The organism is Caballeronia sp. ATUFL_F2_KS9A, assembly GCF_023630765.1.
GTDB lineage: Bacteria > Pseudomonadota > Gammaproteobacteria > Burkholderiales > Burkholderiaceae > Caballeronia > Caballeronia zhejiangensis.
Map to the genome: position 1 here is coordinate 1 of NZ_JALQEK010000033.1, position 57,671 is coordinate 57,671.

General features: G+C 64.2%; 47 protein-coding genes and 3 pseudogenes. 21 read left to right on the forward strand and 29 right to left on the reverse strand.

Translation table 11 applies throughout. The annotated features are described in order from the left end of the window. From NCS67_RS23105 to glgX, 6 genes and pseudogenes are all read right to left on the reverse strand, one after another. Nucleotides 1-269: pseudogene (locus NCS67_RS23105) on the reverse strand (hypothetical protein); the annotation flags it as partial. 21 nt (nucleotides 270-290) lie between these two features. After that, nucleotides 291-518: pseudogene (locus NCS67_RS32035) on the reverse strand (DUF2950 family protein); the annotation flags it as partial. An 88-nt stretch (nucleotides 519-606) separates the two neighbouring features. Then, entirely contained in the window at nucleotides 607-1,278 is a 672-nt protein-coding gene (locus NCS67_RS23110) for a VIT1/CCC1 transporter family protein (protein WP_175981181.1), read from the reverse strand. 10 nt (nucleotides 1,279-1,288) lie between these two features. Next, nucleotides 1,289-2,284 carry a 2-hydroxyacid dehydrogenase gene (locus NCS67_RS23115; protein WP_008348512.1) on the reverse strand — a complete coding sequence of 332 codons (996 nt, stop codon included), beginning with the start codon at nucleotides 2,282-2,284 and terminating at the stop codon, nucleotides 1,289-1,291. Between the two features lie 42 nt (nucleotides 2,285-2,326). Further along, the gene (locus NCS67_RS23120; RefSeq protein WP_175981183.1) at nucleotides 2,327-3,916 is read right to left on the reverse strand and encodes an aspartate-alanine antiporter-like transporter; all 1,590 of its coding nucleotides are present in this window, start codon (nucleotides 3,914-3,916) and stop codon (nucleotides 2,327-2,329) included. A gap of 89 nt (nucleotides 3,917-4,005) precedes the next feature. After that, nucleotides 4,006-6,105 (reverse strand): glycogen debranching protein GlgX, encoded by a 2,100-nt coding sequence (glgX, locus tag NCS67_RS23125; RefSeq protein ID WP_250436809.1) that lies wholly within the window; start codon nucleotides 6,103-6,105, stop codon nucleotides 4,006-4,008. Nucleotides 6,106-6,301: 196 nt separating this feature from the next. Here glgX and NCS67_RS23130 point away from each other — a divergent pair, with 196 nt between their 5' ends. After that, nucleotides 6,302-8,038, forward strand: coding sequence for a SulP family inorganic anion transporter (locus tag NCS67_RS23130; RefSeq protein ID WP_033536293.1), 1,737 nt, complete (start codon nucleotides 6,302-6,304; stop codon nucleotides 8,036-8,038). Here NCS67_RS23130 and NCS67_RS23135 read toward each other — a convergent pair. From NCS67_RS23135 to NCS67_RS23145, 3 genes are all read right to left on the reverse strand, one after another. Then, entirely contained in the window at nucleotides 8,020-9,696 is a 1,677-nt protein-coding gene (locus NCS67_RS23135; RefSeq protein WP_250436811.1) for a fatty acid--CoA ligase, read from the reverse strand. The genes NCS67_RS23130 and NCS67_RS23135 overlap by 19 nt on opposite strands. A gap of 16 nt (nucleotides 9,697-9,712) precedes the next feature. After that, the gene (locus NCS67_RS23140; protein ID WP_175981191.1) at nucleotides 9,713-10,837 is read right to left on the reverse strand and encodes a porin; all 1,125 of its coding nucleotides are present in this window, start codon (nucleotides 10,835-10,837) and stop codon (nucleotides 9,713-9,715) included. A 162-nt stretch (nucleotides 10,838-10,999) separates the two neighbouring features. Beyond that, nucleotides 11,000-13,675 (reverse strand): winged helix-turn-helix domain-containing protein, encoded by a 2,676-nt coding sequence (locus tag NCS67_RS23145; protein WP_008348523.1) that lies wholly within the window; start codon nucleotides 13,673-13,675, stop codon nucleotides 11,000-11,002. Nucleotides 13,676-13,812: 137 nt separating this feature from the next. On the opposite strand from NCS67_RS23145, the gene NCS67_RS23150 reads away from it, so the two are divergent. The 4 genes from NCS67_RS23150 to NCS67_RS23165 are packed head-to-tail and all read left to right on the forward strand — an operon-like array spanning nucleotide 13,813 to nucleotide 16,991. Beyond that, nucleotides 13,813-14,544, forward strand: coding sequence for a universal stress protein (locus tag NCS67_RS23150; protein WP_175981195.1), 732 nt, complete (start codon nucleotides 13,813-13,815; stop codon nucleotides 14,542-14,544). 38 nt (nucleotides 14,545-14,582) lie between these two features. Further along, nucleotides 14,583-15,563, forward strand: coding sequence for a quinone oxidoreductase family protein (locus tag NCS67_RS23155; RefSeq protein ID WP_175981196.1), 981 nt, complete (start codon nucleotides 14,583-14,585; stop codon nucleotides 15,561-15,563). A gap of 10 nt (nucleotides 15,564-15,573) precedes the next feature. Continuing rightward, a complete protein-coding gene (locus tag NCS67_RS23160; protein WP_250436813.1) occupies nucleotides 15,574-16,422 on the forward strand; it encodes a TauD/TfdA dioxygenase family protein in 849 nt (282 codons plus the stop codon). An 11-nt stretch (nucleotides 16,423-16,433) separates the two neighbouring features. Beyond that, a complete protein-coding gene (locus tag NCS67_RS23165) occupies nucleotides 16,434-16,991 on the forward strand; it encodes an RBBP9/YdeN family alpha/beta hydrolase (protein ID WP_250436814.1) in 558 nt (185 codons plus the stop codon). Here the strand turns inward: NCS67_RS23165 and NCS67_RS23170 are convergent. Together NCS67_RS23170 and NCS67_RS23175 are read right to left on the reverse strand one after the other, a co-directional pair. Next, a complete protein-coding gene (locus NCS67_RS23170) occupies nucleotides 16,988-18,220 on the reverse strand; it encodes a Zn-dependent hydrolase (RefSeq protein WP_175981200.1) in 1,233 nt (410 codons plus the stop codon). The genes NCS67_RS23165 and NCS67_RS23170 overlap by 4 nt on opposite strands. 21 nt (nucleotides 18,221-18,241) lie before the next feature. Beyond that, on the reverse strand, nucleotides 18,242-19,189 hold the full coding sequence (locus NCS67_RS23175) for a GlxA family transcriptional regulator (RefSeq protein ID WP_250436924.1): 948 nt from the start codon (nucleotides 19,187-19,189) through the stop codon (nucleotides 18,242-18,244). Nucleotides 19,190-19,307: 118 nt separating this feature from the next. Here NCS67_RS23175 and NCS67_RS23180 point away from each other — a divergent pair, with 118 nt between their 5' ends. Further along, the gene (locus NCS67_RS23180) at nucleotides 19,308-20,120 is read left to right on the forward strand and encodes an SDR family NAD(P)-dependent oxidoreductase (protein WP_008348538.1); all 813 of its coding nucleotides are present in this window, start codon (nucleotides 19,308-19,310) and stop codon (nucleotides 20,118-20,120) included. Here the strand turns inward: NCS67_RS23180 and NCS67_RS23185 are convergent. Together NCS67_RS23185 and garD are read right to left on the reverse strand one after the other, a co-directional pair. Further along, nucleotides 20,106-21,317: an MFS transporter gene (locus NCS67_RS23185; RefSeq protein WP_250436815.1), complete on the reverse strand. Its 1,212-nt coding sequence runs from the start codon at nucleotides 21,315-21,317 to the stop codon at nucleotides 20,106-20,108. The genes NCS67_RS23180 and NCS67_RS23185 overlap by 15 nt on opposite strands. A gap of 164 nt (nucleotides 21,318-21,481) precedes the next feature. Then, complete coding sequence (garD, locus tag NCS67_RS23190) at nucleotides 21,482-23,074, reverse strand: galactarate dehydratase (RefSeq protein WP_250436816.1); 1,593 nt, start codon at nucleotides 23,072-23,074, stop codon at nucleotides 21,482-21,484. Between the two features lie 204 nt (nucleotides 23,075-23,278). On the opposite strand from garD, the gene kdgD reads away from it, so the two are divergent. Both kdgD and NCS67_RS23200 read left to right on the forward strand, forming a co-directional pair. Then, nucleotides 23,279-24,196: a 5-dehydro-4-deoxyglucarate dehydratase gene (kdgD, locus tag NCS67_RS23195; RefSeq protein ID WP_008348545.1), complete on the forward strand. Its 918-nt coding sequence runs from the start codon at nucleotides 23,279-23,281 to the stop codon at nucleotides 24,194-24,196. Between the two features lie 119 nt (nucleotides 24,197-24,315). Beyond that, nucleotides 24,316-25,668, forward strand: coding sequence for an MFS transporter (locus NCS67_RS23200; protein WP_008348547.1), 1,353 nt, complete (start codon nucleotides 24,316-24,318; stop codon nucleotides 25,666-25,668). A gap of 60 nt (nucleotides 25,669-25,728) precedes the next feature. On the opposite strand, the gene NCS67_RS23205 is transcribed toward NCS67_RS23200, so the two are convergent. Continuing rightward, entirely contained in the window at nucleotides 25,729-26,061 is a 333-nt protein-coding gene (locus NCS67_RS23205) for a DUF2322 family protein (RefSeq protein ID WP_008348548.1), read from the reverse strand. A gap of 82 nt (nucleotides 26,062-26,143) precedes the next feature. Beyond that, nucleotides 26,144-26,590, reverse strand: a complete 447-nt coding sequence (locus NCS67_RS23210) for an SRPBCC family protein (protein ID WP_008348550.1) — start codon at nucleotides 26,588-26,590, stop codon at nucleotides 26,144-26,146. A 164-nt stretch (nucleotides 26,591-26,754) separates the two neighbouring features. Here NCS67_RS23210 and NCS67_RS23215 point away from each other — a divergent pair, with 164 nt between their 5' ends. The 6 genes from NCS67_RS23215 (at nucleotide 26,755) to NCS67_RS23240 (ending at nucleotide 32,850) form a co-directional block, all read left to right on the forward strand. After that, the gene (locus NCS67_RS23215) at nucleotides 26,755-28,239 is read left to right on the forward strand and encodes an MmgE/PrpD family protein (RefSeq protein WP_250436817.1); all 1,485 of its coding nucleotides are present in this window, start codon (nucleotides 26,755-26,757) and stop codon (nucleotides 28,237-28,239) included. Between the two features lie 214 nt (nucleotides 28,240-28,453). Then, on the forward strand, nucleotides 28,454-29,329 hold the full coding sequence (locus NCS67_RS23220) for a glycine betaine ABC transporter substrate-binding protein (protein ID WP_175981212.1): 876 nt from the start codon (nucleotides 28,454-28,456) through the stop codon (nucleotides 29,327-29,329). A gap of 154 nt (nucleotides 29,330-29,483) precedes the next feature. Beyond that, the gene (locus tag NCS67_RS23225; protein WP_008348555.1) at nucleotides 29,484-30,845 is read left to right on the forward strand and encodes an MFS transporter; all 1,362 of its coding nucleotides are present in this window, start codon (nucleotides 29,484-29,486) and stop codon (nucleotides 30,843-30,845) included. A 13-nt stretch (nucleotides 30,846-30,858) separates the two neighbouring features. Next, a complete protein-coding gene (locus NCS67_RS23230) occupies nucleotides 30,859-31,830 on the forward strand; it encodes a dipeptidase (protein WP_008348557.1) in 972 nt (323 codons plus the stop codon). A gap of 75 nt (nucleotides 31,831-31,905) precedes the next feature. Next, the gene (locus tag NCS67_RS23235) at nucleotides 31,906-32,466 is read left to right on the forward strand and encodes a PAS and helix-turn-helix domain-containing protein (RefSeq protein WP_008348559.1); all 561 of its coding nucleotides are present in this window, start codon (nucleotides 31,906-31,908) and stop codon (nucleotides 32,464-32,466) included. A 204-nt stretch (nucleotides 32,467-32,670) separates the two neighbouring features. Continuing rightward, entirely contained in the window at nucleotides 32,671-32,850 is a 180-nt protein-coding gene (locus NCS67_RS23240) for a hypothetical protein (protein WP_241484872.1), read from the forward strand. A 77-nt stretch (nucleotides 32,851-32,927) separates the two neighbouring features. On the opposite strand, the gene NCS67_RS23245 is transcribed toward NCS67_RS23240, so the two are convergent. The 4 genes from NCS67_RS23245 to NCS67_RS23260 all read right to left on the reverse strand — a co-directional run bounded on the left by NCS67_RS23245 (nucleotide 32,928) and on the right by NCS67_RS23260 (nucleotide 37,973). Then, complete coding sequence (locus tag NCS67_RS23245; protein WP_250436818.1) at nucleotides 32,928-34,907, reverse strand: PhoX family protein; 1,980 nt, start codon at nucleotides 34,905-34,907, stop codon at nucleotides 32,928-32,930. 88 nt (nucleotides 34,908-34,995) lie between these two features. Next, nucleotides 34,996-35,403, reverse strand: coding sequence for a hypothetical protein (locus NCS67_RS23250; protein ID WP_250436819.1), 408 nt, complete (start codon nucleotides 35,401-35,403; stop codon nucleotides 34,996-34,998). 137 nt (nucleotides 35,404-35,540) lie between these two features. Then, nucleotides 35,541-35,882 (reverse strand): zinc ribbon domain-containing protein, encoded by a 342-nt coding sequence (locus NCS67_RS23255; protein ID WP_250436820.1) that lies wholly within the window; start codon nucleotides 35,880-35,882, stop codon nucleotides 35,541-35,543. A 27-nt stretch (nucleotides 35,883-35,909) separates the two neighbouring features. Next, nucleotides 35,910-37,973 (reverse strand): heavy metal translocating P-type ATPase, encoded by a 2,064-nt coding sequence (locus NCS67_RS23260; protein ID WP_250436821.1) that lies wholly within the window; start codon nucleotides 37,971-37,973, stop codon nucleotides 35,910-35,912. 202 nt (nucleotides 37,974-38,175) lie between these two features. Between NCS67_RS23260 and cadR the strand changes: the two genes are divergently transcribed. Further along, the gene (cadR, locus tag NCS67_RS23265; RefSeq protein WP_008348568.1) at nucleotides 38,176-38,607 is read left to right on the forward strand and encodes a Cd(II)/Pb(II)-responsive transcriptional regulator; all 432 of its coding nucleotides are present in this window, start codon (nucleotides 38,176-38,178) and stop codon (nucleotides 38,605-38,607) included. A 20-nt stretch (nucleotides 38,608-38,627) separates the two neighbouring features. Here cadR and NCS67_RS23270 read toward each other — a convergent pair whose 3' ends face one another. The 3 genes from NCS67_RS23270 to NCS67_RS23280 are packed head-to-tail and all read right to left on the reverse strand — an operon-like array spanning nucleotide 38,628 to nucleotide 42,557. Further along, nucleotides 38,628-39,656, reverse strand: coding sequence for an alpha/beta fold hydrolase (locus NCS67_RS23270; RefSeq protein ID WP_250436823.1), 1,029 nt, complete (start codon nucleotides 39,654-39,656; stop codon nucleotides 38,628-38,630). 39 nt (nucleotides 39,657-39,695) lie between these two features. Beyond that, entirely contained in the window at nucleotides 39,696-41,201 is a 1,506-nt protein-coding gene (locus tag NCS67_RS23275) for a M81 family metallopeptidase (protein ID WP_250436825.1), read from the reverse strand. Nucleotides 41,202-41,231: 30 nt separating this feature from the next. Further along, entirely contained in the window at nucleotides 41,232-42,557 is a 1,326-nt protein-coding gene (locus NCS67_RS23280; protein ID WP_175981224.1) for an MFS transporter, read from the reverse strand. A 135-nt stretch (nucleotides 42,558-42,692) separates the two neighbouring features. Here NCS67_RS23280 and NCS67_RS23285 point away from each other — a divergent pair, with 135 nt between their 5' ends. Then, complete coding sequence (locus NCS67_RS23285) at nucleotides 42,693-43,652, forward strand: LysR family transcriptional regulator (RefSeq protein ID WP_008348577.1); 960 nt, start codon at nucleotides 42,693-42,695, stop codon at nucleotides 43,650-43,652. 50 nt (nucleotides 43,653-43,702) lie between these two features. Beyond that, entirely contained in the window at nucleotides 43,703-43,960 is a 258-nt protein-coding gene (locus NCS67_RS23290) for a hypothetical protein (protein ID WP_033536295.1), read from the forward strand. Between the two features lie 5 nt (nucleotides 43,961-43,965). Here the strand turns inward: NCS67_RS23290 and NCS67_RS23295 are convergent, their stop codons facing one another. The 7 genes from NCS67_RS23295 to NCS67_RS23320 all read right to left on the reverse strand — a co-directional run bounded on the left by NCS67_RS23295 (nucleotide 43,966) and on the right by NCS67_RS23320 (nucleotide 52,553). Next, nucleotides 43,966-44,589, reverse strand: coding sequence for a YajG family lipoprotein (locus NCS67_RS23295; RefSeq protein ID WP_250436827.1), 624 nt, complete (start codon nucleotides 44,587-44,589; stop codon nucleotides 43,966-43,968). Nucleotides 44,590-44,741: 152 nt separating this feature from the next. Further along, a complete protein-coding gene (locus NCS67_RS23300; RefSeq protein ID WP_250436829.1) occupies nucleotides 44,742-47,021 on the reverse strand; it encodes a putative bifunctional diguanylate cyclase/phosphodiesterase in 2,280 nt (759 codons plus the stop codon). Between the two features lie 76 nt (nucleotides 47,022-47,097). Next, nucleotides 47,098-49,218 (reverse strand): ATP-binding protein, encoded by a 2,121-nt coding sequence (locus tag NCS67_RS23305; RefSeq protein ID WP_250436831.1) that lies wholly within the window; start codon nucleotides 49,216-49,218, stop codon nucleotides 47,098-47,100. A gap of 97 nt (nucleotides 49,219-49,315) precedes the next feature. Further along, nucleotides 49,316-49,954: a Vgb family protein gene (locus tag NCS67_RS23310; protein WP_008348584.1), complete on the reverse strand. Its 639-nt coding sequence runs from the start codon at nucleotides 49,952-49,954 to the stop codon at nucleotides 49,316-49,318. A 36-nt stretch (nucleotides 49,955-49,990) separates the two neighbouring features. Further along, the gene (locus NCS67_RS23315; RefSeq protein WP_250436833.1) at nucleotides 49,991-51,211 is read right to left on the reverse strand and encodes a helix-turn-helix domain-containing protein; all 1,221 of its coding nucleotides are present in this window, start codon (nucleotides 51,209-51,211) and stop codon (nucleotides 49,991-49,993) included. A 164-nt stretch (nucleotides 51,212-51,375) separates the two neighbouring features. Beyond that, on the reverse strand, nucleotides 51,376-51,504 hold the full coding sequence (locus tag NCS67_RS31930; RefSeq protein ID WP_284504144.1) for a hypothetical protein: 129 nt from the start codon (nucleotides 51,502-51,504) through the stop codon (nucleotides 51,376-51,378). Nucleotides 51,505-51,554: 50 nt separating this feature from the next. Beyond that, complete coding sequence (locus NCS67_RS23320) at nucleotides 51,555-52,553, reverse strand: FUSC family protein (RefSeq protein ID WP_008348589.1); 999 nt, start codon at nucleotides 52,551-52,553, stop codon at nucleotides 51,555-51,557. 287 nt (nucleotides 52,554-52,840) lie between these two features. Here NCS67_RS23320 and NCS67_RS23325 point away from each other — a divergent pair, with 287 nt between their 5' ends. The 4 genes and pseudogenes from NCS67_RS23325 to NCS67_RS23340 all read left to right on the forward strand — a co-directional run bounded on the left by NCS67_RS23325 (nucleotide 52,841) and on the right by NCS67_RS23340 (nucleotide 57,505). Then, entirely contained in the window at nucleotides 52,841-54,397 is a 1,557-nt protein-coding gene (locus NCS67_RS23325; RefSeq protein WP_284504145.1) for a methyl-accepting chemotaxis protein, read from the forward strand. A gap of 232 nt (nucleotides 54,398-54,629) precedes the next feature. After that, a pseudogene (locus NCS67_RS23330) lies at nucleotides 54,630-55,926 on the forward strand (MFS transporter). 353 nt (nucleotides 55,927-56,279) lie between these two features. Next, the gene (locus NCS67_RS23335; protein WP_250436837.1) at nucleotides 56,280-56,858 is read left to right on the forward strand and encodes a PAAR domain-containing protein; all 579 of its coding nucleotides are present in this window, start codon (nucleotides 56,280-56,282) and stop codon (nucleotides 56,856-56,858) included. Further along, entirely contained in the window at nucleotides 56,858-57,505 is a 648-nt protein-coding gene (locus NCS67_RS23340; protein WP_008348594.1) for a M35 family metalloendopeptidase, read from the forward strand. Before NCS67_RS23335 ends, NCS67_RS23340 begins: the two co-directional genes overlap by 1 nt. Nucleotides 57,506-57,671 lie beyond the last annotated feature (166 nt).

The following is a 57,671-nucleotide window of genomic DNA, read 5'->3' on the forward strand; positions in this document are numbered from 1 at the left end:
AATCGATGGGTCTGCCCGCGATCCCCGCCGACGCGCTCGCCGCCGCCCACAGCCGGTCCGCCTTGCGGTGGCGGCGCCGCCGATGCCGTCGCCGGGTCGATGCCCGTGTTGCTCTTCGCCCAGCTGTAGCACGCGCCGTCGTCGCTTTGCTGCTTCTGCGCGCTCTGTCCCTTGGCCGGATAAGCGATCGGCTTGCTCTGCGCAATGGCGTCGAGCGCCATCACGGCGATCACGATGGCGCAGCCGGCACGCAATCTCGTTGCATTCATGGCGACTCCTTGCCTGATTTCCAGAGTTGGCGATTCAAGATTCTTTTGATACACGACGCCGTCGTTATTGACAATGAAAGTCATCGCGCCGCTTGCGCCGGATTGCACGCGATAGTCTGCAATACAGACCACTCCGGATTCAGGAAGCGAACGCGTGAAGAACCTCTGACCAGAACAGCAAATTTGTATTCTCGTGTTGCCGTTTGTAGCTTGATGCGCGCCGGACGCAGCGCCGCGAAAAACATGCATATTCGAAGATATGCGAACGTCCTGGCGAATTCAAGAATCGCCGCATAGGTGTTTGTTCGCTGATTTGTCGAACGACTCGGGCTTTTAATTACCCGCCTAAAGCGATGATCGCCATCGTCAGAAGCACGCCGAGCGCCATCATCGCGAGACCGGCTTTCCAGCCGCGCCAACCCGCATAACCGCCCAGCGCGAAGCCGCAGCAAAACAGCATCGCGAGCGTGAGCACGCGCGATATGAAGAGCGCGGTCGGAACGTGCTTGACGAGAACAAAAGGCGCGGCGACCGGAAAGGTCGACAGTACGATGATGATGAAGATGCCCAGCGCCGCGAGAAAATCGTCGCGCACGAAGCGCGCGCGTTCCGGCAGGCTGTCGCTCGCGGCGATGCGCTTGCGGATGGATTCGAGATCGTCGTCGGAGATGAACGGATCGAGCGTCGCGGATACTCTCTCGCGCAACATGCGCACGCCCGCCGCCGCGTCGCGCTCGCGCTGGATCGCAAGCGCGAGCGCGTGCCTGCGCGCGCGGTCCGCGATCGTGCGAACGAGATACATGACGGCATCGGCGAGACCCCACGCGAGATTGCAGCCGAGCGCCGTGTAGAGCATCTTGTGTCCCGCCGCCTCGCCGCCCGTCGCCGCCGATACCGTGCCGACAAACGTCAGCGCCATGAAGAGGCCGAAGCACAGCTCCGACACGCGATCGACGGTGTCGAGCACCGGCGCTCGCGTGCGTTTGCCCGGCGAAGTCTCGTCGTGCATGAGCGCGCGGCTATCCGACCTTCACCTCGTTTTCCAGGGGTTGATTGTTCTCGAAAGCCGTGATGCTCTGCAGCGTGGTTTCGCAGATCGTCGTCAACGCTTCGCGCGTCAGATAAGCCTGATGCCCCGTCACGATCACATTCGGAAACGACACGAGCCGCTGGAAAACGTCGTCGGTGATGATCTCGCTCGAGAGATCGCGGAAGAAGAGATCGGCTTCCTGTTCGTAGACGTCGATTGCGAGGCCGCCCAGTTGTCCCGTCTTCAGCGCTTCGATCACCGCTTCGGTGTCGATCAGTCCGCCGCGGCTCGTATTGACGAGCAACGCGCCGTGCTTCGAACGCTTGAGCGATTCCGCGTTGATGATGTGATGCGTCTCTGGCGTCAGCGGGCAAAAGAGCGCGACGATGTCCGCCTTCTCGCCGATCTCGCCGGACGTCGCGTAACGCAACCCGAGCGCCTCGAACTGTTTCGACGGATACGGATCGTAGCCGATCACGTTGCAGCCGAAGCCCTGCATGATCTTCGCGAACACGCAGCCGATCTTGCCCGTTCCCACGACCGCGACGGTTTTGCCGTACAGATCGAAACCGATGAGGCCGTCGAGCGAGAAGTTCGAATCGCGCGTGCGGTTGTATGCGCGATGCACTTTGCGATTGATCGCGAGCAAGAGCGCGACCGCGTGCTCCGCGACCGAGTTCGGCGAATAGTTGACGACGCGAACCACCTTGATGCCGAGCTTCGCGGCGGCCGCGAGATCGACGTTGTTGAAGCCGGTGCAGCGCAGCGCCACGAGACGCGTGCCGCCTTTGTGCAGCGCTTCGAGCACTTCGGCATTCGCCGTATCGTTGACGAAGATGCAGACCGCGCCGTAGCCCGCCGCGAGCTCGACGGTGTCCATGTCGAGCGACATGTCGTGGTACCGGAGCTTGTGGTTTTCCTTCTTGTTCGCCTGGTCGATGTACTGACGCTCGTAAGGGGTCGAACTATAGATCGCCACTTCCATGATGCACTCCTTGAAAATTGTATTGACGGGCCGGTCAAGAGCCTAACCCGCGGCCAGCGATATGGCGATCTGCACGAATAACACCTTGACGATGGTCATCGACGGAAAAATCATCGCGTACATGATGTCCGGCTGATCCGTCGGCGCGACGCGGTTCGCGAACGCGAGGATCGCCGGATTGCCGGTCGCGCCGCAGATCACGCCGATCGACGTGTCGAACGGCAGCCTGAAAATCCACAGGCAGCATATCGCCGTGACCGCCACGAGCACGAATACCGTGATGATGCTGAAGACGAGCAGAATCGGCCCGGCGGTGCCAACGGTGTCGACGAACTTCGGCCCGCACGAAATGCCCACTTGCGCGAGAAAAATCGTGAGGCCGAGATTGCGCAAGACGAGATTCGCGGACAGCGGCATCACCCAGACGAACGGTCCGTTGCGGCGCGCCTTGCCGAGACACAGCGCGACCAGGAGCAGCGCGGCGAGACCCAGACTGAACGCGCCGAGGCCGGGAATCGGCAGCGGAATCGCGCCGGCAAGCAAGCCCAGCGCCGCGCCGATGCCGAGGCAGATGAAGCTCAGGTCCGCCGTGCCCTTGATCGAATCGCCGAAGAACGTCCGCATGGTCGCCTGATGCGCGCGATTGACGAGCAGCCCGACGCGATCGCCCGCTTCGAGGATGAGATCGGGCGTCGAGAGCATGTCCGCGTCGCCGCGCCGCACGTGCGCAATGGCGCAGTTCACGCCATCGGGAAAGCGGATGTCGCCGAGCGCCATGCCGACGACCGCCGGATTCGACGCGAACACGCGCATGTAGTCGAGGTCCTCGCGATGGCTCGTCATGCGGCCCGGCTGCATTTCGCCGCAGAGCGCGGCGGCTTCTTCGAGCAGACGGCGATCGGTGCTCGTGGCGAGCAGCACGTCGTCGGCGCGCAGCGTGAGGTCGGCGGCGGGCAACTGATTGTGATGCGCGCGCCGCACCGCCGCGATCGCCACGCCCGAGGGCAGCCGGCTCGACAGCTCCGACAACCTGAGGCCGATGAGGCCCGCGTTTCGCAGCGCGATTTCGGCCGTTTCGAGTATCTTCGCGGGCGGCTTCTGAATCTTTACCTTCAGCGCAACGTTGAGCAGATAGATGAGCAGGATCGGCCCGGCGACGCCGAACGGATAGGAAATGCTGTACGCGACGGCCGCATCGTTGCTTTTCATCGATGCGATCGCGACCTGCAGGCTCGCCGTGCTGGTTCCGCTGCCGGCGAACATGCCGAGCGCATCGGCGAGCTTGATGCCGAAGTGGATGAAGCCGCACGCCACGAGGCCCGCGACGATCACGCCGACGCACGCGGCGATGTTCGCCTTCATGCCCTCGCGGCTCGTCAGTCCGCGAAAGAACTGCGCGCCGTACTGAATGCCGATGCCGTATAAAAACAGCAGCAGCCCCAGCGTGCCGAGCAACGGCGGCGGTGCGGACTTCGGCGCGAATGCGCCGATCGCGAGCCCGACGAACAGCACCGCGCCGGAGCCGAGGGCCACGCCTTTGATGTTGATTTCACCGATCAGATAGCCCAGCGCGATCGTCAGAAAAAGCGCGAACAACGACTGATTCTCGAGGAAGGTTCTGACTGCATCCATGCCGCCTCCTGTGGGTGGACAAAGCAACTCGGCAGTACACGAACATTAAAGGCGCTTTGCGTCGCACAGTCCAGCACCGCCGTGCGCATTCAACGGGACTGAAGCACGACGACGCTGCGCGCCTCGACGCGGCACGCACCGCGCTCGACGAGCGCCGTTTCGACATTCGGAACAATGTCGTTCGGCGATTCGGCAGATGTATCGACGACGCGCAGCCAGCTCGAATTGTCCACCGCCGGCAGCGCGGCCTCGCGCGCATCGTCGTTCATGTTGAGGACGATGTGCAGCATCGGCTCGCCCGGCGCGCGGCCCGCGAGCGTGAACGCCACGAAGCGCGCGCCGGCGTCGTGCCACGCGGGCGCATCGAGACGTTCGCCGTGCCATGCGACATCGGGATGCGTCTGTCCGTTCGCCGGACGTCCCGTCAGAAAGCGTCGGCGGCGCAGGCTCGCGTGACGCTTGCGCAGCGCGATCATCTCGCGCGTGAAACGCAACATGTCGCGCGCGTCGTCGGAAAGTTGCCAGTCCATCCACGAAAGCGCGTTGTCCTGACAGAACGCGTTGTTGTTGCCGCGCTGGCTGCGCAGGAGCTCGTCGCCGGCGAGAAGCATCGGCACACCTTGGCTCAGCAGCAGGATCGCGATGAAGTTGCGCGCCTGCCGAAGCCGCAGTTGGATGATCGCGGGATCGTCCGTTTCGCCTTCCGCGCCGCAATTCCACGACAGATTGTCGTTGCTGCCGTCTCGGTTGTCCTCGCCGTTCGCCTCGTTGTGCTTCGCGTCGTAGCTGACGAGATCGGCGAGCGTAAAGCCGTCATGGCACGTCACGAAGTTGATGCTGTTCGCGGGCAGCCGGCCATCGTCCTCGTAGAGGTCCGCGCTGCCCGCGATGCGCGTGCACACTTCGCCGACGACGCCCGGCTCGCCGCGCACGAAGCGCCGGATCGCGTCGCGATAACGCCCGTTCCACTCGGACCAGTCCATGCCGGGGAACGTGCCGACGTGATAAAGGCCGCCCGCATCCCAGGCTTCGGCGATCAACGGCACGCGCGCGAGGATCGGCGATGCTTCCATCGCCCAGGGTAACGGCGGCGTGCGCAGCAATTCGCCGTGCTCGCCGCGAGCAAAGACGCTCGCGAGATCGAAGCGAAAGCCGTCGACGCCGAGTTCGCGCACCCAGTATTCGAGGCAACGCATGATGAACGCCGACACCAGCGGATGATTGCAATTGACCGTATTGCCGCAGCCCGTGTAATCGAGGTATCGCCGCGAATCGTTCGGGTCGGACTGATAGAAGGCGTCGTTGGCGAAGACCTTGAAGTGGATCAGCGGGCCGTTGTTGCCCGCCTCCGACGTGTGATTGAACACGACATCGAGCAGCACGCGAATGTCCGCCGCGTGCAATGCGTCGACGAGTTCGCGGAATTCCTGCGGCGCCCGCGCGGGCTCGACGCAATAGCGCGGATGCGGGCTATAGAAGCCATATGTGCTGTAGCCCCAATAGTTGCGAAGTCCGCGCTCGGCGGCGAAGGCGGGAAGGTCCTGTTCGTCGAAGGCCATCACGGGAAGCAGTTCGACATGCGTGACGCCGAGCGCCTTCAGATAGGGAATCTTTTCGATGAGACCTGCGAACGTGCCCGGATGACGCACGCCGCTCGACGCATGCCGCGTGAAGCCGCCGACATGCAGTTCGTAGATGATCGCGTCGTCGAGCGTGCGGATGTCCACGTCGTCGACGGGCCGATTCAACGGCTCCGTCACGATGCCTCTGAGCGACGCGTGTTCGGCGGCGTGCACAGCGGCGGCCTGCGCGCGATCGTAGAAGCGGTCGCTCACGCCGCGCGCTTGCGGATCGAGCAGTTCCTTCCGGCTCGCGGCTTCGTCGCTCATCTGGGGCACGTCGAGCGGGCCGTATGCGCGCCACGTATAGCAGCAACGCAGCGGCAGATCTTCGACGAACACATGCCAGAAGAAATACGTGCGGTTCGTTTCGCTCGTGAGCGCGATGACCTGAAACGGTTCGACGCTCTCTTCCGATGCGTACAGCAATAGTTCGACGCGCGTCGCGCGGCGGCAGAACGCGCAGAAGTTGACGCCGCCCGGCATGACCGTCGCGCCGAGCGGGAAGCGCGAGCCGGTCCGCGTGCGATAGCCCGCGTGATCGTGCGCGACTGCAGGAACATCGCTCATGGTCGTCTCCCGCTTCGCTTCGTCACACTGAGCAAGGATATGTGAGGCGTCGCGGATTACAAGTGGACGGCTCGGGCGCGCGTCGCATCCGCGGGTGTTAAGCGTTTCAATATTTCTGTCGGATCGTTTCATCCGCTTGACCCCATTCGGATTCCGGCTACAACGGAATCAGTGCACACGTTGCGTGGAATCGGTCATGCCATCCGAACAAACGTTACAAGAAGGCTCGAGCGGCGGCGGCGTGCAAGGCTGGTCGCGTCATGTGCCGTTGATCGCGTTGCTGCGCGACTATCGCGTGGGGTGGCTGAAGAACGACATCATCGCCGGACTCGTGCTGACGACGATGCTCGTGCCCGTCGGCGTCGCATATGCGCAGGCGTCGGGCGTGCCGGGCGTGTGCGGCCTCTATGCGACGATCGTCCCGCTACTCGCCTACGCGATCTTCGGCCCGAGCCGCATTCTCGTGCTCGGCCCCGATTCCGCGCTCGCCGCGCCCGTGCTCGCGGTCGTCGTGCTGAGCGCATCCGGCGATCCGTCGCGCGCGATCGCCGTCGCGGGCATGATGGCGATCGTCTCCGGTTTGGTGTGCGTCGTTTTCGGCCTGCTCAAGCTCGGCTTCGTCACCGAGTTGCTCTCGAAGCCGATTCGCTACGGCTATATGAACGGCATCGCGCTGACCGTGCTGATCAGCCAGTTGCCGAAGCTCTTTGCGATATCCATCGAAGATCACGGGCCGTTGCGCGATCTCGCGACTCTCGCCAAAGGCATCGCCGCCGGCCAGTCGAACTGGTACAGCTTCGCCGTCGGCGCGGCGAGCCTCGCGCTCATTCTCCTGCTCAAGCGCTTCGACAAGGTGCCGGGCATTCTCATCGCCGTCGTGCTCGCGACGCTATGCGTGAGCGTGTTCCATCTCGACCAGCGCGGCGTGAAAGTGCTCGGGACCATCCCGCAAGGACTGCCCGCGTTCTCGCTGCCGTGGCTGAGCGATGCCGATTTCGTGCGCATCGTGCTCGGCGGCTGCGCGGTCGCGCTCATCGCTTTCGCCGATACCAGCGTGCTGTCGCGTACCTTCGCGGCGCGCGCCAATACGCGCGTCGATCCGAATCAGGAGATGATCGCGCTCGGCGTCGCCAATCTCGCGACCGGTCTGTTTCAGGGCTTCCCGGTCAGCAGCAGTTCGTCGCGCACGCCTGTCGCGGAAGCGGCGGGCGCGCGCACGCAGATGACGGGCATCGTCGGCGCGGTGGCGGTGGCGGCCGTGCTGCTCGCCGGGCCGAATCTGCTGCGTCATCTGCCGAGCAGCGCGCTCGCGGCCGTCGTGATTGCCGCGGCCATCGGACTATTCGAGTTCAGGGATCTGAAGCGCATCTATCGCATTCAGCAATGGGAGTTCTGGCTGTCGATCTGCTGCTTCGCCGGCGTGGCGGTGTTCGGTGCGATTCCCGGCATCTGCATCGCCGTGGTGATCGCGGTCATCGAATTTCTATGGGATGGATGGCGGCCGCATTACGCCGTGCTCGGGCGCGTGGAAGGACTGCGCGGTTATCACGACACGATGCGATACCCGCAAGCGGAACAGGTTCCGGGCCTGCTGCTGTTCCGCTGGGACGCGCCGCTTTTCTTCGCGAACGCCGAGCTGTTCCAGCAGCGCGTGCTCGAAGCGGTGAAGCAGGCGCCGACGCAAGTCAAACGCGTCGTCGTGACGGCCGAGCCGGTCACGAGCGTCGATGTCACGTCCGCCGACATGCTGCGCGAACTGCATCGCGCGTTGCAGGAACGCGGCATCGCGCTGCATTTCGCCGAGATGAAAGACCCGGTTCGCGACAAGCTCAGGCGCTTCGAACTGACGCCGATCTTTCCCGATGCGTGCTTTCATCCGACGATAGGCAGCGCCGTCGACGCCTGGCTCGCCTGTCAGACGCCCGCCGCCTGAATGTCGGCGAAGCGCGCCCGGAGCGTCTTCTTGTCGATCTTGCCGACGCTCGTCTTGCTGATCGCGTCGATGAAGCGCACGTCGCGCGGCACCGCATAGCGCGAGATGCGTCCGGTTTCGGCGATGCCGCGCAGATATCGCGTGATCATTTCCTCCGTGATCGGCGCCGCGCAATCCGGCTTCTGCACGACGAGCGCGAGCGGGCGTTCGCCCCACTTCGCATCGGGCACGCCGATCACCGCGACCTCGGCCACGCCCGGCAACTGCGAGATCAGGCTTTCGACTTCGAGCGACGACACCCATTCCCCGCCCGACTTGATGACGTCCTTCGCGCGATCGGTGATGCGCAGATAGCCGTCGGCATCGACGTTGCCGATGTCCTGCGTATGCAGCGCGCCGCCTTCCCACAACGTCGCGGATGCCTCGCGATTCTTCAGATAGCCTTGCGTGAGCCACGGCGCGCGCGCGACGATCTCGCCGCACGTGCGGCCATCGCGCGGCGCTTCGCGCAGTTCGTCGTCGACGATGCGCAAGTCGACGAGCGGAATCGCGCGGCCCGTCGTGCAACGCAGGCGCACTTGCTCGTCGGCGTCGAGCGTGTCCGCGTGCGGGGGCAATTGCGCGAGACTCAGCAGCGGACCGCTCTCCGACATGCCGTATCCCGAGAACACGTCGATGCCGCGTCCGAGCGCCGCGCGCGCGAGTCCTTCGGTCAGCGCGCCGCCGCCGATCACGACCTTCCATCGGCGCAAATCGACGGCTTCGGCATCCGGGCATGTCAGAAGCATATGCAGGATCGTGCCGACGCAATGCGAGAACGTCACGCCTTCTTCCTCGATCAGACGCATGATGTTCTGCGGCACATAGCGGCCGGGGTACACCTGCTTCACGCCGAGCATCGTCGCGATGTAGGGCATGCCCCACGCGTGCACATGGAACATCGGCGTGAGCGGCATGTAGACATCGCCGCGATGAAAGCGCTGGCCGCTCGCCGGGCTCGCGAGCGCGGCCATTCCGGCAATCGTATGCAGCACGAGCTGGCGATGCGAAAAGTACACGCCCTTCGGCTTGCCGGTCGTGCCGGTCGTGTAGAACGTCGTGGCGCGCGTGTTCTCGTCGAAATCGGGAAACTCGCGCACGGGATCGGCGGCGGCGAGCATCGCTTCGTATTCGCGCGCGAACCCGATGCCGTGCTCCGGAACCGCGACGCCTTGCTCATCGATCCAGATGAAAGTACGCACGGTTTCGAGGCGCGTTCTGATCGCGTCGATCACCGGCAGGAAATCGGTATGCACGATCAGCATGTCCGCGCCCGCATGATTGAGCGTGTACAGAATCTCGTCCTGCGAAAGCCGCACGTTCACCGATTGCAGGACCGCGCCCATCATCGGCACGGCGAAATAGCATTCGAGATAGCGATGGCTGTCCCAGTCCATCATCGCGACGGTGCTGCCATGCTTCGCGCCGAGCGCGTCGAGGGCATTCGCGAGGCGCGCGACGCGCTCCGTCATCGTGCGATACGACTGCCGCACCGCGCCGCGATAGACGATCTCCTGATCCGGCGAATTCGCGAGCGGCGTGTGCAGCAACTGCTTGATGAGCAATGGGTACGAATACGCGTCGGGCGCGGCGTGCGGGTCGAAATACGTGTCTTGCATCCTTGTCTCCAAATATTCAGAAGTTGTGGCGCAGGCCGAGCATGGCCGCGGTCGTCGACTTGCCCGGCGCGGTCGGCTGGCCGTAGGCGATCATCTGGTTCATCGTGCCGTTGTTGTCGACGTGGCCGACTTCGGCATACGCGAGCGTGCGCTTCGACAGGTTGTATTCCGCGCCGATCGCGAATTCCAGCGAGTGATTCGACGACTGGTTCTTGTCCTTGATGTAGTAGACGCCGGTCGTCACGTTGAGATTGGGCGCGAAGCGATAGCCAAGACCGCCCGAGTACATGTCGAAGTTCGCGCGATCCGAATCGGCGGGGTTCTTGCCGTTCGCGTAGGACATCGAGATCGAGAAGCCGTGCGTCGTGTACAGGCCGCCGAAATACATCATGCGATTGTTGTTGAGTCCGGTGGGCACGGAGCCGGGCGCGGGATTCGCGTCGTGGCCGTTGTAGTAGACAGCCGTCAGCGTCAAGCCGAAGTTCGAGTACTTCAGCACCGCCGATTCGCGCGTGCCGCCCTGAAACTGTCCCGCCACGCCGCCGGGCGCATATTCGAGCGATGCCGACAAACCCGCATACGTCGGCGACTGATACACGAGCGCGTTGCTGTCGTAGAGCGCGCCGATCGAGCCGTTGGTGCTCGTGCCGGGCCAGCCGGCCGCCGTGTTCATGCCGAGCCATGCGGTCAGCACGCTGCCGAAATACTGCGCGCGGCGCACGTCGGTGTCGTACATCGCCCAGATCATCGGCACGATCTGGCGGCCCGCGTTGAAGGTGCCGAACGGGCCGGACACGCCGATCGTCGCGTATTGATTGAACATCGCGGTGGCGCCGGGCGTATCGGAGAGGCCGGTCTTGCCGGTGCCCGAATCGAACGAGCCTTGCAGCTTCACGTTGATGAAGTAGCCGCCGCCGAGATCTTCGCTGGCCTTCAGGCCCCAGACGCTCGAATAGATGCCGCCGTCCTTGAAGCGATACACCTTCCCCGTGTCCCGCGCGTTGCGCGCGAAGCTCGCCGCCGACGTGCTCTGATACATGAGGCCGGCGTCGAGCACGCCATAGAGCGTCACGGTGGATTGCGCATGCGCGCCGCCGGCGGCCAGCACGAGCCCTGCGGCAGTGGCGAATCTGAGCTTCATCGAGTCTCCTGATCTTGTTCTGGATGCGCCGCGCACCGATAGGGTCGCGGCGTCAGGAGGCAAGAATACGCATCGGCCAAGTGCCGAACCCCTCTCACGGAGAGAGGGGTAGGGATTGCGAGAGAGGCGGGAAAACCCTGCTGAAAACGCTTGAAAAAGGCGCTATTGCACGCCTTCGAGCAGGCCGAGCGCGATGGCGCGGCGCACCGCGTGCTTGCGCGAACTGGCGTCGAGCTTGCCGAAGAGATTCTTCAGATGCCACTTGACGGTGCCCTCGCCGACCGCCGCCGCGAGCGCGATTTCCTTGTTGCTCAAGGTGCGCGCGAGCAGTTCGAGAATCTCGCGCTCCTTCGGCGTGAGGATCACGCTCGGCAACGCGCGCGGCCCGCCTTCGCCCGAACGCGGCGGCACGCGCACGACATGCGGCGGCACGACCGGGCGCTCGCCGGCATCCACGCCGCCCGCTTCGCTCACGCGCCGCGCCCAGTCGGCGAGACCGGGATGCGCGTCGATCAACACGCGCCCGAGGTGATACGTGCGCGCGAGGTTCAGCGCTTCGAGAAACGGCGCGTGGCCGTCGCCCGTCGCGCGTTCCTGGGCGAACGCGCGCAACGCCATCAGCTCGATGCGCTCGCGTCCGCGCTTCATCGTCGCGGCGATCTGTTCCGCGCGCGCGAGCGGTTCGACCGCAGCCGGCCAGTCCTGACGCGCGAGCGCCGCGCCGCCGTGCGCCATCGTCTGCAACATCTGCACGGAGCGGCTCCAGATCGGCCCGCGCGTGGCGATGTGTTCATCGACGATCGCGTCGATACGCTCGACGAGCGCATCGCAGGTCTGCGCGCGATAGCGTCCCGCATGCGCGCTCACCTGCTCCGCGAGGCTCGTCACGCAAAGACGCGGCAGATTGCGCGCGACGCCCATCGCGTAAAGCATTTCGAGCAGATCGAGCGCGCGATGCTCGTCGCCGCGCAACGCCGCGATGCGCGCCGCCGTGCGATACGCGAGCACGACGGTCTCCGGCAACGCCGCGCGTTCGAGCACGTCGAGACGGTTGGCGAGCAGCGCGGCGGCCTCGTCGATGCGATCGTCCTCATACGCGATCGACGCGCACGTCGCCGCGAACATGCACGTCAGCGGATGACGCCGCCCGAGGTCTTCTTCGGCGCTCGCGAGCGCGGGCAGCAGGACGCTTTCGGCGAGCTTCACCTGTCCTTCCTGAAGCCACGTCAGGCCGACCATGTGATCGCCCCAGCGCACGACATAGCCGAGCCCCTTGCCGATCTGCGCGCGCGTCACCGCCTGTTGCAGACGCCGCGCCTGCGCCGGCTCGCCGAGCAGCATCGCGCGGGCGGCGAGGCGGTTCGCATGCGACTGCGCGAGCCACGAGTCCTTGGGCGGCGGCGTCTGCGCCCACGGCTCGAAAAGCGTCAGGAAGCGGTCGGGATCGTCGGCGTACCACGCGGCCGCGCTCAGGATCAACGCGCATTCGTAACGCAAGGCGTCGTCCGCACCCGGCGATGCAAGCACGCGCTCGACCTGACGCTGCGCCTCGTGATGACGTTCGCCCAGCGCGAGCGCCCACGCGACCGCCAGACACAGGCGCGGACGCTTTTCCAGTTCCGCTTCCGGCAGACGTTCCAGCCACTCGAGCACGGTGCCGAGCTGGCCTTGCTTCACGGCGTCGTGCAGCGACTGCTCCGCGAGTTCGTACGCATGTTCGCGCTCGCCCGCCGCATGCGCGTGGCGCGCCGCCTGTTCGAGCATGCCGCGCGCGCCGAGCCAGCGGGCCGCGCGCCGATGCAGTTCCGCGCGCGCATCGTCCGCGAGCGCGGCGAAGCGCGTCTGCAGCACGTCGCGCACGAGCGGATGCAGGCGGCACCAGTCGCTCTCCTCCGCCGTCACGAAGACGGGCGTATCGCGCGTGAGACGTGCGAGGCGTTGCGGCGCGTCGGCGTCGCCGGTCAGGGCTTCGCACAAGTCGGGATGCAGCACGTCCACGACGCTGATGTCGACGAGCAGGCGTTCATCGGCGGATGACAGCTCGCTCAACAGCGCCGCGACGAGCGGTTCGCGCAAGCCGCGCGGGCCCGCCGCGAGATTGTCGAGCGCCGTGCGCGGGTCCTGCGCGCGCGCCATCGCGGTGAGCGCGAGTTGCAGGCCGAGCGGCCAGCCGCCGGTGATTTCGAAGAGGCGCGCGGCGGCATCGGCGTCGACGCGCGCGCCGAAACGCTGCGTGACGAGCGCGATGGTTTCATCGACGCGAAAACGCAGCGCGTCCGGCGCGACGAGTTCGGCCTGTCCGTAGGCGAGCAGTTCCGCCGCGGGCTTGTCGAGCCCCTGCCGGCCCGCCGCGACGATGCGCAGATTCTGCGGCGCGTTGTGCATCACGTAATCGAGCAGTTGCGCGCCGGGTTCCGGCAGACGATCGGCTTCGTCGACGATCAGCACGACATCGAGCGATAGCTGCGCAAGCTCGGCCAGCCACGCGGTGGCGAGATCGAACGCGCCGGCGGGCACGCCCGGATTTTCCGCGATGAGACGCCCGAACGAGGGCCGCGCGCAGCATGTCCGGATCGCGTGGACGAGCGCGCGCAGGAAGCGCTCCGCGTCGTCGCGATCGTCGGCGAGCAGCCACGCGACCGCCGCGCCGTGCGCCAGAAACTCGCGCCGCCATTGCGCGAGCAGCGACGTCTTGCCGTAACCCGCGCCGGCCTGCACGAGCACGATCTGGCTGCGTGCGGTGTCGGCGTTCAAACGGGCGCGCGCGAGCAGCCCGGACGGCGCGCGCGGCGCCATCGTCTTCAGCACGAGCTCGGTGGATGGGGAGTCGGTGGGCATCGGTAATTTTTTGTCTTCCATCTAGGATGGTTCGGATCGCGCGCGTGCGTCAAGCCCCTCCCGCCGCGAGAGGGGCGCTCGCCCGCCGCCCGCACTACGATTCGATCAACCGTGCAATTGAAAACCGAAGGATCACCATGTACCGACATCTGCTCGTGCCCGTCGAGCGCAACGACGCCAGCGTCGAGGCGACTGGCCATGCGGCCGAGCTCGCGCGCTCGCTCGGCGCACGCATCACGTTCGTCAGCCTGCATGCGGGCGCGAGCGACGATGCGGCGCAGCATCGCCGGATCGCGGCCGCCCTCGCCCGCGCCGAAGCCGCCGCTCGCGCGCACGGCGTGCCGGCGACGGTGCTCGGCGTGCAGGGCATCGATTCGGCGGCAGCGAACGATTACGACCTCGTGTGCATCGCGCAAGGCAGCGCAGTGCCGCCCTTGCCGGGCGTGGCCGTGCTGATCGCGCCGAGCGACGCGCGCCCGATGGTCACGAAGGCGGCGGGCGCGCTGCTCGCCGTGCATCGGATGCGCTCGGACGCTTACGACGATGCATTGCGCACTTCGCGACCCGATGCGCGGACGATCGAGCGTCTTCGCGAAACACATCACGAAGAAACCGCGCTGACCACGGCATTGCGCGAGCGCACATCGACGCTTGATGCTGAACTCGACGAACTCGCGCGCCTCGCCGAACGCGAAGCGGCGCTGCTCGCGCGCGTCGCGACATCGATCGCGAATGGCGAGGTCATCGACGACACATTGCTTGCGAGCGCGCGCTTCGCGTGCGAACGCATGGGACGCATCGAAGGCGTCGTGCTGCCGGCCGCGCGCCGCTATCTGCGCGACGCCGACTGGAACGCGCTCGCGCGCTGAACGCCATACAGGAAACAGAGACTCAAGGAGACGAAACAATGGCACATGCAATCCGCTTTCACGAAACCGGCGGTCCGGAAGTGTTGCGCTGGGAAGAAGTCGCCGTGGGCGAACCCGGCCCGTTGGAGGTCCGTCTGCGTCACGAGGCCGTCGGGCTCAATTTCGCGGACACGTATTTCCGCTCTGGCCTCTATCCGGTGCCGCTGCCTTCGGGCATGGGCGTCGAAGCGGCGGGCGTCGTCGAGAAGGTCGGCGCGAACGTCACGCATCTGAAGGAAGGCGATCGCGTGACCTACACTGGTTTCATCAACACGCTCGGCGCGTACAGCACGGAGCGCATCATTTCCGCCGCGCCGCTCGTCAAGCTGCCCGATGCGATCGACTGCACGCGCGCCGCCGCCATGACGATGCGCGGCCTCACCGCCGCCTATCTGATGACGCGCATCCGCCGCTTCGAGCGTGGCGACACGCTGCTCTTGCACGCGGCGGCGGGCGGCGTCGGGCTGATCGTGTCGCAATGGGCGAAGCTGCTCGGCGTGACGGTGATCGGCACGGTATCGAGCGAAGAGAAAGCGCGCGTGGCGCGCGAGCATGGCGTGGCGCACACGATCGACTACAGCCGCGAGGACGTGGCCGCGCGCGTGCGCGAACTGACCGATGGCAAGGGCGTGAACGCGGTATTCGACAGCGTCGGCAAGACCACTTTCAACGCATCGCTCGATTCGCTCGCGCGCCGCGGTCTGATGGTGTGCGTCGGCACCGCATCGGGTCCGATTCCGCCGTTCGATCCGCAATTGCTCGCGATGAAAGGCTCGCTCTATCTGACGCGCCCGGCGCTCGCGGATTACATCGCCGATCCGGCCGAGAAGAATGCGCTCGCCGCCGAACTCTTCGATCACGTCGCGAGCGGGCGCATTCGCATCGAGATCAACCAGCGCTATGCACTGCGCGACGCGGCGGACGCTCATCGCGATCTCGAAGCGCGCAAGACCACGGGTTCGTCCGTGTTCGTCGTCTGAGGAGACATTCATGCGTATCGAACAACTTACTTGCGCGATCGGCGCGGAACTCACCGACGTCCATCTCGCCGACGCCATTCACGACGACGCCCTCTTCGCCGAAATCCGCGCCGCGTTGCTCGCGCATCGCGTGCTTTTTCTGCGCGATCAGGAAATCACGCGCGCGGAGCACGTCGCGTTCGCGCGGCGCTTCGGCGAACTGGAGGATCATCCGGTCGCGGGAAGCGATCCGGACCATCCGGGGCTCGTGCGTATCTACAAGTCGCCCGATCAGCCGAACGACCGCTACGAAAACGCGTGGCACACGGACGCGACCTGGCGCGTCGCGCCGCCCTTCGGCTGCGTGCTGCGCTGCGTGGAAACGCCGCCCGTCGGCGGCGACACGATGTGGGCGAACATGGTGCTCGCGTATGAGAAGCTGCCCGCGCACGTCAAGGAACAGATCGCGGATTTGCGCGCGCGGCACAGCATCGAGGCGAGTTTCGGTGCGGCGATGCCTATCGAGAAACGCCTCGCGCTGAAGGCGCAGTTTCCCGATGCCGAGCATCCCGTCGTGCGCACGCATCCGGAAACGGGCGAGAAGGTGCTGTTCGTCAACGCCTTCGCGACGCACTTCACCAACTATCACACGCCGGAGCGCGTGCGCTTCGGGCAGGACGCGAATCCCGGCGCGGGGCAGTTGCTCGCGTATCTGCTGAGCCAGGCGTATATCCCGGAATATCAGGTGCGCTGGCGCTGGAAGAAGAACAGCATCGCCATCTGGGACAACCGCAGCACGCAGCATTACGCGGTGATGGACTATCCGCCGTGTCATCGCAAGATGGAGCGCGCGGGGATCATCGGCGACGTGCCCTTCTGATGGATCGACGCATGAACGCACCGACGATACTCATGGTCCCCGGCCTGCGCGATCACGTCGAGGACCACTGGCAGACGCATTACGTCAACGCGCATGACAACGTGCGTACCGTGCCGCCGCTGCAACGCGACAAGCTCGATCGGAGCGCGCGGGTCGCCGCGCTCGACGCGGCGCTCGCGCAGATCGACGGACCGGTCGTGCTCGTCGCGCACAGCGCCGGCGTGATGATTTCCGTGCACTGGGCGCAGCGGCATCGTCGCGAGATTCAGGGCGCGCTCTTCGTCACGCCGCCCGATTTCGATTCGCCGCTGCCGGAAGGCTATCCGTCAGTCGATGAACTCGAGCTGCACGGATGGCTGCCCACGCCGCGCGAACGCCTGCCGTTTCCGTGCGTCGTCGCGGCGAGCCATGACGATCCGCTCGCGCGCTTCGAACGCGTCGCCGGCATGGCGCACGACTGGGGCGCGCGGCTCGCCGATCTCGGCCGAGTCGGGCACATGAATCCGGCGTCGGGATTCGGCCTCTGGCGCGACGCCGGGCGATACATCGCGGAGATCACCGAGCGTTAAGCCGACAAGCTCGCGAGGATATTCGCCGCTGCCCGCGCCGCCACTTCGCAGCCGAGCACGATGTGCGACTCCGCCGTGTCCTCGATGAAATCGTGACTCACTCCGCCGATGCTCGGCACGAACAGCATGCACGCCGGCACATGATGCGCGATCACCTGCGCATCGTGCGACGCGCCGCTCGGCATGCGTTCCCACTGACCCGGCGCGAGCGCTTCGGCGGCCTCCGCGATATGCGCCTGCAAGGCGGCGTCCATCACGACGGGCGCTTCGGGCGGCTCGCTGTCCGTCATCGCGACACCGATTTTCCCTTCGGCATTGAAGTCGCGGATCAGCGCGGCGAGCGCGGCTTCCATCGCGCGCAAACGCTCCGCGCTGGCGTCGCGGAATTGCAGATACATGTCCGCCGCGCCCGGCACCACGCTGAACGAACCCGGATCGAGCTCGATGCGCCCGACGGTCCAGACGGTATCGGCATCGGCGATTGCGCGAAACGCTTCGTCCATGCGCGCGATGAACGCAACGAGCGCCGCGCCCGCATCGCGCCGGATCGACATCGGCGTCGTGCCCGCGTGATTGCGCTGCCCGGTGAAGCGCAGCTTCAGCTCGCGTATGCCGACGATCGTCGTCACCACGCCGATCGACTTGCCGTGCGCCTCCAGCCGTCCGCCCTGCTCGATGTGCGGTTCCAGATACGCCTTGTGCCGCGCCCTGTCGATACGCACGCGCGCCGCGCCGATGAGTCCGGCTTGCGCGAGCGCATCGCCGAGCAGGACGCCTTCGCGATTGCGCGCGTGGCGCAGGGCTTCATCGACGGCTTCGCCGACGAAACTGCGGCTGCCGAGAAAGCCCGAGAACGTGCCTTCCTCGTCGATCCACGATGCGACGTCCACCGCGAAATGACGCGTCGTTTCGCATTCGGCGAGCGCCCGCGCGATTTCGAGGCCGTAGATGACGCCGAGCGCGCCGTCGAGCCAGCCGCCGGTCGGTTGCGTGTCGGTGTGCGAGCCGATCAAAAGCGCCGGGCCCGCGTTGCGCGAGCGGCCGAACACGGTGCCGACGCCGTCGATCGTCGCGGCGAGTCCCGCTTCGTTCATGCGGCCCGCGAGCCAGCGGCGCGCGTCCATATCGACCGATGACAGCGAGAGGCGCACGACGCCCGGACCGGTCGCGCCGAACGTGCGCAGATGACGGAGGTCGTCGAGCAGGCGGGCGGGATTGATCTTCAGCACTGTTTGTCCTCGATGTAGTCGTTACGTTTGAGTGCGCGCCTCGCGCCGCACTTCCTGCGGCGGCACGCCGAAGCCGCGCATGAATGCTTCGCGCATGTGACGGCGGTCCCTGAAGCCCGTTTCCTGCGCGATCGTTTCGAGCGAATGCCGGCTTTTCTCGATCATCAGACGCGCCGCTTCGAGCCGCAATCCTTCGATGGCTTTCGCCGGCGACTGCCCCGTCTCCAGCGTGAAGACGCGGCTGAACTGACGCGGGCTCAGATGCGCCTCGCCCGCGAGCTCCTCGACCGTCAGCGGCCGGTTCAGATTCTTGCGCGCATAGTTCAGCGCATTCTGGATGCGATCGGACTTCGGCGCGAGATCGAGCATTTCCGAATGCTGCGACTGCCCGCCCGCGCGACGCTGATGCATGACGAGCTTGTGCGCGACCGAACGGGCGATATCGGCGCCGAGATCCTTCTCGACCATCGCGAGCGCGAGATCGAGCCCCGCGGTCATGCCCGCCGACGTCCAGACCGGGCCATCGACAATGAAGATGCGGTCTTCTTCCACTTGCACATCGGGATAAAGCCGCTGCATGTCGCGCGCGTAGGCCCAATGCGTGGTCGCGCGGCGATTCGCGAGCAGGCCCGCTCCGGCCAGCACGAATGCGCCCGTGCAGATGCCCGCGATACGCCGCGTGCGCTTCGCCGCGCGGCGCAGGAACGCGAACACGTCGGCGGGCGGCGCGATCGTGAGCGGCGTGGTGACGCCGACGGCGATCCAGGTGTCCATCTGCGTGCGCGCGGTGATCGCTCGCGTGTCGATCTTCATGCCGAGCGACGAGCGCACTTCGCCGCCCGCCGTCGAATAATTTTCGATGCCGTAGAACGCCTCGCCCGATACGTCGTTCGCCATTTCGAAAACCGTCTGCGAGGCGAGCGCCATGATCTGGAAGCCGTCGCTCAATAAATAGCCGATGCGGTGCATGTCGTTTTCCTGCCGCGCGATGTCACGAATCACTACCCTATACGTCATTTGCGTCACGGTCAAATCCGGCCAGAATTCACTCACGCAATCAACCACTTGTTTTCTGACGGAGTGAAACATGACGCAGACACACCTCGGCACCGCGCTCGTCACGGGCGCGTCTTCCGGAATCGGCGCGGTCTATGCGGAGCGCCTCGCGCGGCGCGGCTACGACCTCATTCTCGTCGCGCGCAATCGCGACAAGCTCGCGGCGCTCGCCGAACGCATCACGAACGAGACGCGCCGCAGCGTCGAGATTCTCGATGCCGATCTGAACGACCGCAGCGCGCTCGCCACTGTCGAAGCGAAGCTGAAGAATGACGCGAGCATCACGCTGCTCGTGAACAACGCGGGCATCGGCACGCATACGCCTTTGCTCGACAGCGACGTCGACGCGATGACGCGCATGATCGATCTCAACGTGACCGCGCTCACGCGCCTCGCTTACGCGGCGGTGCCCGGCTTCGTCGCGCGAGGCCGTGGCGCGATCATCAACATTGCGTCGATCGTCAGCATTGCGCCGGAGATCCTCAACGGCGTGTATGGCGGCACCAAGGCGTTCGTGCTCGCGTTCAGCCAGTCGCTGCATCGCGAACTGGCGGGCAAGGGCGTGCGCGTGCAGGCCGTGCTGCCCGGCGCGACGGCCACCGACTTTTGGGAAACGGGCGGCCTGCCGATCGAGAATCTCGACAAGGCGATCGTGATGTCGGCGGGCGATATGGTCGATGCGGCGCTCGTCGGCTTCGATCGCGATGAGCTCGTGACGATTCCGTCGCTGCACGACGGCGCGAAGTGGGATGCGTACGAAGCGGCGCGGCAGGCGATGGCGCCGGAGTTGTCGGCGAACAAGCCGGCTGCACGGTATGTATCGGGCGCTTCAAGCCTTTCGTGACGCGGAATCCGCTCGCCGTGGCGCGAAGCACATGACGAGCGGTATCAGCGCGAGCGCGGCGCCGGTGTAGAAGGTCGCCGGCGCGCCATGGCGATCCCAGATCCATCCGGCGATCGCGCTCGCCAGCACCATGCAGACGCCGCTCGCGAGATTGAACACGCCGAATGCGGTGCCGCGCAGGGAAGGCGGCGCGGATTCGGCGACCATCGCCGCGAGAATGCCTTGCGTGAAGCCCATGTGCAGTCCCCACAAGGCGACGCCCGCGAACAGCGTGAGCATCGACGTTCCCGCGCCGAGCAGCACATCGGCCGCGATCAGCAGCGCCAGGCCGCAGGCGAGCAACGCGCGCCGGTCCCATCGATCGGAGAGCACGCCCGCCGGATACGCGCTCGCCGAATACGCGAGGCTCATCACGACCATCACGGCGGGAATCCACGCGATATCGAGTCCTGTCTGCTGCGCGCGCAGTACCAAGAACGCCTCGCTGAAGCGCGCGAGCGTGAAGGTCGCGCCGATCGCGACGACATACCAGTAGCGCCCCGAAAACTCGCGCATCGACCGCCAGTGCAGCGGCGAGCGGAAGCTCTCGCCTCGTGCGGACGCGCTTTCCGGCTCACGCACGCCGAACAGAATGATGATGACGGCGATGAACGCCGGCACCGTCGCGAACCAGAGCACCGTGCGGATGTGATCGGAGAACGCGAGCATCAGCACGATGGCGAGCAACGGCCCGGCGAACGCGCCGATCGTGTCCATCGACTGCCGCAGGCCGAAAGCGGCGCCACGGATTTCCGGCGGCGCGACATCCGCGACCAGCGCATCGCGCGGCGCGCCGCGAATGCCCTTGCCGAAGCGATCGACGAGACGCGCGGCCACGACCAGCGCGGGCGTTTCGGCGAGGGGAAATAGCGGCTTTGTCAATGCCGCGAGGCCGTAGCCGAAGAGCAGCAGGCCCTTGCGGCGTCCGAGCCAGTCGCTCAGCGCGCCCGAAAAGACTTTCACGATCATCGCGGTTGCTTCGGCTGCGCCTTCCAGCGCGCCGAGTGCGGTGACGCTCATGCCCATGGTCGTCACGAGGTAGATCGGTAGAAGCGCATGCACCAGCTCGGAGGACAGGTCCATGAACAGGCTGACGAGGCCGAGCGCCCAGACGGTGCGGGGGATCGGCGGGCGCGGTTTGGCGAAAGGAGATGGCATGGGCTCGATTCGTGTCATCGATTCGATGTCATCGTGCCAAAGAATGGCCCAGCGTGGCGGTCCGATCGCGCATTCCGCTCGCTCATCCGCCTCACACCGCGCCCGCAAAAAAAATCGCCCCGCTCAAAGCGGGGCGATTTCGTTTCCGGCGAGCGCGCATCGAATCACGTCACCGGCGCCGGATTGAACAACACAAGCGCGTTGTGCAGCTTCAACGCCTCGGCCTTCGTCTGCTTCTTCCCGCTCGCGACATCGAGCATCAGCCGGAACAGTTCCCAGCCCACATCGGCGATGGTCGCCTCGCCCGTCGCGATGGTTCCCGCGTTCACGTCCATCAGATCGTGCCAGCGGCGCGCGAGATCGGAGCGCGTCGCGACCTTCAGCACCGGCACTTCGGCGAGGCTGTACGGCGTGCCGCGCCCCGTCGTGAAGACATGAAGGTTGATGCCCGCCGCGAGCTGCAGCGTGCCGCAGATGAAATCGCTCGCAGGCGTCGCCGCGTAAATCAGCCCCTTCTGCTTCACCTTCTCGCCCGGCGACAGCACGCCCGAAATCGTCGATGACCCCGACTTGACGATGGAACCCATCGCCTTCTCGACGATGTTCGACAGCCCGCCCTTCTTGTTGCCCGGCGTCGTGTTCGCGCTGCGGTCCGCGCCGCCGCGCTTCAGATAATCGTCGTACCACTGCATCTCGCGGATGATCGCCTGCGCCACCTCACGGTTCGCCGCGCGCGCCGTCAGTTGCGCGACGCCGTCACGCACTTCCGTGACCTCCGAGAACATGACGGTCGCGCCCGCGCGCACCAGCAGATCGGTCGCGAAACCGACCGCCGGATTCGCCGTCAGCCCGGAAAACGCATCGCTGCCGCCGCACTGCACGCCGACGACGAGATCCGCCGCCGAACACGTCTCGCGACGGCGATTGTTGAGGCGCTTCAGATGCGTCTCGGCCATCCGCATGATCGACTCGATCATCGAGCCGAAGCCGACGTGCGCCTCGTCCTGCAACACGACCGTGCCGCCGTTGTCGTCGTGCGTGTTGTCGCCGATATCGGCCACGTCTTCCGTTTCCGCCGATGCCGCCGCGATCGGAATCGTGCCCGGCGGCATCAGGCGTTCCGGCTGGAGCTTCTCGCAGCCGAGCGACACCATCATCACTTCGCCGCCGAAGTTCGGATTCAGCGCGATGTTGCGCACCGTGCGGATCGGCACCATCGCGTCGGGCGCGTCGATGGCCACGCCGCAGCCGTATGTGTGACCGAGGCTCACGACGTCATCGACATTCGGATACCGCGGCAGCAGTTCCGCCTTGATGCGCGTCACCGCGTGCTGCACGACGTCCGCGACGCATTGCACCGTCGTCGTGATCGCGAGGATGTTGCGCGTGCCGACCGAGCCGTCGGCGTTCCGATAACCCTCGAACGTGAAGCCTTCCAGCGGCGATTCGTCCGGCGCCTTGATCGTCGCAATCGGCAGGTCGTGCAGCTCGGGCGGCGTCGGCATGCGCGTGACGTGCTCGTTGATCCAGCTTCCCTTCGGGAGCGCCTTCGTCGCATAGCCGATCACGACGTTGTAGCGGATGACCGCATCGCCTTCCGCGAGATCCTTCAGCGCGACCTTGTGGCCCTGCGGTACGCGTTCGCGCAGCACGAGGCCATCGGCGAACGTGGCGCCTTCGCCGAGACCGCCGTCGTTCACGACGATCGCGACGTTGTCGTCCGGGTGGACGCGAATATAGAGAGGAGACTGATTCATTCTGACGAACCCTTGAGCAATCACACCGCGCGGCTGCGGCTTGAGTTATGTCATCCTACAACATAGACAGTCACAATTGGTTAGTATTTACCCGTATCCATTGATTTTGCACGCGTAAATAGATTGTCTGACGTCAGTCTATGTTGTACGATGACTTACGAGATCGGCAATCGGCCGGTCGCCGAACATCGAGACTTCATCACCATGACGACACCGCAAGAACTGAAGCAAATCGTTTCCGAAGGCCTGCTCTCCTTCCCCGTGACGGATTTCGACCAACAAGGCAACTTCCGCGCGAACACGTACGCGGAGCGCCTCGAATGGCTGGCTCCTTACGGTGCTTCAGCGCTGTTCGTCGCGGGCGGCACGGGCGAGTTCTTCTCGCTGACGCAACCCGAATATTCGCAGATCGTGAAGACGGCCACCGAAGTGTGCCGCGGCAAGGTGCCGATCCTCGCCGGCGCGGGCGGCCCGACGCGCACGGCCATCGCCTTTGCGCAGGAAGCGGAGAAGCAAGGCGCGCAAGGCGTTCTGCTGATGCCGCACTATCTGACCGAAGCGTCGCAGGAAGGCATCCGCGCGCACGCCGAGGAAGTCTGCCGCGCCGTGCCGAACATGGGCGTCATCATTTACAACCGCGCGAATTCGAAGCTCAACGCCGACATGCTGGAGCAACTCGCGGATAGCTGCCCGAACCTGATCGGCTTCAAGGACGGCGTCGGCGAAATCGAGAACATGGTGACGATCCGCCGTCGCCTCGGCGACCGCTTCTCGTACTTGGGCGGCCTGCCGACGGCCGAAGTCTACGCAGCCGCGTACAAGGCGCTCGGCGTGCCGGTGTACTCGTCGGCGGTGTTCAACTTCATCCCGAAGACCGCGATGGAGTTCTATCGCGCAATCGCCGCCGACGACCACGCGACCACGGGCCGCCTGATCGACGAATTCTTCCTGCCGTACCTGAAGATCCGCAATCGCCGTGCGGGCTATGCGGTGTCGATCGTCAAGGCGGGCGCGAAACTCGTCGGCCACGATGCGGGCCCGGTGCGCGCGCCGCTGACCGATCTGACCGAAGACGAGCTCGAGCAACTCGACGTGCTCATCAAGAAGCTCGGCGCGCAGTAAAGGCACAGGCAGGAGACGGGCGAAGCGAGGACGCACGACGCCGTGTGACGCTTCGCCGATGAGGGCCGCGCGAGCGGCCCTCCGTGCATCTCGCACGTACGGAAAGAAAGGGGAAGTCCATGTCGATGAGCCGCACCGCGAATCCCGCGGACGTCATGAAGCGCACCAAGGTGCGCTATCTCATTCTGTTGCTGATCTTCGTGATCACGACGTTCAACTATGCGGACCGCGCGACCTTGTCGGTGACGGGCTCCGCGATGCGCGCCGAATTCGGTTTCGACGCGATCCGCATGGGCTACATCTTCTCGGCCTTCAGCTGGGCGTATGTGCTCTCGCAAGTGCCCGCGGGCTGGCTGCTGGATCGCTTCGGCGCGCGGCGCGTGTATGCGGCGAGCATTTTCCTGTGGTCGCTGTTCACGTTGCTGCAAAGTTCGATAGGCCTGCTCGGCAGCGCGGCGACCGCCGTGACCGCCCTCTTCGTGCTGCGCTTCGCGATGGGCGCGGCGGAAGCGCCCGCGTTTCCGGCCAATGCGAAGGTCGTCGCGAGCTGGTTCCCGACGAAAGAACGCGGCACGGCATCGGCGATCTTCAACTCGGCGCAGTACTTCGCGGCCGTCGTTTTTACGCCGTTGATGGCGTGGCTCACGCATGCTTTCGGCTGGCATCACGTCTATATCGTGATGGGCGTTGCGGGTCTCGCGCTCGCGCTGACGTGGCTCGCCGTGATGAAGAATCCGGCGGATCATCCGCGCGTGAACCGGCAGGAGCTGGAGTACATTGAGGAAGGCGGCGGTCTCGTGCGCGGTCATCAGCGCGCGGGCGGCGTGGCGCGTGGCACGTCCCACAGCGTGGGCTGGCCCGTCGTCAAGCAGTTGCTGACCAACCGGATGCTGCTCGGCGTGTATCTCGCGCAGTACTGCATCAACGTGTTGACGTACTTCTTCCTGACGTGGTTCCCGATCTATCTCGTGCAGGCGCGTCACATGACGATTCTGCAGGCAGGCTTCGTCGCGTCACTGCCGGCGATCTGCGGCTTCACGGGCGGCGTGCTGGGTGGCGTGATCTCCGATGGCCTCATCCGTCGCGGCAAGTCGCTCACTTTCGCGCGCAAGGTGCCGATCGTCGGCGGCATGCTGCTGTCGTCGTGCATCATCGGCTGCAATTACGTCGACACGGACTGGATCGTCGTCGCGCTGATGTCGCTGGCGTTCTTCGGCAAGGGCATCGGTGCTTTGGGATGGGCGGTGGTCGCGGATACGTCGCCGAAGGAAGCCATCGGGCTTTCGGGATCGATCTTCAACATGTTCGGCAATGTCGCGGGCATCGTGACGCCGATCGTCATCGGCTATCTCGTCGCGCAGTCGGGCTCGTTCAATGGCGCGCTGGCGTTCGTCGGGATCAATGCGCTGATCACGGTGTTCAGCTATCTCGTGATCGTGAAGGACATCAAGCGGGTGGAGTTGAGGGTCTGATCCGCTGCAAGCGATGAATCGGAAAAGCCCGTTCTGCTCATGGCAGAACGGGCTTTTGCTTTACTGCGCCCGAACCACGTCGACCCGCAACGCCTCGCCGCCATCGACGATCGCAATCAGCCGATCCACATTCGGATGCGCGCCCGGGCGATTGCGCGCATCGGCCGTATGTTCGGCGAACACGGCGAGACCATGCTCGGCGGCTTGCGCGTCCAGCGCGCCGAACGCCTGCTTCAGATAGTGATAGACCGCGAGCGAGCCCTGCTTGCCCGGCTTGTTCTCGATGCTCGCGACCACGTCACCTTTGCCATCGACCAGATCGATGCGCTCGATGCCGTCGATGGCGGGCAATTGGGCGAGGTTATCCTTGAATACGTTGCTCGGCTGGATCACGAAAAGCACTCCACGTTTTGAGTTGATGTTGCGGGGCGCCGTATCTTATCCGATCAACGAAAGGGCTCGATCGCGCGCATCGTCACTCGGGGATCACAGGCTCGACGAGCCGCGCGAGTTGCTCCAGCGACTCTTGCCAGCCGAGATAGCACATCTCCACCGGAATGACTTCGGGCACGCCCTCCTGAACGATGCTCAACTCGGTCCCGCACACGACCTGCTTCAACGAAACGGTGACCTGCATTTCGCCGGGCAGGTTCGGATCGTCGAAGCGGTCCGTGTAGCGAATCTTCTCGAACGGCACCAGCTCGACGTACTCGCCACCGAACGAGTGACTATTGCCCGTGCCGAAATTGCGGAACGACATCTTGTGCGTGCCGCCCTGGCGCGCATCCATGTGATGGACCTGACATGTGAAGCCGTAAGGCGGAAGCCACTTCGCGATCGCATCGGGTTCGAGGAACGCGCGATAAAGACGCTCGGGCGTCGTACGCAAGACACGGTGCAGACGGATAGTTCCGGTGGCCATGGTGTGCTCTCCTTTCGCGGAAAAATTGGACACATCTCTACGACGATGCATCGAAGCGTGAATCGACATGCAAGGGAATCGGGAAAACCCTTGGTTCGCCTCGTTGCCGCGGAATGATACTTGCGCGCGGGTTCCCACTTGTGCCATTTCAAGGAAACGACTCCATGCCCAACATCGATCGCCGTAGCTTTCTCATGACCAGCGCAGCAGGCGCTTTCGCATCGGCGGCAGGCACGACAGCGTTCGCGCAGACAAGCAACGCCGCATCTGCATCCGCTTTCGCATCGGCCAGTGGGGCGAATGGGAAGCCGCCGCGCGTCACGCGCATTCTTGCGGACTTCATCGTAAGAACGGGCTATGGCGATCTGCCCGCGCCGGTGCGCAAGGAAGGCGTCAGGACGTTGATGAACTGGGTCGGCGTCGCGGTCGGCGGATCGCACGACGAGACCGTGAATCGCGCAGTCGCCGCGCTCACGCCGTTCTCCGGTCCGCCGCAAGCGAACCTGCTCGGCCGGACCGAGCGCTTCGACATCATGAACGCGGCGTTCATCAACGGCGTGAGCAGTCATATCTTCGACTACGACGACACGCATCTGAAGACGATCATTCACCCGGCGGGACCGGTCGTGTCGGCGATATTGGCGTACTCGCAATATCGCGCCGTCACGGGCAAGGACTTTCTGAACGCGCTCGTGCTGGGCGTCGAAACGGAGTTGCGCATTGGCAATGCGGTGTATCCGAATCATTACGATGTCGGCTGGCACATCACCGGTACGTGCGGCGTGTTCGGCTCGGCGGCGGCGACGGGCAAGCTGATGGGACTGAGCGTCGAGCAGATGGTCTGGGCGCTCGGTCTCGCCGCCTCGCAGCCGGTCGGCTTGCGCGAGTCGTTCGGCTCGATGAACAAGAGCTTCAATCCCGGCCGCGCCGCCGCGAACGGCATCTTCGCGGCACTGCTCGCGGGCCAGAACTACTCGAGCTCGGACGGCATGATCGAAGCCAAACGCGGCTGGGCCAACACGATCAGCACGAAGCAGGATTATCGCGAGATCACGGAGGGCCTCGGTTCGCATTGGGAATCGACGTTGAATACGTATAAGCCTTTCGCGTGCGGCATCGTCATTCATCCGTCGATCGATGCAGCGATCCAGTTGCGCAATCAGGAACACTTGAGCGCGGATCAGATCGCGCGCATCGATCTTCGCGTGCATCCACTCGTGCTCGAACTGACGGGCAAGAAGACGCCGCAGATCGGGCTCGAAGGCAAGTTCAGCATCTATCACGCGGTGGCGATCGCGATCATCGACGGCGCGGCGGGCGAGAAACAGTTCAGCGACGCCAAGGTACGCGACCCGAAGACAATCGAGCTGCGCGACAAGGTGAACGCGATCGTCGATCCGTCCATCAAGCCGGAACAGGTCGACATGACGATCACGCTGAAGGATGGCCGCAAGCTGCACAAGTACATCGAACACGCGATCGGCAGCACGCAAGTGCCGATGACCGACAAGCAGCTCGAAACCAAGTTCTCCGATCTGGCGGACGGCATCCTCACGCCGGAGCAAACGCGCGCGCTGATCGATAAATGCTGGCACGTCGAGCAACTGGACAGCGCGAGCGAAATCGCGACTTCGGCGCTGCCGCGATGATCGTTCATGCGAAGAGCGCCAGCTCGATGTATCGACGTTCCATCCGACGATATAAGCAAAGAACATTGACGTCGCGTTAATGCGCCCGAATACTGCGGGCTGCAGGGCGTCGCCTGCAATTGCTTAATCATCCGTCGCAAATGAATGCGTTATAGATCAGGAGAATCGATCGCGTCGCGTCTTCCATAAAACCTGTCGATGCAAGGAAACGTCAATGAAGAATGCCTTGTCCGTGAGCTTCGCCATGAAAGCTGCCGTTGCAGTCTCCACTGTCACGTTCGCGATGTGCGCGAGCGCCGTCGAGCCGATCAAGATCACGCTAGCCAATTGGGCCGATACGCAGGCGGTCGTCTATACCGCGAAGTACGTTCTCGAAACGAAGCTGCAACAACCCGTTACCCTGACCACGGCGGACCTCGGCATTCAGTTTCAGGGCATCGCGCGCGGCGATGTGGACCTGATGCTCGGCGCGTGGCTTCCGGTCACGCACGCGGCCTACTACGCGCGCTTCAAGAACGACATGGAAGACCTCGGCGTCATCTATTCCGGCGCGAAGATCGGCTGGGCGGTGCCGGATTACGTGCCCGAGAGCGAAGTGGCGTCCATCGGCGATCTGAACAAGCCCGAAGTCAAGAGCAAGTTGAACAGCACGATTCAGGGCATCGAACCGGGCGCGGGCGAGATGGTCGCTTCGGAAAAGGCGCTGAAGGAATACGACCTCGCCGGATATAACCTCATTCGCGCAAGCGAGGCCGGCATGTTGACCGCCGTTGCGCGCGCGTATCAATCGAAGAGCTGGATCGTCGCGACGGTGTGGAGTCCGCACTGGCTCTGGCAGAAGTACAAGATGCGTTATCTGAAAGATCCCAAGGGCGTGCTCGGCGGCGACGAGCAGATTCACGGCTTCTCTTCCAAGCAGTTCGCGACGAAATTTCCGCGCGCGAATGTCTTCATCCGGCACTTCAAGCTGACGCTGGCGGATGTCGAATCGATCGAGCTCGACGGCAACGCATCGAACGACTGGAGCGCGGCGGCGAAGAAGTTCGTCGACAGCCATCCCGAGAAGGTCCAGGCGTGGCTCCAGCAATAGGCGCGAAGCCGCGCCCGGCCTTGCACGCCGGGCGCGGCGGCGTCGTCGGAGCGCCGATTACCTAGGTAATTGGCACGTATGGACCTAAGTAATTTGAGCACTTACGCTCCTTTCAATCCGGATCGAATCCGACACGCGAAAGGGGTGAAGCGCCATGCCACATCAAGCAACTCACGAGGTCGATACCAAAACGCTGAGACGTGTCATCGCGGCGGCGTCGATCGGAAACTTTGTCGAATGGTTTGATTTCGCGGCGTACGGCTTTCTCGCGACCATCCTGACGCGCGAGTTCTTTCCCAGTGGCGATCCCACGGTCGGTCTCCTGAAGACGTTCGCGGTCTTCGCGGTCGCCTTCGCATTCCGTCCGCTCGGCGGCCTCTTCTTCGGCGTGGTCGGCGACCGCATCGGCCGCAAGCGCACGCTCGCTTTCACCATCCTGTTGATGGCCGGCGCCACGACGCTGATCGGGCTGCTGCCGACTTATGCGAGCATCGGCTATTGGGCGCCGCTGCTTCTCACGATCATCCGCTGCGTGCAGGGCTTTTCCGCAGGCGGGGAATACGCGGGCGCGTGCGCCTATGTGATGGAGCACGCGCCGCGCCGACGCCGCGCGTTCTTCGGCAGCTTCGTTCCGGTCTCGACGTTCTCTTCGTTCGCATGCGCGGCCGTTGTCGCCTATGCGCTCGAATCGTCGCTCTCGCCCGCGGCGATGGTCGACTGGGGCTGGCGCGTGCCGTTCCTGATCGCGGCGCCGGTCGGTCTCATCGGCGTGTATCTGCGCGTGAATCTGCACGAGACGCCGGCATTCCAGGCGCTCGAAGGCAAGCATGAAGTCGCGCATGCGCCGCTGATGGAAACCCTGCATTCGCAGTCCGGAAACATTCTGAAGCTCGGCGCATTCGTTTCGGTGACGGCGCTTTCGTTCTACACGTTCACGACGTATTTCGCGACCTACATGCAGGTCGCCGGACATCTGACGCGCGGAACATCGCTTCTCGTGACCGTGCTCGCGCTCTTCTTCGCCGCGGCGCTGTGCCCGCTCGCCGGTCTGTTCTCCGACCTCGTGGGCCGCCGCGCGACGATCGCGACGACGTGCATCTTCATCATCGTCTCGGTCTATCCCGCCTTCGCGCTCGGCGGATCGGGAAATCTGTCGCCTTCGCTGCTCGGCGTTGCGCTGCTCGCGGTGGGCGCGGTGCTTTCGGGCGTGGTCACTGCTCCGCTTCTTTCGGAAGTGTTCGCGACGAAGACGCGATACACCGCATCCGCGATCACATACAACCTCGCGTACACGATCTTCGGCGGCACCGCGCCGCTCGTCGCGACGTGGCTGATCGCGGAAACGGGAACGAATCTGTCGCCGGCGTATTACCTGATCGCCGTATCGATCTTCGCGATGATCGGCGGCCTCTCGCTGCGCGAAACGTCGAAGACCGCGCTCGAAGAAGCAGGTTCGTCGAACAAGAGCGCAAGCAGTGGCCCGGCCGTCGAGCGCGGCATCAAGAGAACCATCTGAACGGATACACGCGATGAATAGCCTTCACGATTCGAGCATCATCATCGACGGACTGAACATCTCGAAGTTCGAGCGCTCCGTATTCGAAGACATGCGAAAGGGCGGCGTCACCGCCGTGAACTGCACCGTGTCGGTGTGGGAAGACTTCCAGAAGACCATCGATAACATCGCGGAAATGAAGCAGCAGATCCGCGAATACAGCGAGATTCTGACACTCGTACGCACGACCGACGACATCCTGCGCGCGAAGAAGGAGAACAAGACCGGCATCATCTTGGGCTTTCAGAACGCGTATGCGTTCGAGGACAACCTCGGCTATATCGAGGTGTTCAAGGAGCTGGGCGTGAATGTGGTCCAGCTTTGCTATAACACGCAGAATCTCGTCGGCACGGGTTCTTATGAACCGGATGGCGGCTTGTCGGGATATGGTCGCGAAGTGATTCAGGAGATGAATCGCGTCGGCATCATGGTCGATCTTTCGCATGTGGGCGCGAAGACTTCTTCCGATGCGATCGCCTGCTCGAAGAAGCCCGTCACCTACTCGCACTGCTGCCCTTATACGTTGAAAGAGCATCCGCGCAACAAGACGGATGAGCAATTGAAGGAGATTGCCGAAGCGAACGGTTTCGTCGGCGTCACCATGTTCATGCCCTTCCTGAGACGAGGCGCCGATGCGACCGTCGACGATTATCTCGAAGCTATCGAATACGTCATCGATCTTATCGGTGAAGACAAGGTCGGTATCGGAACGGACTTCACGCAAGGCTATAGCACCGAGTTCTTCGACTGGATCACGCACGACAAGGGCCGTTATCGCCGTCTGACGAACTTCGGCAAGGTCGTGAATCCGGAAGGCATTCGCACGATCGGCGAGTTTCCGAACATCACCGCCGCGATGCAAAAGGCCGGCTGGAGCGAATCTCGCATCAGGAAAGTGATGGGCGAAAACTGGCTGCGCGTATTCGGTGAAGTCTGGAACGGTTGAAGCGAAAGTCCGTGCGAAAAGTGCCGAACCTCGGTGTTACAGTAACTTTTCGCCAGACGCGACAATCTTCCCGACATGACCGATTCGCCCAAGCTCGACTACGAGGACTTGTTCAGGCATTTGCCCGTGGCCGTCATCGTCGCGAGAGAGCGGATCATGGTCGACTGCAATGCACGCGCGCTGGAACTCTTCAGGGCAAAACGCAGCGATATCATCGAGCAATCGTTCTCGAAGCTCTATCCCGAGCAGAAGGATTTCACCACCACCGGTCATCGTCTGGCGCCGTTGCTTGCAAAGCATGCCGTATTCAGCGATGACCGCATCATGCGGCGCGTCGACGGAAGCTACTTCTGGGTGACGGTCGGCGGCTTCGGCTATAACCCGAAGCGGCCTTTCGAGCTTGCGGTCTGGACGTTCACGGATCTGTCGCAAGGCACGAAGCAATCAGACAACGCAAGCCTGCTGACCGAGCGCGAGCGCGACGTCGCCGCGCTGCTCGTGCATGGCATGACGAGCAAGGAGATCGGCAAGGAGTTGAACATCAGCCCTCGCACGGTCGACATCCATCGTGCAAGCCTGCTGCGCAAATACGGCGCGCGAGCCACACAAGACCTGATCGCGCGGCTCCTGGCCTGAATCGGCGCGAACTGCCGCAATATTCAGACGAAAGCGCTCGCGTAAAGAAACATTTTCCGATGCCGATAACCTGAAGCAGAAGGAGCCGGACGCCAGATCGTTCGCGCCTTTTCGACATTCATAACGCGTGTTCCGCAGCCATACGGCGCGGGCCGACGACATCCGGAAGAGAAAGAAGCAATGGTCTTCAGTTACAGGGACATGATGGTCACGCCGGCGGCGGTCCGGCACGGCGACGCGTTTGCCGCGACGGCGCGAATCCAGGATTTGAACGGGATGGAGCGTTCGGTGCGCTTGGCCGGCGAGTTTCCGAACGTGGAAGAAGCGATCCGCTATGCGATTGCGGCCGGCTTCGAATATATCGATTACGAGCAAAGCTGCTGAACTCCGCGAGGCGCGCCGCGTCCGCGACGCACCTCGAAGCTACGCATCGAGGGAAGCGTTGCGCTTCCCCTGGCTCGTCAACTCAGCTTGACCGAGGTTGCATCGGCGGTCAGATAGCCCACCGCCGCGCCGTAGCGATCCTTGTAGTTCGCGCGGATCAGCGGATCGAGCGTCGCCTGCACCTTCGAATGCAGCGGCGTTTCCCAGTCGCCCGCATGCTGGAAGTTGCTCATGATGTAGGTCCAGCCGTTGATCTCGTCGACCGCGTGCAGGCCCGTCGATTCAGCGCCCGACGGCGCCGACAGAATGCGCGACAGCGACTTCGTATCGACGTTGTATGCCCACAGGAAGTTGTTGACGTGCCGGCCGCTGTCTTCCCCGATGAACAACGTGCGCAGCTTCTCGGAGAACTTGAGGTTATCCGGATTCGCGATGCGCTCCGGGTTGCCGATGTTGCCGAGCGCATCGGCGGAAATGTCTTCGCCGACGAGCGCGGCGGGCGCGGCCATGTCGACCGGAACCCATTCGCTGTTGATCGCCGCGCCGGTCAGATCCTTCTGTCCGCCCTTCAGATTGAACGCGTACACCGCGCCGGAGTTGATGGTCTTGTCGACGGCGAATTCGGCCGCGTGCGCGTCGCCCTTGACCATCGACTTGACGATCTGCGACATCGCCGAGTACACGATCTTGTCCTTCGCGTTGACCGTCGTGCCTTCGAGCTTCGTGAAGCACATGCTCGCGCCGCGCAATGCCGCGTAGCGATGCGTCTCCAGAAACGCGGCCGCCTTCTCCATGCCCGGCTTGATGCGAATCCAGTTGAACGCGCCGTTGTAGTTGATGCGCGTATAGCTCGCATCGAGCGTCGCGCCGACGGTCGCATCGCTGACGACATCCATGATGTCGGCGAGCGTCAGGGTGTTGGCGAGGTTCTCGATTTCATCGCTCGTCGCGTGGCCGAGGTTCATCCACGTCAGATTGGCCGAGCCCGCGCCCGCCGATGACGTCATCGCGCATTTCGCGACGTAAAGCGTGCCGGCCGAAAGATCAGCTTCCTTGTCCGCGACGAACATGAAGACGCCGCCGTTGGTCGCGTCGTCGCCCATCATGACGGTGCGCTTGTCGGGCATCACTTGAATCAGCTCGTGCGAGATGCGGCCGAGGCAATAGTGCTTCTTGATCGTGCCGGTGCCGTCCGGGTTGACGGTGACTTCGGGCACATGGCCGTAGTGATACGGACGGGCCTTCGTTTGATCGCCGTAAAGGTTCCGGCTATACGCGAGGAACTGCGCGTCCTTCGAGCCGAGCGCCGCATCCGGCTCGTACTCTTCGCTCGACAAATGCGTGTTCCACGGCGAGAGGCTCGCGCCGCACGTGATCCACAGACCGTTCGCCTTCGAGGTATCGACGTTCGCGTAGCTCACGAGCGTCAGCTTGCCGGTGGCCGGATCCTGATCGAGCGTCAGCACGGCGATCGGCGACGGCAGGCGGCCGTACATGCTCGCGGCGTTCTGGTCGCGCGTCGTGTATTCGAACTGCACGACGGCGAACACGGCGTTGCCCTTCACGCCCTTGACGGTCGTCTTGTCGAGCTTGATGAGCGACGTGCCGTCCGGGCAGTCCGAGAAGAACTGGCGCTCCTTGCCCGCCACCGAGTTGTCGATGATCGGCTGATTGTCGATATCGAAATAGCCGCCCGCGACGATGGTGCCGCCGGCCGTGTTCGGCACGACATCGCCCGTCACGAAGAACGGCTGATACGCGAGCTTGTACGCGCGATTGCTGCCGTCGCTGAAGTTCACGGTCATGGTCGAGCCGACGGTGGTCTTCGCCATCGCCGCGGGATCGGCGAGCGTCGGCGCGGCCATGCTGCTGAACGTCGCCGTGGTGAACGCAGCCGTCGACGCGGGCGCGGACGCGTTCGTCGCCGCGTTGCTGTCGCTGCCGCCGCATGCGGTGGCGAGCAGCGAAGCCGCGGTCGCGCCGCCGAGCGGCAGCATCGGTGCGCCGGCGAGAATCTTGAGAGCTTTGCGGCGGGAGAGGTCGAGTGGCAGCGCCATGTGTGGTTCGAGTCCTTGATCGTGGGTTTGTACCGGCGATGAATGTCCCTGCTTCGGGCCGTTGCAGCCCGATGTGCCGGTTGACGCGCTACTTTAGGAAAGAAATGTGAAATTTGTTTGACAGGACGCTGTAATCTCTTGATTCCTCGACCGGAACGTAGAAATGTCCGCTGAGGCTTTGCCATCGGGCCGCTGGACCGACGGTTCCGATTCCGGCGGCGGCAATTTCAACGCCAACCAGGGCGCGCATTACGTCGTCGGCAATCGGCTGACGCTCGCCAAACGCACGGGCACCCTCGCCTGCACCAATCTGATGGCCACGTCGCCCGATCGGATCCGACAGCAACGCAAGCGTCACGAAGGACACCGTCTTCGCGGGCGGACAGGTCATGGGCGGCGGCATGAACGTCATGTCGCGACTGATGGGCAACAATGCGACGCATCCTCCCATCGCGATCGTGTCCGCCGCGAAGCTGCCCAACACGGGAGACGTCACCGGCGCCGTCGTGCTGGCGTGCAACTGATCGCCGCGCGACCGTTCTTATCGCATCGCGAAGAAAGGCCACTCATCAGTGGCCTTTTTTTTGGCTTCCAGTCTTGCGAAGGCGGCGCGTTCCCCACACGCTCCGACAATCAAACCACGCGCTTCCCGCAACTGACGCAGTACCGCGCGCCCGCCTGGATCGACGTGCCGCACGTCGGGCATCGGCTGGGATCGAGCGGCGTGTCGCACTGCTTGCAGACGGCCGTGTCCGGCGGATTCGACTTGCGGCATTGCGGGCAGATCACATCGGGCGGCAGCGGCGGAATCGAGCCGGGATGACGGCCCCACGATTCATCGCCGTCGTATTCCTGATAGCCGTCCCGATGACCCCGGTCATGCTCTCTCCGATGGCTGCCGTGCCCGCCGTGCCCGCCGTGCCCGCCATGTCCGCCGAAGTGACCGTTCTCGAACAGCTTCCGCAAGAAACTCATGATTTGCTCCTTTTGCTGGTGAGGTGCTCAGTTGAAGCGCTTATGCAGAATGCGCAGCCCGTTGCCGACGACAAGCAGGCTTGCGCCGACATCCGCGAACACGGCCATCCACATCGAACCGAGTCCGGCCACGGCGAGCGCGAGAAACACGCCCTTCACGACGAGCGCGAACGCGATGTTCTGCACGAGAATCGCGTGCGTCGCCGACGAAAGACGGATGAACGCGGCGATCTTGCGCAGGTCGTCGTCCATCAGCGCGACGTCGGCGGTTTCGATGGCCGTATCGGTGCCCATCGCGCCCATCGCGAAACCGATGTCCGCGCGCGCCAGCGCAGGCGCGTCGTTGATGCCGTCGCCGGCCATGCCGACCGCGCCGCCGTCCGAGCCGAGACTTTCGATGGTGCGCAGCTTGTCCTCCGGCAACTGGCCCGCCTCGACGCGATCGATGCCGACCGCGCTCGCGATGGCGCGCGCCGTGTGCGGGTTATCGCCCGAGAGCATCGCCGTCTGCACGCCGAGCGCGTGAAGCCGGGCGATCGCGTCGCGGCTCGATTCCTTCACGGTGTCCGCCACGGCGAAAAGCCCGAGGACGTTGTCCGCATCGGCGAGCATCACGACGGTCCTGCCTTCACGCTCCAGCGCTTCAGCCCGGCGCTTCGCATGGCTCGCGCCGCGTCCGATGTCTTCCATCATTCGCTGATTGCCGAGCCAGTAAGCACGGCCTTCGACGACACCGCGAACGCCGCGCCCCGGCACCGCTTCGAACGCCTCCACCGCGATGCGCGGCACGCCGTCCTGGCTCGCGGCCTGCGCGATCGCGAGCGAAACCGGATGATCGGAACGGCCCGCGAGACTCGCCGCGATCGCGCGCACGCGGCCTTCGTCCATGCTCCGGTCGAGCAGCGCGAAATGCGTCTGCACCGGCTTGCCGTGCGTGATCGTGCCGGTCTTGTCGAACGCGAGCCAGCGCAGGCGCCGTCCGCGTTCGAGAAAGGTTCCGCCCTTCACGAGGATGCCGTGCCGCGCCGCCGCGGCGAGTCCGCTGACGATCGTCACCGGCGTCGAGATGACGAGCGCGCACGGACACGCGATGACGAGCAGCACGAGCGCGCGATAGATCCACGCGTACCACAACTCGTCGAACGCGAGCGGCGGCACGACCGCGACCGCTATCGCCACGAGAAGCACGAGCGGCGTATAGATGCGCGCAAAACGATCGACGAAACGTTGCGTCGGCGCCTTCGCACCTTGCGCGCTTTCGATCGCGCGGATGATGCGCGCAAGCGTCGTGTCCTTCGCCGCCGCCGATACGCGAAACTCGAACGAGCCGGTTTCGTTGACGGTGCCCGCGAACACATCGTCGCCCGGCGACTTTTCGACGGGCAGGCTTTCGCCGGTGATCGGCGCCTGGTTGACGGCGGAGCGCCCGGACGTGACGACGCCATCCAGCGCGATGCGCTCGCCCGGCCGCACGCGCACGACGGCGCCGCGCGTGACGGCGCTCGCTTCCATCGCGCGCCACAGGCCGTCGGCTTGCAGAACGGTCGCCGTGTCGGGCGCGAGCTTCATGAGTCCCGCGATCGCGTTGCGCGCCCTTTGCAGCGACTTCGCCTCGATGAGTTCGGCGATCGTGAAAAGCGCCATGACCATCGCGGCTTCCGGCCACTGTCCGATGACCATCGCGCCGGTCACGGCGATGCTCATCAGCGCGTTGATGTTGAGGTTGCCGTTGCTGATGGCGATGAAGCCCTTGCGATACGTCGAGAAGCCGCACGAAGCGATCGCGGCGAGCGCGAGCGCGACGACGAGCCAGGACGGTCCGCCGAACCCGCTCGCAGCCTCCGACGCCGCCGCCGCAACGCACGCGAAGGCGAGCATCCACAGCGCGCGCTTGCCTGCGGGCGCGTCGTTGCGGGGTTCGGTGCGCGGCGTGAAGCCCAGTGCGCGCAACGCATCGAGAACGGATGCGAGCGCGTTGGCATCGTGTTCGACGGTCAGCACGCGACGCAGCAGATTGAACTCGACCGATCCGACTCCCGGCATGCCCGCGAGCTTCTTGCGGATCAGCGTCTCTTCCGTCGGACAATCCATCTCGTCGACGACGATCTCCGTCCGAACCGAAGCTTTCGTCTTTATTTCGTATTCCTTTAAATCATTTTGGACACGACGATCAGCCGGCTCAGGCGGGGGCTTGCCGATGCTCTCGGGACGTAACATACTGGCTCCTTTTCTTGACTTTTCCCGAATTGAACACCTTGGAGCCACTCCAGGGTCAAGAAAAAAGGATGCCGAAATGAAGATAGGGGAACTGGCGCGCATAGCGAATTGCACGCCCGATACGATCCGCTTCTACGAAAAGGAAGGGCTGATTCCGCCGCCTGCAAGGACGGACGCGAATTACCGGACTTACGACAAGACGCATGTCGAACGCCTGCGCCTTATCCGCAATTGCCGCGAGCTCGACATGACGCACGACGAAGTGCGCGCCCTGCTCTACGCATTGCAGGCGCGCTCGCCGGATTGCCGCGAAATCGATGCGCTCGTCGATGAGCATATCGGCCACGTAAGCGCGCGCATCGACGAATTGATGAGGCTGCGCGACCGGCTCACCGCATTGCGCGAGACATGCCGCGGCGAGCACGCCGTCGATTCGTGCGGGATCGTGCACGAACTGACATCGCAGAAGACGCCGGGACGCAGAACGAAGAAGTCACACGTCGGCTAGCGCTTCGTCCTGCATGCGCGTTACATGCGGCTTGCGTCGATGACCGCATCGGCGAATGCTTTCGGCGCTTCTTGCGGCAGATTGTGGCCGATGCCGCCCGCGACGTTCCGATGCTCATACTTGCCCGTGAACTTCTTGGCATACGCCGACGGATCGGGATGCGGCGCGCCGTTGGCATCGCCTTCCATCGTGATCGTGGGCACGCCGATCGTCGGCGCGCTCGCGAGCCGCTGTTCGAGCGCGTCGTATTGCGCTTCGCCCTGCACGAGCCCGAGACGCCATCGATAGTTGTGAATCACCACGGCGACGTGATCGGGGTTATCGAACGATTTCGCGGAACGGTCATACGTCGCGTCGTCGAAGTTCCATTTCGGCGATGCGAGTTGCCAGATCAGCTTGTTGAAAGCGTGACGGTTCGCCTCGTAGCCCGCCTGGCCGCGCTCGGTCGCGAAGTAGAACTGATACCACCATGCGAGCTCGGCTTTCGGCGGCAGCGGCGCGCGATTCGCCTGCTGGCTGCCGATCAGATAGCCGCTCACCGAGACCATCGCCTTCACGCGTTCCGGCCACAGCGCCGCGATGATGTTCGCCGTGCGCGCGCCCCAGTCGAACGCGCCGAGCGTGGCCTGCTGAATCTTGAGCGCATCCATCAACGCGATGATGTCCACCGCGACCACCGCCTGCTGTCCGTTGCGCGGCGTGTCGGCGGAAAGAAAGCGCGTGGAGCCGTACCCGCGCAGATACGGCACGATCACGCGATAACCCTGCGCCGCGAGCATCGGCGTGACTTCCGCGAATGCGTGGATGTCGTAGGGCCAGCCGTGCAGCAGGATCGCCACGGGACCGTTCGCCGGACCCGCTTCCGCATAGCCGATGTTGAGCGCGCCCGCGTCGATCTGGCGAATGCCGGCGAAGCCCGCACTCGACGATGCGCGCGGCGCGGTCTGCGCGCGCACGAGGTCGCTGAAACCGAGCTGCATCGCGCCTACACTCGCGACCGCCGTGCCGAGCAAGCGTCGGCGCCGCGCGTTGATCTGATCGTCCGGCATCTTTTGATTCTCCTTGTCCATGTAGTCGATGAAAAACGTTCACGCAGCCGATGCGCGCAGTTCGGCGAGCGTCGGCCCGAGCGGTCGCACACGCATGCGCGAATCGAGATTGCGCCAGGGCAGATCGGCCGGATCGGCGGCCATCGGGCCGGGCGCTTTCGCGACGAGCACGCGCTCGGCGATCGGCTCGAAATCGGCGCGAAAATGCACCGAGCTCTTGTTCACCAGAATCTTCATGCGCTCGGGCTCGATGCCCGCAACGCGAAAGAGATTGCGGTCGAAGACCTGCATCTTGATGCTGCTCACCGCGATACGCACGCCGCCGATACGCAGGCAAGCGGTCGGTCCCAGTTCGCCCGACATGCCATTGAGCATCGGGCCGTCGAAGCGAAAGCGGCCATCCGACAAATACTCGACTTCGAACTCGCCTTCAAGCGGCGCGTCGCCGGGCACGTTCGAGCCGCCGCCCAGCGCTATCCTGATGCGGGCGCCGACGCCCGCGCGATGCGCCGCATGCGCCGCCTTCTCGTCCCAGATAACGCCTACCGCAGCGTCGCGCGCGTCGTGGCGCAGCAGTGCGCGGACCATGCCCATCGTGTTCGAATCGCCGCCGACGCCCGGATTGTCCTGCGTATCCGCGATGATGACGGGCTTGCCCGCATCGCGGCTCGCGTCGATCGCTTCACGCGCGGCTTCATCGGGAGAGAGGAACGGCACGTTCCAGCGCGCTTCTTCGTCCACGAGTTGCGTGTATAGCTTGTCGACCGCGAAGTCCGCCGCCTCGCCGTCGAGCGCGTAGCCCCAGAACACCGGACCGCATTCGTCGAAATCCGATGCCGGAAAGCCCGGCGCGAACGACAGCGACACGACATCCTTCTCCAATGTCTCGAGCATGGCGTACATGCCGCGCGCCGGTTCGACGAGCGTGCACATGCCGTTCACCGGAATCAGAAACGGGATGCGCCGCATCGCGCGCGCGAACGGCTTCCCGTGTTCGATGCGCTTTGCCAGCAGATGCGCCGCGCGCAAGCCCGTTTCGGCCATATCGACGTGCGGATACGTGCGATACGCGACGAGTGCATCCGCGAGTTCGACCATGCGCGCCGTGACGTTCGCATGCAGGTCGAGCGAAACGACGAGCGGCATCTCATCGCCGACGATGTTGCGCACGCGCGCCAGCAGTTCGCCTTCGCCATCGTCGAGATGTTCGGCGACCATCGCGCCGTGCAGATCGAGATAGATCGCGTCGAAGCCGCCTGCCTGCACGCGATCGACGATCGCGCCCGCGATGCGCTCGTATGCGTCCTGCGTCACATGCGCCGATGCGCTCGCGCCCGCCCAGATCACCGGAATCGGCTCGTGCCCTTGCGCCTCGGCCCATTGAATGAAACCGCCGATCGGCACGTTCACGTCGCGCAGCTTGAGGACATCGTCGCCGTGCGCCATCGGCGGAAAGCCTTCGCCCTGGATGAAGCTCTGGTAGCTCGCCTTCGTCGGCGCGAAGGTGTTCGTTTCGTGCTGGAATCCTGCGATCAGAATCTTCATGACCTTGTCCTTTCGAGTATCGATTGATGTTCAGGCCGCGCGTGCCGTGGCCGCGGCAGCCGTGCGCCTGTTCGCGAGAATCAGCACGCAGGACAGCGCCGCCATGCACGCCATCACGACGAGGCCGCCGTTCGTGCTGCCGGTCGCGGACTTGACCCAGCCGATCATCGCGGGGCCCCAGAATCCGCCCGACAAGCCGATCGTGTTGATGAGCGCGATGCCGCCCGCCGCCGCGGGGCCGGAAATCGTTTCGGAAGGAATCGCCCAGAACACCGTGTAGGCCATCCACATGCAGGCGGTGGCGAGCGTGAGCAGCGCGAGCGTCGCGACGACGTTGCCGTTCGCATACGGCGTCATCACGAGCAGCGCGGCGGCGGCGAGCGCGGGCAATGCGCTGTGATAGCGGCGCTCGCCGACCTTGTCGGAACGGCGGCCCGCTGCGTACATCGCGACGGCCGCGGCGACGTACGGAATCGCGACGTACCAGCCGAGGCGGATCGTGTCGTGCATGGAGCCGCTGAGACCCTGCTCCTTGATGAGCGTCGGCAGCCAGAAGCTGATCGCGTAGATTGGAAAGATGATGCAGAAGTACGCGATCGCCAGCAGATAGATGCGCGGGTTCTTCGCGATCTCCGCGAACGATTCGATGCGATGCGACGCGCCGCCGTGATGACCGACTTCCGCCTCGACGAGCCGCTGTTCGTCCTGCGTGAGCCAGCGCGCATCGGCGGGACGATTGGCGAGCACGCGCCACACGAGCGCGCCGAGCGCGATGCACGGCAGGCCTTCGACGAGGAACATCCACTGCCAGCCCGCGAGTCCGCCGACGCCGCCGAGCGACGCAATCAGCCACGCCGACAGCGGCCCGCCGACGACACCGCCGAGCGGCCCCGCGACGAACACGAGCGCAATCGCGCGCGCCATGCGCTTCGGGCCGTACCAGTTCGAAAGGTAATAGATCATGCCCGGCGCGAAACCCGCTTCGAAGACGCCAAGCAGGAAGCGCATCGCGTAGAACGCGGGCACGTTGCGCACGAAGAGCATGCACGCCGACGTGATGCCCCACAGCACGAGAATGCGGCTGAAGGTGAGACGCGCGCCGATCTTCGGCAACATCAGGTTGCTCGGAATCTCGAACAGCACATAGCCGATGAAGAAAATCCCCGCGCCGACGCCGTACGCTGCATCGGAGAAGCCGAGATCGCTTTGCATCTGAAGTTTCGCGAAGCCCACGTTCACGCGGTCCAGATACGCGAACATGTAGCACGCGATGAGGAGCGGCAGCAGCCGCCAGTTGATTCTGCTGTAGAGCGCCGAAACGGCATCGCCGCTGCGCAGGGTCTGGATCGTCGACATCCGCGTCTCCTTGTCTCGTCTTCCCTTTCTCGGGTAAGGCGATGTTGAGCGCGTGCGACCGTGCGAGCAAGAGCAACAAAGTTCACGTATCGTTGCTCTGCGAGCAACGCATTCCTTCCCATACGGACGACGACCATGCGCGAAATCAATCAGCAACGTCTGCGCTATTTCCACGAAGTGCTCACGCACGGCACGATTCGCGGCGCGGCGGATCATCTGAACACGTCGCCGTCGGTGATCGCGCGGCAGATCAAATTGCTGGAAAACGAACTCGACACGACGCTCTTCGAGCGCGAGCCGCGCGGCGTGCGGCCGACCGAAGCGGCGTTCCATCTGCTCGAATTCTGGCGCGGCTATCGTTCGCAGCAGGAGAAGTTTGAGGATCAGCTGCATGCGCTCAAAGGCCTGCAGCAAGGGCAGATTCGTCTCGCGGTGAGCGAAGGCTATGTCGATACGCTCGTCGACGATGTGCTCGCGCCGTTCTGCGCGCGCTACCCGCGCCTCGAAATCGACGTGCAGATGCTCGCGGTCGACGATCTGCTCGAAGAAGTCGCGCAGAGCCGCGCGCATATCGGGCTCGCGTACAACCCGCCGCCGCACGAGCGCATCGAGATTCGGGCAAGCTCGCCGCAGCCGGTCGTGCTGCTCGCGCGGCGCGATCATCCGCTGGCCGTGCGCGGCGGCGTCGCGCGGATTCGCGATCTGCTCGAGTATCCGCTCGCGCTGATGCCGCCCACGTTCGGCATCGGCCATGTCGTGAAGATGCTCGAAACCACCGACGATCTCGCGATCCGCCCGACGCTCACGACGAACTCGCTCGGCGCGCTGAAGCGCTTCGTGGCCGCGGAAAATTTCATGACGCTGATCGGCGAATTCGCCGCGTATCGCGAGCTCGCGAGCGGCGAGCTGACGACGATACCGGTCGCGCATCCGCTTTTCGAGAGCGCGCAGGCGAAGCTGCTCGTGAAAGCCGGACGTCCGCTCGCGGCCGGGCCGCAGGAACTGCTCGACTGGATTCTGACCCGCATGCCGATGTTCGCGCATGCGGGCGCCGCGCCCGTCAGACGAACGCGCGCTCGGGCGCGTCGCAAGTGATCGCGGAACGGCGCTTGCTGCGCTACGGAAAACATCTTCAGGAGAATGCGATGAACCGCGAACCGTCAGATCCCGTGCAGCGCGCCGACGAACGCCGCGAGGCGCTCGGCGAGGGCGACGTCAAGGAAAAAAGCGATGGCACGATCGAGCAGCGCGAGCACGGCAATATCGATCCGACGCTCGTTCCGAAGGGCAAGGATCATCCCGAGCAAGGGCCGTACACGCCCGAACACGATCTGAAGGATCCCGACACCTCGCCGGACGCAAGCGCCGACCATCCGAAAGGCAAGCGCGACTCGGAGGCGTGAAACGCCTATTGCCCGCCGTCGAGCTTCGCCTTCTCCGCCGCGATCTGATCGGCGATCTTCGCGGCGAGCGCATCGAGCGAGGAAATCGACTGAACCTCGTTGATGACGAAGCGCGCCGCGGCGCCGTAGGGCTTCGGCGCGGCCGCCGATTTCTGCCCTTTCAGTTCGCCGCTCGTGTCGATCTGCGCCGGCGCGGCGTCCGGGCTCGCCGCGAGATTGGCGAGCTGCACGGTGACATGCGTGTTGGGCGTCTTGTCGGATGAACCCATCGACGGCAACGCGGAGCCGAATCCGCTCGACAGCGTTTCGTCGAACTCCCCGCTGACGAGCCAGCCCGATGCCGGCGGCGGCGAATCCGCCGTCACATGGCAAGCGGCGAGACCTTTCCCGTTCAGCGCCTTGACGATGCCATCCGCCAGCGCCGATGCGTTCTGATCCACCTTCACCGCATTGCGCGCCGATCGCAATCGCGAGCCGAGCACATGCGACGCGCCGCTTTCACGGCTGACGGCCGTGAAGTCGCGTACCTGTATCAGTTGGCCGGCCGCGGGCGGGCACTGCGGCGCGGACTGGGCGCATGCAAGCGAGCCGATCGCGGCCAGCGCAACGCCCAGGCAAAAGGTCTTCATGGGTGCTCTCCGTCGGAGAACGATCGTCGTCAACCGCCGCAGCAACACGCCCAACGCGAAGATCAGGTGGCTCATTGCGTCCATCCTCCGTTTCCGGCTCGCATCCGCGAATGCCGCGATGATAACGCCGGGCGGCCCGCGCGGGCACGCGTTTAACGCACGGTCGCGGCGTCTTCTGCGTCTGTCCGCATCATCAGGCTCGCGAGCAGGACGGGGCGGCTCAACAGAAAACCCTGCACCTTGTCGCAGCGCACGTCGCGCAGCGTGTCGAGCTGCTCCTGCGTCTCGACGCCTTCCGCGACCACCGTCACGCCGAGCTTGTGCGCGAGATCGATCACGCCTTCGACGACCGTGCGCACCATCGCGTCGGTGGCGATGTTGTCGACGAAGGATTTGTCGAGCTTCAGCACGTCCGGCCGGAAGCGCGCGAGATAGCTGAGACTCGAATAGCCGGTGCCGAAATCGTCGATGGCGATGCGTACGCCCATCGCGCGAACGTTCGACAGCACGACCTGCGCATCATCGACGTTGTCGATCAGCGCGGATTCGGTGATCTCGAGCGTGATGCGGTTCGAATCGATGCCGGCGCGCCTGATCGCGTGCCGCAGAACCGACACGAGGCGCGGATCGCGGAACTGCTTCGGCGACACGTTGAGCGCGACCGAGCAAGCCTGCGGCAGCGCGAGCGCGAGTTGCGACCCGGCCTGCACGGCCTCGCGAATGACCCAGTGCCCCGCCTCGACGATCAGCGCGCTCTCTTCGAGCACCGGCACGAACGCGCCCGGACCGAGCAGCCCGAGCTGCGGATGATTCCAGCGCAACAGCGCCTCGACACCGACAAGCGCACCGGAATCGACGCGATATTGCGGCTGATAATGCAGCACGAACTCGTTCTCGCGGATCGCGCCGTGCAGTTGCGCTTCGAGATGCGCGCGCGCGAGATCGTCCTTCTCGCGATCGCCGAACACGCGAAACGTGTTGCGGCCCGCGCGCTTCGCGGCGTACATCGCCATGTCGGCGCTGATGAAAAGCGCTTCGGGCGTGCGTCCGTGTTCGGGATAGAGCGCGACGCCGATCGAGCACGTCATCGTCACGCTCTTGCAGTCGATCTCGATCGGACGATGGCACGCGAGCGAGAGCTTGCGGCACGCGCGCTCGATGCTTTCCTGATCGAAGCTGCCGGGCAGGATCACGGTGAACTCGTCGCCGCCCGGCCGCGCGGCCACGGCGCCATCGGGCAGCGTTTCCGCGATGCGTCGCGCGATGGTGCGCAGCACCGCATCGCCGGCGATATGACCGGCCGTGTCGTTGATCGACTTGAAGCGATCGATGTCGATGAAGAGATACGCGAACGGCGCGAGCGCTTCACAGCGCTTCACGAGCGCGTCCATCATCGCGTTGCGATTGGCGAGTCCGGTGAGGCTGTCGGTGTTCGCGAGCCGATGCAGTTCCTGAAGGCGCTGGCGCTCGTCGGTGGCATCGACGCACACGCTCACGACGCGCGACACCGCGCCGTCCTCGATGACCGGATAAATATCTGCGCGCACCCAGCGCGTGCGACCGTGCGGCAGGCAGAGACGAAAATAGCTCTGCGTGGCCGCGCCCGTGTTCACGGCGGTACGCATTTCGTCGCGCAGCGCGGGCAGGTCTTCGGGATGCACGCTTTGCGACCAGGCGGTCTGATCGGCTTCGAGCGCGGACATCGGCATTTCCCACATGCGTTCGAACGCGGAGCTCACATGCAGAAGCTCGCGGAAATCGCGCGTCGCGGTCCAGAAGACGGCATCGACGTGATCTTCCATGTCCTTTTGCACGCGCGCGTTGCCGCGCAATTCGTCGATGAGATTGCGCTCCGCCGTGATGTCGCGCGACTTGCACAGCACCGCGCTCACCCGTCCGTGCTCGCCGTAGACGGGCGCGAAGGTCGACGTCCACCATTTCAGCGTGCCGTTCATCGTGCGGCAGGCTCCGGAGAACGACGTCGATTCACCCGCTTTCGCGCGTTCGAAGGCACGCCGCGCGTCGGGGCCGTCCCAGAGCGCGAGCCAGTCGACGCCGATGAGATCGTCTGCGTGATCCGCTTCGATGAGCCGCCCGCCGACCTCCGAAATGCACATGATGCGGCCTTCGAGCGACAGCAGCTTGAGACAGTCCTCGGCGATGGCGAGCAGCCCATGCGCGACCTGACGTGCGACGAAGATCTTGCGATTCGCTTCGTGCATGCGATGCACGACGAACGCCGCGCCGAAGACGAGCACGCCGAGCAACACGTTCCACGGCAGCGGCACGAAGAAGGTTCCGCACGCGGCGGCGAGCACGCCGAGCGGCGCGAGACCGAGCGCACCGAAACGGCGTGCGCGTTCGATGTAAGGCCGGTTCCTGGCGATGGTCTCGCCGATGGTCCCGAGGAAATCGTTGGCGCCTCTCTGCACCGTTCTGGCCCTGTTCTATTGATGGGTTTGATCGGTGTTTATCGGCGCGGAGAAGAAAGTCTTGAGAAAGGAACCGCTACGCCGCGGCCTGCAGCGCCCCCGCGATTTCCTTCGCCAGCGCCTCCGCGCGATACGGCTTGCCAAGCAAGGTCACGTTCGGCCGCAGCACGCCATCGCGCGAGATGATGTCGCGCGTATAGCCGGAGACGTAGATCACCGGCACGGGCCGCTCCTGCGAAAACGCCCATTCCGCGAGATCGGCGCACTTCACTTTGCCGGGCATCACGACGTCGGTGAGAATCAGGTCGACGTTCACGCCGCTTTCGAGCACGCTCATCGCGGCATCGCCGTTAGCGGCGCGCAGCACCGTGTAATGCATCGCTTCGAGTATCGCGACCGTCGACATCAGCACGGCGGGATCGTCATCGACGACGAGCACCGTCGCGCCGCCCGTGTGCGCCGTCATCGCATCGACGCGCAGTTGCGCGGTTTCATCGTCGAAGCTGCGCGGAAAGAACATCTCGACCGTCGTGCCCACATCGACCGAACTCGACACCGCGATATGCCCGCCCGACTGCTTGACGAAGCCGAACACCATCGAGAGGCCGAGACCCGTGCCGTGCCCTTCCGGCTTCGTCGTGAAGAACGGCTCGAATGCGCGTTCGAGCACGTCGGGCGCCATGCCCGCGCCGGTGTCCGATGCGGACAGCTTCACGTATTCGCCCGGATGCAGATCCTTGCCCTCGCACGCCGCCGCATCGAGCGCTTCGTTCGAGCAGACGAGCGTGAGCTTGCCGTCGCCGCGCATGGCATCGCGCGCGTTGATCGCGAGATTCAGCAGCGCGTTTTCCAGTTGATTGCGGTCGACGCAGAAGTTCCATGCGTGCTCCGCGAGCAACGTGTTGATGGATACCGACGGTCCCACTGCATGCTGCAAGAGCTCGCGCATCTCTTTGAACAGGCGCTGCGGATTGATCACGACCGGCGACTGCGGTTGCCGCCGCGCGAACGACAGCAATTGCGAAGCGAGCTTCGCGCCGCGCTGCACGGCTTCCATCGCGGCGTGTACGCGCTCGGGCACGCGGCTGTCCGTCGGCGGCAAATACTGCAGCAATTGCAGGTTGCCGCTGATCGCCTGCAGCGTGTTGTTGAAGTCGTGCGCGACGCCGCCCGTCATCGCGCCGAGCGCTTCCATTTTCAGGCTCTGACGCAATTGCGCCTCCACCGCGATGCGCGCGGCCACGGCTTCGGAGATCTTGTCTTCGAGACCGCGCGTCAGTTCCCGCAAGGTCTCTTCGGCGATCCTGCGATCGTGAATGTCGATGATGACGCCGGGAAAGCGCATTGGTCTGCCGGTTTCGTCGTGGTCGCAGCGGCCGGTGGCGAGAATCCAGGTCCATCGCGCATCGCCGGAAAGGATGCGGTATTCGGCGCGAAACGGCTCGCCGTGCTGCAGCGTGCGCACGATAAGCCCCCTGACGCGTTCCAGATCCTCGGGATGGATCTTCGCGAACGCCGCCTCGATCGGCATGCCGCGCGCCACTTCGTCGAGCGAAAACGAAAACGTGCGCGCGAAGCGCTCATCGCCTTTCACGCGATTGTCGGGAATGTCCCACACGAACGTGCCGAGCACCGCGCCGGAATTGAGCGCGAGCTGCAAGCGCTCATCGGCTTCGCGAAACGCGCGTTCGGCTTCGGCGCGCGTGCGTTCGAGCAGCACGCGCCCGGTCGTTTCGACGACGATCGCGAGCACGCCGACGGGCACGCCTTCGTTCGACGCGACCGGGCTGTAATGCAGATCGAGCCACACTTGCGCATCGCGACCGTCGCGCGGCAACGTAAAGCTCATGTCGCGATACGAAAGCGATTCTCCGCGCAGTCCCGTATCGAGCACATTGCGATTGAACTCGGCCGCCTCGGGCCACGCCGCTTCGATCGGCATGCCGAGAATGCGCGGATGACGCCCGCCCGAAAAATGCGCGTATGCGTCGTTATAGAGCAGCGTGCCTTCGTCGCCCCATAGCACGGCCATCGGCAACGCGTTGCGCAGCATCATCTGCACGACGGAGCGCAACACTTGCGGCCATGCGTCGATGGGACCGAGCGGCGTCGCGCGCCAGTCGTAGTCGCGAATGGCGCGCGCTGTTTCGCCGACCCAGGAATCGAGCTGACGGTGATCGGAGATATTCGAAGTCAAAACCGGCCTTAACTGTCTGAAGAATCGCGTGGTCGTTCGCGAATTCGACAGCATAAAGGCTATTCGTTCAGACCTGAAGCGCTACCCGCCATGCCTCTTATCCGCGCTTCGGTTTGCGCACCGCGCGCACCTTGCCCGTGCGCCCGCCGCCGCAGAAAAAGCGGTCGCGTCCATCCGATTCGAGTCCCGACACGCCCACGCCTTCGGGCATGTCGAGCCGCTCGATGACTTCGCCCGATTGCGCATCGATGTGCCGCAACTCGCTTTCGTCGCCTTCCCACGTCGCGTGCCACAGTTCGCCGTCGATCCACGTCACGCCGGTCACGAAGCGATTCGACTCGATCGTGCGCAGGATCGCGCCATCGTCCGGATCGATCTGATGAATCTTGCGTTCGTTGTACTGCCCGACCCAGAGCGTGCCCTCGGCCCACGCGAGCCCCGAGTCCGCGCCGCCGCCCGGCGCGGGAATCGTCGACACGACGCGACCGGTTCGCGGATCGATCTTCTGGATGCGGTCCTCGGCGATCTGAAACAGATGCTCGCCGTCGAACGCGGTGCCCGCATGCGCCGCGACTTTGAGCGTTCGCGCCTTCTCGCCGCTTTCGGGATCGAAGGCGTTGAGCGTATCGCCGGCGGCGAACCACACATGCTCGCCGTCATACGTGACGCCATGCACGCCGTCGATATCCGGAAAAGGCCCATATTCGCGGATGATTTCCGCCTTCGCGCGTTTCATCGCCGTCCTCCTGATGATTGATTCGATGGCTTCATGCTAATCACTCGCGAGATCGACGGGGAGTAACAAGGCCGTCGCGAATCCGGGCATCGGCGGCGTGGTCCAGCGGCGCGCACGGCCGCGACCGAATGATTGCACCTTGCCGCTCGCGGCGAGCGCATCGAGCGATCGCTGCACCGTGCGCTGACTCGCGCCAAGCGCAATGGCGAGCGCGGAGCTGGACCACGATTCGCCATCGGCGAGAAACGCGAGCAGCGGCGCATGTTCGTCTTCGACGGGCAACGCGAGCACCGCAACGTCGCGCGCGTGACGCGGCTTCAGCACGAAGCCGCGCGGCGTCGCATCGATGTTCGCGTGTGCGCGCAGCATCGTGCGCAGCCGGCCCATCTCGACGCGCAAGCGCGCGCGATGCGTTTCGTCCGCTTCACGAATGCGAAACGCGCGCAGGATCAGCGCGTCGCGAGGCACATCGCCGGGCCACGCTTGCGCGAGCATGCGCGCGAGCGTGAAGAGCACGGGGCGCGTCGCGAGCGACATCGACGTGCCGTTTTCGCGCACGCAAAGACGGCACGCATCGACGACGAAGGCATTCGATGCGAACAGCGCTTCGACTTCATCGAGCCGGAGCAGCCGCTCTTCGCCCTGCGCGATGAGACGCGCGGCGGGCGCGTTGAGGATGCGCCACGCGCTGTCGACTTCGGCGGCGAGCGCGGGAATCGCAGCCTCACGCGCGGCAAGCGTCGCGCGTTCGAGCGCCGCGCGCGCCGCGTGGGTCTGCAGACGGCGCATCGCGATGCCCGCATCGATGAGTTCATGCGCGGCCCGCGATGCAGCGGGCAGCGCCGCATGATCCAGTTCGACGAGCATGCGTTGCGCATCGCCGATCCGTCCGATGAGAAGCGCGCGCCGCACTTCGAGATAGCGCGCGTGCGCGGCGTTGACGTGATCGCCGTGCGCTTCGAGAATCGCGCGCGCCTGATCGAGCGCCTTCGCGGGCCACGCGAGATCGCGCGATGCGAGCGCGATTTCCGCTTCCGCAACGATGCAGCGCGAACGCGCCAGCGCCTCTTTCGCGCCGAACGCGCGCGCCGCGCTTTTGACGAGCGCGCGCGCCCGAACGAAGTCGCCGAGCTGCGCCATTGCGATGCCGCGCAACGCGAGCGCATTCGCATCCTCGCGCAACGCGATGCGATTCAGCGCGCCGAGCGGATCACCTGCCGCGAGCGCGCGCGCCGCCGCCGTGATCAGCGAATCCATGCGAATCCCGACACACTTGTCACTCCTTTGCCGTGCACGCCCGCGACTAATCTAACACCGTACTCGACGTGCCTTGGCAGGAAGGACATCATGAACATAGAACGAGAGAGCAGCCGCTTCGTCGCGATAATCGCGCTCGTCGTCGTGGCGAGCGTGATCGCGATTCATGCGATGCACATACCGATGTCATCGATGAGCGAGTGGCCGATGCCCGGCGGCTGGATGTCATCGCCCGCCTTCACGCCGATGTGCGGCCGCGCATGGTTGCGCGCGATGGCGGCGTTCATCGGCATGTGGCTCGCGATCGTGAAGGCGACGCGCTTCGTCTTCGATCCGCGGACATTCAACGCGACATGCGACGCGCCAGCACATGCGCGCCCAGCACGCACACGATGCCGATGACTCCGCCCGCGAGCACATGCGTGAGCCGCTCGAACGCATCGGCGGCGGACTGATTCGCCAGCATGATTGCAAGCGCAACGAACATGCAGCGAAAGAAGTATCCGACGATATAGCGCTGAAATGCGACGAGCGTGAGGAACGCGGCGAGCGTCGCGAGCGTGACGGCCATGCCCGAATGCGGCACGACGAAGCGCCCGAGCACGATGCCGATCGGCACGCCCGCGATCACGCCCCACGCGCGGTTCCGCAGCTTCGTGCGCGCCGTATCGACCGAACCGGTGACGATGCTCGCCGCGCCCCAGATCACCCAGTTCGCGTGATCCATGTGCGCGTACACGACCATCATCGCGGCAATGCCGACGCTTGCGAGCATCGCCGCGAGGTCTTCGCCGAAGGGCGCGCGTTCTCCGAAATCATCGAGATTGGACCAGCGTGACGCGGGCTTGCCACGCGAGCGCATATGCGCCGACAACATCGCGGGCACGAGCGCGGCAAGGAGATAAGGCAACCAGGCGGGCGCGGCGTGCAACAACGCATCGACGGTGCGTCCGCCGTGCAGTTCGTTCGCGAGAATGAGCACAGGAATGAAAGTCCAGTTGCCGACCGTGCGAAGTTTCGACCCGCGCGATGCCAGCAGAATCACGCACGCCGCGAGCGTCATGCACGCGACGACGAAGAACGCCGGCACGAGTTCGGCAAGCAGCAGCAGATACGTCCCGGCGATGACCGCGAGTCCGTGCGCGACGACGCCAGGCGGTCTCAACGCGAGCTGGTCTTGCGCGATGGTCGTGGCGATCGCGAGCAGCGACGCCTTCATCCATAGCGCGTTGCCGGTGGCGAGCGCAAGCGCGACGAAAGGCAGCAGCGCGATCGTTGCGTGCGCGAGCGGCCAGAACTTGATCTCGCTGGCGATACGAAGATGCGGTGCATCGGCGGACATGCGCTGTGGCCTCTTCGTGAGTTCGCATGAAGTTTAGTCGTCGGTCCGGGCCGATGTGAACAATCGCTCGCAATGCGCCGTCGATTCCCGGTTCGCTCCGGCAAAACCCTTAAAACAGGGCTTCTTCGCATGACCGTGCTAAAACATCATTTAAACGTTTTCTAAAGGACTTTGCGCTGCGGTCGTTATACAGATCAGCCGATGCACTCATCGGCGGCGCGGCAGACGAAGCATCGCCGTCACCGCTCGCGCACGCGCCCTTGCGATGCAGCCACCTTGAGAGAGCTATGTTTTCCACAATCAAAGGCCGACTGGCCTTGGCCATGATGCTTCTGAGCGCACTTCTGATCGCGGTCGGCATGGTCGGACTGATCGGCATGACTCAGTCCAACACGGTCACGCACGACCTCTTCACGAATGAAATGCCGAGCGCGGTATCGGTCGGCAATGCGGAAATGTTCGTGGCGCGCGAGCGTCTCTCCTTCGATCGGGCGGCGCTGAACGTGGGCACGCCCGCGGCGGAAGAAGCCATCGGACGCGGCGCGTTGATGCGCAAGTCTTCCGACGAAGCCTGGACGAAGTACTCCGGATTGCCGCAGGGCCCGGAAGAGAAAGTGCTCGCCGAGAAGTTCGGCGCGCAGCGTCTCGCAGTGCAGAAGCTGCTCGACGAAGGCTATGCCGATATACGCGCGCAGGATCAGGCGAAGATCGTCGCCGATGCGAACGCGATGCAGGTCTCGTTCAACGAGCTGGCGAAGACGGGCATCTCGCTGCGCAAGCTGCAATTCGATCAGGCGAAAGCCGCCTATGACAACGGCCAGCAAGTCTTCGGCATGTTCCGCATGGCGTCGATCATCGCGATCCTCGTGGGCATCGCCGCTTCGTTCTATTCGTGGGTGTCGCTGCGCCGTCGCATTTCGCGTCCGCTCGATGTGGCGCTTGCGCAGTTCGATGCGATCGCGAGCGGCGATTTGCGCAGCAACGTGAAAGTGACGTCGAACGACGAAATGGGCCAGTTGTTGCGCGGTCTCGCGACGATGCAATCGAGCCTCATCGATACGGTGCGCACGGTGCGCGGCGGCAGTGAGTCGATTGCGTCCGCAACCAAGCAGATCGCGGCGGGCAATGTGGATCTTTCGTCGCGCACCGAAGAACAGGCGTCGGCGCTTCAGGAAACCGCGTCGAGCATGGATCAGCTGACCGGCACGGTCAAGCAGAACGCCGACAACGCGCGCCAGGCGAGCGTGCTCGCTGCGAATGCGTCGGAGATCGCGGGCAAGGGCAGCCATGTCGTGTCGCAGGTCGTGACGACGATGGGCGAGATCAACCATAGCTCGTCGAAGATCGCGGACATCATCACGATCATCGAAGGCATTGCGTTCCAGACGAACATTCTCGCGTTGAACGCAGCCGTCGAAGCGGCGCGCGCCGGTGAAGAAGGCCGCGGCTTCGCGGTCGTCGCTGGGGAAGTGCGCTCGCTCGCACAGCGTTCGTCGGCGGCGGCGAAAGAGATCAAGGAGCTGATCGACAACTCCGTCGAGCGCGTGCAATCGGGCGCCGCGCTCGTCGATGAAGCCGGCCGCACGATGACGGAGATCAGCACGGCGGTGCAGCGTGTGACCGACATCATGGGCGAGATCGCGGCGGCGTCGGAAGAGCAAAGCAGCGGCATCGAGCAAGTGGCGCGCGCCGTCACGCAGATGGATGAAGTGACGCAACAGAACGCGGCGCTCGTCGAGGAAGCGGCGGCGGCTGCGCAATCGCTGGAACATCAGGCGGGCGCATTGCGCACGGCGGTGGAGACCTTCCGTCTTCACGATGAAGGCATGCGCGCGACGGTCTGACGCCCTTTCGCGTCTCGATGATGCACGGCTCGCGATCCTTCGGGACGCGAGCCGTTTGTCTTTTGCCGAGCCATAACCGCCGGTAATCACCTCATGAGGCGAATTCAATAGACGGCTATCGCTGTTTTCGCGAGACTGCGGAGCGTCGGATCGACATGCGGTCCGTCCTCGATAAAAGAGCGCGCGCAACGAATCAGCCAGCGCGCAACAAGCCTCGGAGGAGACATAGAAGATGCTGCATCGACCCAGAGTCACCCGCTCCGTGCTCGCGCTGATGTGCGCGATGTCGTTCATCATGTATCTCGATCGCGTGAACCTGTCCGCTGCGGCGGGCCTCATACGCGACGACCTTCATCTCACCAATACCGACGTCGGCCTCGTGTTCGGCGCGTTCGCCTATACGTATGCGATCTGCCAGGTGATCGGCGGATGGTTCAGCGATCGATTCGGCGCGAAGACGACGCTCGTGCTGTGCGCGTCGATCTGGATCGTCGCGACGATCGCGACGGGTTTCGCGGGCGGCGTCGTGTCGCTGTTCTGCGCGCGCATGTTGCTCGGCGTCGGCGAAGGCGCGGCGCTGCCGGCGCAGGCGCGCGCGCTCGTCAACTGGTATCCGGCGAGCAAGCGCGGCTTCGTGCAGGGGGCTCACGCATTCGTTCTCGCGTCTTGGCAACGCGCTTACGCCGCCGTTGATCGCGTTGCTGGTCGCGTTCGCTTCGTGGCGTGCGTCCTTCGTGCTCGTCGGCGCGCTGACGGCCGTGTGGGTGATCGTTTATGCGTGGTACTTCGCGGACAATCCGCGCAAGCATCGGCATATGACGGCCGAGGAAGAAGCGGAGTTGCCGCCGGAGAACAAGGTCGCCGTCGACAAGACGCGCGAACCGACGCCGTGGGGACGCCTGCTCAAGCGCATCTCGCCGACGATGCTCGTCTACTTCTGCTATGGCTGGACCGGCTGGCTCTTCTTCACGTGGCTGCCGACGTTCTTCATGCATGGACGCGGGCTCGATCTGAAGAGTTCGGCGTTGTTTTCGGCGGGCGTGTTCTTGTCGGGCGTCGTCGGGAATACGGCGGGCGGCGTGATCTCCGATCGCATTCTGAAGCGCACGGGCAGCGTGGTTTCGGCGCGGCGCAACATGATCATCGTCGCGTTTCTCGGGGCGCTCGTGTTTCTCGCTCCGGTGATGTTCGTGAAGTCGCTGCCGGTCATGGCTGCTTCGATGAGCCTGTCGTTCTTCTTTCTCGAGATGACGATTGGCCCGATCTGGGCCGTGCCGATGGACATCACGCCGAAACATGTCGGGATTGCCAGCGGGCTGGTGAATGCAGGGTCCGCTATCGCGGGGATTTTCTCGCCGATCGTGTTCGGGTTTGTCGTCGATCGGACCGGGAGTTGGACTTTGCCGTTCGCTGGATCGTTGGGGTTGCTCGCGGTTGGCATCGTGATGACGTTTTTTATGCGGCCGGATATTGCGTTGGATAGCGCTGGTGCGGGGGCTTCTGGGAGGGAGTTGGGGTTTGCGGAGTAGCGGGTTTTTGCGGTCATTCGGCTGTTCGGATTTCTTTCGCCGGATCCCGGGTTCGTCCGCGGTCGTCGCTAAACACAGCGGCCGGGGTGACGTCAAGCATCGCCACCACGTCCGTCGAAGGATGCTATTCCGATGTTGCAATCTCGGACGGCGCTCACCTATCGACTGCAAATTCGCCATTGCGCAGTCACGTTGCATTCAAGCATACGCCCGGGTAGATCATCTCTTCTGACACGGCTTGTCCATCGTTTTCGAAAGTATCGTAGCTCGTCAACATAAAGTTACGCCTATCTATTCCGTCGGATACCTAAATCCGCTACGTTCGTTATCTCCGACAAAACAGATTGACGAACATGCAAGAACGCGACGTACTCAATGGCCGGGGCACGAGCAGTGAGCTTTCCATTGCTGGATCCGCCATGCGTAAAGCCGCAATACGAGAGGGCGATCCAACGACAACAGGTGGCTATGTCATCGCTGGTACATCAACAATTCGCGACGGCAAGAGAAAGGTTGCTCTCAGCGACGACCAAGCGACATGCGGGAACTGCGAAGGCACTTACAAAATACATGGGACCGGACAGGGCATAAAGGAGAAGGGCCGTCATGCGGTGGTTGATAACGATATCGTGCTCTGTCCGTGCAAACAGAATCGAGTCGTAATCGGGAAGAGACCGGGCATTTTCCTCAAGAGCGGCGCGGGTAGTGGCAACGCGCACGGCGCGAGCATGCCAACCATCGCTTCCGTTTTCGACGAACAATACGTCTTTCGCGACAGAACGAACGGTCGCCCCCTCGCTAACGTGTTCTATCGCCTGGTCAGCAGCAACGGCGTGACCGTGGAAGGTGTGACAGACCAAGCAGGACGGACGCAACGCATCAAAACCAGCTTAACCGAAAAAGTCGTGGTCGAGATTGAAGAAGCAGAATAATGGCAAAAGAGATATTTGAAGTTCATTCCTCGATGACTAACGCGGTCAAAGGCTCGTCGGTGGATGTGTATGTCAATACGCAGCGCATCTGCCCGAACATGACCAATGCGCAATTTAGGGAATTGGTCTTCTCTTGCAGAGACGAAGCGGTTCAGATGACTGATGCCCGTCTGAACGACCTTCGCCGATGGAATCAGGCGGACGAAGCGCGTGTCGACATATGGTTCGGGAGATGTGACGAAACGACTCGACAAACTCTGATCAGGGGCCTTTCTGCCATCTCGCGCGTTCTTAAGACTTTGAAGGCCGAAAACTTTGTGCGATGGGACCCCGATCACGCTACACATATTTCGTGCTCACCAAACTTGAGTAACGCCCTTGGCGCAGTGGCGGAAGTATGTGCCCCAGATACGGAGACGCACACCATCGCGATACGCGAGGCCTTCTGCGAAATGCGATCGGTGTCATATGCAAAGGACTCGATGGTTTCCACACTGATCCATGAGGCTAGTCACTTCAACGACACTATGGCGACCAAAGATTGGAGATACTTCATGAGAGAGTGCCTTCCGCTCGGCAAGACCAACCCAGAACAAGCCATCGAGAATGCAGACAGCATTGCCGGTTATGTCATCTACAGTATGTAAAGCAGTATCGAGTCTGCTTCTCGCCGCGTCGACAGGTGTGCTCGCCTGCGTTCCAAGCGAGAACTTCGACATCTACTTCAATCAGGACAGCGCGGAGGTCCCGACCGCGGAAGTGCTTCGGCTCGCAGGGTGGGTAGCAAAACAGCAGTTGGCGTATGCCCAACAC

Bases quoted from the DNA above. Each gene is read 5' to 3' on its own strand.
- NCS67_RS23200 (WP_008348547.1), top strand. From the start codon at position 24,316: ATGTCGATGAGCCGCACCGCGAATCCCGCGGACGTCATGAAGCGCACC.
- NCS67_RS31930 (WP_284504144.1), bottom strand. From the start codon at position 51,504: ATGCCGATGAACGCCGCCATCGCGCGCAACCATGCGCGGCCGCACATC.
- NCS67_RS23325 (WP_284504145.1), top strand. From the start codon at position 52,841: ATGTTTTCCACAATCAAAGGCCGACTGGCCTTGGCCATGATGCTTCTG.
- kdgD (WP_008348545.1), top strand. From the start codon at position 23,279: ATGACGACACCGCAAGAACTGAAGCAAATCGTTTCCGAAGGCCTGCTC.
- NCS67_RS23260 (WP_250436821.1), bottom strand. From the start codon at position 37,973: ATGGATTGTCCGACGGAAGAGACGCTGATCCGCAAGAAGCTCGCGGGC.
- NCS67_RS23115 (WP_008348512.1), bottom strand. From the start codon at position 2,284: ATGGAAGTGGCGATCTATAGTTCGACCCCTTACGAGCGTCAGTACATC.
- NCS67_RS23335 (WP_250436837.1), top strand. From the start codon at position 56,280: ATGCAAGAACGCGACGTACTCAATGGCCGGGGCACGAGCAGTGAGCTT.
- NCS67_RS23175 (WP_250436924.1), bottom strand. From the start codon at position 19,189: ATGCACCGCATCGGCTATTTATTGAGCGACGGCTTCCAGATCATGGCG.
- NCS67_RS23315 (WP_250436833.1), bottom strand. From the start codon at position 51,211: ATGGATTCGCTGATCACGGCGGCGGCGCGCGCGCTCGCGGCAGGTGAT.
- NCS67_RS23295 (WP_250436827.1), bottom strand. From the start codon at position 44,589: ATGAAGACCTTTTGCCTGGGCGTTGCGCTGGCCGCGATCGGCTCGCTT.
- NCS67_RS23215 (WP_250436817.1), top strand. From the start codon at position 26,755: ATGCCCAACATCGATCGCCGTAGCTTTCTCATGACCAGCGCAGCAGGC.
- NCS67_RS23155 (WP_175981196.1), top strand. From the start codon at position 14,583: ATGGCACATGCAATCCGCTTTCACGAAACCGGCGGTCCGGAAGTGTTG.
- NCS67_RS23120 (WP_175981183.1), bottom strand. From the start codon at position 3,916: ATGGATGCAGTCAGAACCTTCCTCGAGAATCAGTCGTTGTTCGCGCTT.
- NCS67_RS23160 (WP_250436813.1), top strand. From the start codon at position 15,574: ATGCGTATCGAACAACTTACTTGCGCGATCGGCGCGGAACTCACCGAC.
- NCS67_RS23270 (WP_250436823.1), bottom strand. From the start codon at position 39,656: ATGCCGGACGATCAGATCAACGCGCGGCGCCGACGCTTGCTCGGCACG.
- NCS67_RS23285 (WP_008348577.1), top strand. From the start codon at position 42,693: ATGCGCGAAATCAATCAGCAACGTCTGCGCTATTTCCACGAAGTGCTC.
- NCS67_RS23320 (WP_008348589.1), bottom strand. From the start codon at position 52,553: ATGTCCGCCGATGCACCGCATCTTCGTATCGCCAGCGAGATCAAGTTC.
- NCS67_RS23290 (WP_033536295.1), top strand. From the start codon at position 43,703: ATGAACCGCGAACCGTCAGATCCCGTGCAGCGCGCCGACGAACGCCGC.
- NCS67_RS23245 (WP_250436818.1), bottom strand. From the start codon at position 34,907: ATGGCGCTGCCACTCGACCTCTCCCGCCGCAAAGCTCTCAAGATTCTC.
- garD (WP_250436816.1), bottom strand. From the start codon at position 23,074: ATGAATCAGTCTCCTCTCTATATTCGCGTCCACCCGGACGACAACGTC.
- NCS67_RS23180 (WP_008348538.1), top strand. From the start codon at position 19,308: ATGACGCAGACACACCTCGGCACCGCGCTCGTCACGGGCGCGTCTTCC.
- NCS67_RS23230 (WP_008348557.1), top strand. From the start codon at position 30,859: ATGAATAGCCTTCACGATTCGAGCATCATCATCGACGGACTGAACATC.
- NCS67_RS23145 (WP_008348523.1), bottom strand. From the start codon at position 13,675: ATGCCCACCGACTCCCCATCCACCGAGCTCGTGCTGAAGACGATGGCG.
- NCS67_RS23130 (WP_033536293.1), top strand. From the start codon at position 6,302: ATGCCATCCGAACAAACGTTACAAGAAGGCTCGAGCGGCGGCGGCGTG.
- NCS67_RS23240 (WP_241484872.1), top strand. From the start codon at position 32,671: ATGGTCACGCCGGCGGCGGTCCGGCACGGCGACGCGTTTGCCGCGACG.
- NCS67_RS23150 (WP_175981195.1), top strand. From the start codon at position 13,813: ATGTACCGACATCTGCTCGTGCCCGTCGAGCGCAACGACGCCAGCGTC.
- NCS67_RS23210 (WP_008348550.1), bottom strand. From the start codon at position 26,590: ATGGCCACCGGAACTATCCGTCTGCACCGTGTCTTGCGTACGACGCCC.
- NCS67_RS23280 (WP_175981224.1), bottom strand. From the start codon at position 42,557: ATGTCGACGATCCAGACCCTGCGCAGCGGCGATGCCGTTTCGGCGCTC.
- NCS67_RS23220 (WP_175981212.1), top strand. From the start codon at position 28,454: ATGAAGAATGCCTTGTCCGTGAGCTTCGCCATGAAAGCTGCCGTTGCA.
- NCS67_RS23135 (WP_250436811.1), bottom strand. From the start codon at position 9,696: ATGCAAGACACGTATTTCGACCCGCACGCCGCGCCCGACGCGTATTCG.
- NCS67_RS23185 (WP_250436815.1), bottom strand. From the start codon at position 21,317: ATGCCATCTCCTTTCGCCAAACCGCGCCCGCCGATCCCCCGCACCGTC.
- NCS67_RS23275 (WP_250436825.1), bottom strand. From the start codon at position 41,201: ATGAAGATTCTGATCGCAGGATTCCAGCACGAAACGAACACCTTCGCG.
- NCS67_RS23235 (WP_008348559.1), top strand. From the start codon at position 31,906: ATGACCGATTCGCCCAAGCTCGACTACGAGGACTTGTTCAGGCATTTG.
- NCS67_RS23225 (WP_008348555.1), top strand. From the start codon at position 29,484: ATGCCACATCAAGCAACTCACGAGGTCGATACCAAAACGCTGAGACGT.
- NCS67_RS23310 (WP_008348584.1), bottom strand. From the start codon at position 49,954: ATGAAACGCGCGAAGGCGGAAATCATCCGCGAATATGGGCCTTTTCCG.
- glgX (WP_250436809.1), bottom strand. From the start codon at position 6,105: ATGAGCGATGTTCCTGCAGTCGCGCACGATCACGCGGGCTATCGCACG.
- NCS67_RS23255 (WP_250436820.1), bottom strand. From the start codon at position 35,882: ATGAGTTTCTTGCGGAAGCTGTTCGAGAACGGTCACTTCGGCGGACAT.
- NCS67_RS23140 (WP_175981191.1), bottom strand. From the start codon at position 10,837: ATGAAGCTCAGATTCGCCACTGCCGCAGGGCTCGTGCTGGCCGCCGGC.
- NCS67_RS23165 (WP_250436814.1), top strand. From the start codon at position 16,434: ATGAACGCACCGACGATACTCATGGTCCCCGGCCTGCGCGATCACGTC.
- NCS67_RS23110 (WP_175981181.1), bottom strand. From the start codon at position 1,278: ATGCACGACGAGACTTCGCCGGGCAAACGCACGCGAGCGCCGGTGCTC.
- NCS67_RS23340 (WP_008348594.1), top strand. From the start codon at position 56,858: ATGGCAAAAGAGATATTTGAAGTTCATTCCTCGATGACTAACGCGGTC.
- cadR (WP_008348568.1), top strand. From the start codon at position 38,176: ATGAAGATAGGGGAACTGGCGCGCATAGCGAATTGCACGCCCGATACG.